The 55889-nt window shown below is 51.0% G+C and carries 64 protein-coding genes and 1 other annotated feature (2 of these 65 running past the window's edge); of the genes, 6 read left to right on the top strand and 58 right to left on the bottom strand.

Going from position 1 to position 55889, the window contains the following annotated elements:
- A protein-coding gene (locus PUP29_RS11580; RefSeq protein ID WP_079545615.1) for an MATE family efflux transporter crosses the window boundary here: on the bottom strand, window positions 1-130 show its beginning. Its footprint begins 1280 nt before the window's first position; only the first 130 of its 1410 coding nucleotides appear in the window; the start codon lies at window positions 128-130; its stop codon lies off the left edge, out of view.
- A 140-nt stretch (window positions 131-270) separates the two neighbouring features.
- Between PUP29_RS11580 and PUP29_RS11575 the strand changes: the two genes are divergently transcribed.
- Entirely contained in the window at window positions 271-891 is a 621-nt protein-coding gene (locus tag PUP29_RS11575) for an AAA family ATPase (protein ID WP_079545617.1), read from the top strand.
- A gap of 138 nt (window positions 892-1029) precedes the next feature.
- Here PUP29_RS11575 and PUP29_RS11570 read toward each other — a convergent pair whose 3' ends face one another.
- From PUP29_RS11570 to PUP29_RS11470, 21 genes are all read right to left on the bottom strand, one after another.
- Window positions 1030-1323, bottom strand: coding sequence for a hypothetical protein (locus PUP29_RS11570; protein WP_079545618.1), 294 nt, complete (start codon window positions 1321-1323; stop codon window positions 1030-1032).
- Between the two features lie 261 nt (window positions 1324-1584).
- A complete protein-coding gene (locus tag PUP29_RS11565) occupies window positions 1585-2640 on the bottom strand; it encodes an ABC transporter substrate-binding protein (protein ID WP_079545620.1) in 1056 nt (351 codons plus the stop codon).
- 18 nt (window positions 2641-2658) lie between these two features.
- On the bottom strand, window positions 2659-3408 hold the full coding sequence (locus tag PUP29_RS11560; RefSeq protein WP_353424079.1) for an ABC transporter permease: 750 nt from the start codon (window positions 3406-3408) through the stop codon (window positions 2659-2661).
- A 50-nt stretch (window positions 3409-3458) separates the two neighbouring features.
- Window positions 3459-4316 (bottom strand): ABC transporter permease, encoded by an 858-nt coding sequence (locus PUP29_RS11555; protein ID WP_353423398.1) that lies wholly within the window; start codon window positions 4314-4316, stop codon window positions 3459-3461.
- Entirely contained in the window at window positions 4313-5407 is a 1095-nt protein-coding gene (locus PUP29_RS11550) for an ABC transporter ATP-binding protein (RefSeq protein ID WP_434542792.1), read from the bottom strand. Before PUP29_RS11550 ends, PUP29_RS11555 begins: the two co-directional genes overlap by 4 nt.
- Before the next feature lie 68 nt (window positions 5408-5475).
- Complete coding sequence (locus tag PUP29_RS11545) at window positions 5476-6009, bottom strand: cupin domain-containing protein (protein WP_079545625.1); 534 nt, start codon at window positions 6007-6009, stop codon at window positions 5476-5478.
- A 392-nt stretch (window positions 6010-6401) separates the two neighbouring features.
- The gene (locus PUP29_RS11540; RefSeq protein ID WP_353423394.1) at window positions 6402-7139 is read right to left on the bottom strand and encodes an N-acetylmuramoyl-L-alanine amidase; all 738 of its coding nucleotides are present in this window, start codon (window positions 7137-7139) and stop codon (window positions 6402-6404) included.
- Between the two features lie 176 nt (window positions 7140-7315).
- A complete protein-coding gene (locus PUP29_RS11535; RefSeq protein ID WP_079545631.1) occupies window positions 7316-8164 on the bottom strand; it encodes a hypothetical protein in 849 nt (282 codons plus the stop codon).
- Window positions 8161-9573 (bottom strand): sensor histidine kinase, encoded by a 1413-nt coding sequence (locus tag PUP29_RS11530; protein WP_079545633.1) that lies wholly within the window; start codon window positions 9571-9573, stop codon window positions 8161-8163. The genes PUP29_RS11535 and PUP29_RS11530 overlap by 4 nt, the downstream gene beginning before the upstream one ends.
- Window position 9574: 1 nt before the next feature.
- Entirely contained in the window at window positions 9575-10228 is a 654-nt protein-coding gene (locus PUP29_RS11525) for a response regulator transcription factor (RefSeq protein WP_079545635.1), read from the bottom strand.
- Window positions 10229-10649: 421 nt separating this feature from the next.
- Window positions 10650-13937, bottom strand: a complete 3288-nt coding sequence (locus PUP29_RS11520) for a leucine-rich repeat protein (RefSeq protein WP_079545636.1) — start codon at window positions 13935-13937, stop codon at window positions 10650-10652.
- 104 nt (window positions 13938-14041) lie between these two features.
- Complete coding sequence (locus PUP29_RS11515; protein ID WP_353423390.1) at window positions 14042-14260, bottom strand: hypothetical protein; 219 nt, start codon at window positions 14258-14260, stop codon at window positions 14042-14044.
- 671 nt (window positions 14261-14931) lie between these two features.
- The gene (locus PUP29_RS11510; RefSeq protein WP_079545640.1) at window positions 14932-15213 is read right to left on the bottom strand and encodes a hypothetical protein; all 282 of its coding nucleotides are present in this window, start codon (window positions 15211-15213) and stop codon (window positions 14932-14934) included.
- Complete coding sequence (locus PUP29_RS11505) at window positions 15210-15644, bottom strand: zinc ribbon domain-containing protein (protein ID WP_079545642.1); 435 nt, start codon at window positions 15642-15644, stop codon at window positions 15210-15212. Before PUP29_RS11505 ends, PUP29_RS11510 begins: the two co-directional genes overlap by 4 nt.
- A gap of 1 nt (window position 15645) precedes the next feature.
- Entirely contained in the window at window positions 15646-15972 is a 327-nt protein-coding gene (locus PUP29_RS11500; RefSeq protein ID WP_079545644.1) for a hypothetical protein, read from the bottom strand.
- A 142-nt stretch (window positions 15973-16114) separates the two neighbouring features.
- Window positions 16115-16489 (bottom strand): 50S ribosomal protein L7/L12, encoded by a 375-nt coding sequence (gene rplL / locus PUP29_RS11495; protein ID WP_079545646.1) that lies wholly within the window; start codon window positions 16487-16489, stop codon window positions 16115-16117.
- Window positions 16490-16546: 57 nt separating this feature from the next.
- A complete protein-coding gene (gene rplJ, locus PUP29_RS11490; protein ID WP_353423388.1) occupies window positions 16547-17074 on the bottom strand; it encodes a 50S ribosomal protein L10 in 528 nt (175 codons plus the stop codon).
- Window positions 17075-17095: 21 nt separating this feature from the next.
- Window positions 17096-17230 (bottom strand) — a sequence feature (ribosomal protein L10 leader region).
- A 99-nt stretch (window positions 17231-17329) separates the two neighbouring features.
- Window positions 17330-18631, bottom strand: a complete 1302-nt coding sequence (locus PUP29_RS11485) for a uroporphyrinogen decarboxylase family protein (RefSeq protein WP_079545647.1) — start codon at window positions 18629-18631, stop codon at window positions 17330-17332.
- A gap of 231 nt (window positions 18632-18862) precedes the next feature.
- The gene (locus PUP29_RS11480; RefSeq protein WP_079545649.1) at window positions 18863-21037 is read right to left on the bottom strand and encodes an extracellular solute-binding protein; all 2175 of its coding nucleotides are present in this window, start codon (window positions 21035-21037) and stop codon (window positions 18863-18865) included.
- A gap of 7 nt (window positions 21038-21044) precedes the next feature.
- The gene (gene yfbR, locus PUP29_RS11475; RefSeq protein WP_079545651.1) at window positions 21045-21623 is read right to left on the bottom strand and encodes a 5'-deoxynucleotidase; all 579 of its coding nucleotides are present in this window, start codon (window positions 21621-21623) and stop codon (window positions 21045-21047) included.
- Between the two features lie 20 nt (window positions 21624-21643).
- Entirely contained in the window at window positions 21644-22453 is an 810-nt protein-coding gene (locus PUP29_RS11470) for a sugar phosphate isomerase/epimerase family protein (protein WP_079545652.1), read from the bottom strand.
- 111 nt (window positions 22454-22564) lie between these two features.
- Here PUP29_RS11470 and leuB point away from each other — a divergent pair, with 111 nt between their 5' ends.
- On the top strand, window positions 22565-23626 hold the full coding sequence (gene leuB, locus PUP29_RS11465; protein ID WP_079545654.1) for a 3-isopropylmalate dehydrogenase: 1062 nt from the start codon (window positions 22565-22567) through the stop codon (window positions 23624-23626).
- A gap of 106 nt (window positions 23627-23732) precedes the next feature.
- On the opposite strand, the gene PUP29_RS11460 is transcribed toward leuB, so the two are convergent.
- Both PUP29_RS11460 and PUP29_RS11455 read right to left on the bottom strand, forming a co-directional pair.
- On the bottom strand, window positions 23733-24362 hold the full coding sequence (locus tag PUP29_RS11460; protein WP_079545656.1) for a CatB-related O-acetyltransferase: 630 nt from the start codon (window positions 24360-24362) through the stop codon (window positions 23733-23735).
- 61 nt (window positions 24363-24423) lie between these two features.
- Window positions 24424-26124 carry a D-alanyl-D-alanine carboxypeptidase family protein gene (locus PUP29_RS11455; RefSeq protein WP_353423385.1) on the bottom strand — a complete coding sequence of 567 codons (1701 nt, stop codon included), beginning with the start codon at window positions 26122-26124 and terminating at the stop codon, window positions 24424-24426.
- A gap of 226 nt (window positions 26125-26350) precedes the next feature.
- Here PUP29_RS11455 and PUP29_RS11450 point away from each other — a divergent pair, with 226 nt between their 5' ends.
- Both PUP29_RS11450 and PUP29_RS11445 read left to right on the top strand, forming a co-directional pair.
- A complete protein-coding gene (locus tag PUP29_RS11450; protein ID WP_353423384.1) occupies window positions 26351-26488 on the top strand; it encodes a hypothetical protein in 138 nt (45 codons plus the stop codon).
- A 75-nt stretch (window positions 26489-26563) separates the two neighbouring features.
- A complete protein-coding gene (locus PUP29_RS11445) occupies window positions 26564-28087 on the top strand; it encodes an acyl CoA:acetate/3-ketoacid CoA transferase (RefSeq protein WP_353423382.1) in 1524 nt (507 codons plus the stop codon).
- Between the two features lie 117 nt (window positions 28088-28204).
- Here the strand turns inward: PUP29_RS11445 and PUP29_RS11440 are convergent, their stop codons facing one another.
- The 25 genes from PUP29_RS11440 to PUP29_RS11320 all read right to left on the bottom strand — a co-directional run bounded on the left by PUP29_RS11440 (window position 28205) and on the right by PUP29_RS11320 (window position 46615).
- Entirely contained in the window at window positions 28205-28681 is a 477-nt protein-coding gene (locus PUP29_RS11440) for a hypothetical protein (protein ID WP_079545662.1), read from the bottom strand.
- Between the two features lie 354 nt (window positions 28682-29035).
- On the bottom strand, window positions 29036-29401 hold the full coding sequence (gene rsfS / locus PUP29_RS11435) for a ribosome silencing factor (RefSeq protein ID WP_353423380.1): 366 nt from the start codon (window positions 29399-29401) through the stop codon (window positions 29036-29038).
- The gene (gene yqeK / locus PUP29_RS11430) at window positions 29401-29967 is read right to left on the bottom strand and encodes a bis(5'-nucleosyl)-tetraphosphatase (symmetrical) YqeK (RefSeq protein ID WP_079545665.1); all 567 of its coding nucleotides are present in this window, start codon (window positions 29965-29967) and stop codon (window positions 29401-29403) included. Before yqeK ends, rsfS begins: the two co-directional genes overlap by 1 nt.
- Entirely contained in the window at window positions 29945-30601 is a 657-nt protein-coding gene (gene nadD, locus PUP29_RS11425) for a nicotinate-nucleotide adenylyltransferase (RefSeq protein WP_079545666.1), read from the bottom strand. The genes yqeK and nadD overlap by 23 nt, the downstream gene beginning before the upstream one ends.
- A 2-nt stretch (window positions 30602-30603) precedes the next feature.
- The gene (yhbY, locus tag PUP29_RS11420; RefSeq protein ID WP_079545668.1) at window positions 30604-30888 is read right to left on the bottom strand and encodes a ribosome assembly RNA-binding protein YhbY; all 285 of its coding nucleotides are present in this window, start codon (window positions 30886-30888) and stop codon (window positions 30604-30606) included.
- A 48-nt stretch (window positions 30889-30936) separates the two neighbouring features.
- Window positions 30937-32205 carry a GTPase ObgE gene (gene obgE / locus PUP29_RS11415; protein WP_079545669.1) on the bottom strand — a complete coding sequence of 423 codons (1269 nt, stop codon included), beginning with the start codon at window positions 32203-32205 and terminating at the stop codon, window positions 30937-30939.
- Window positions 32202-32828, bottom strand: a complete 627-nt coding sequence (gene nth, locus PUP29_RS11410) for an endonuclease III (RefSeq protein WP_079545671.1) — start codon at window positions 32826-32828, stop codon at window positions 32202-32204. Before nth ends, obgE begins: the two co-directional genes overlap by 4 nt.
- Before the next feature lie 170 nt (window positions 32829-32998).
- Window positions 32999-33250 (bottom strand): TM1266 family iron-only hydrogenase system putative regulator, encoded by a 252-nt coding sequence (locus PUP29_RS11405; protein ID WP_079545672.1) that lies wholly within the window; start codon window positions 33248-33250, stop codon window positions 32999-33001.
- A 5-nt stretch (window positions 33251-33255) separates the two neighbouring features.
- Window positions 33256-34455, bottom strand: a complete 1200-nt coding sequence (locus PUP29_RS11400) for a S41 family peptidase (protein WP_353423376.1) — start codon at window positions 34453-34455, stop codon at window positions 33256-33258.
- Between the two features lie 185 nt (window positions 34456-34640).
- A complete protein-coding gene (locus PUP29_RS11395) occupies window positions 34641-35219 on the bottom strand; it encodes a uracil-DNA glycosylase (protein ID WP_079545676.1) in 579 nt (192 codons plus the stop codon).
- Window positions 35200-35766, bottom strand: coding sequence for a uracil-DNA glycosylase (locus PUP29_RS11390; protein ID WP_079545677.1), 567 nt, complete (start codon window positions 35764-35766; stop codon window positions 35200-35202). Before PUP29_RS11390 ends, PUP29_RS11395 begins: the two co-directional genes overlap by 20 nt.
- 17 nt (window positions 35767-35783) lie before the next feature.
- Window positions 35784-36374, bottom strand: coding sequence for a recombination mediator RecR (gene recR / locus PUP29_RS11385; RefSeq protein ID WP_079545679.1), 591 nt, complete (start codon window positions 36372-36374; stop codon window positions 35784-35786).
- The gene (locus PUP29_RS11380; protein ID WP_079545681.1) at window positions 36375-36710 is read right to left on the bottom strand and encodes a YbaB/EbfC family nucleoid-associated protein; all 336 of its coding nucleotides are present in this window, start codon (window positions 36708-36710) and stop codon (window positions 36375-36377) included.
- A gap of 25 nt (window positions 36711-36735) precedes the next feature.
- The gene (gene dnaX / locus PUP29_RS11375; protein WP_353423374.1) at window positions 36736-38301 is read right to left on the bottom strand and encodes a DNA polymerase III subunit gamma/tau; all 1566 of its coding nucleotides are present in this window, start codon (window positions 38299-38301) and stop codon (window positions 36736-36738) included.
- Between the two features lie 9 nt (window positions 38302-38310).
- A complete protein-coding gene (locus PUP29_RS11370; protein WP_353423373.1) occupies window positions 38311-39033 on the bottom strand; it encodes a phosphatase in 723 nt (240 codons plus the stop codon).
- 19 nt (window positions 39034-39052) lie between these two features.
- Window positions 39053-39922: a DNA-3-methyladenine glycosylase family protein gene (locus tag PUP29_RS11365; protein WP_079545686.1), complete on the bottom strand. Its 870-nt coding sequence runs from the start codon at window positions 39920-39922 to the stop codon at window positions 39053-39055.
- A 128-nt stretch (window positions 39923-40050) separates the two neighbouring features.
- Window positions 40051-40299 (bottom strand): 30S ribosomal protein S18, encoded by a 249-nt coding sequence (rpsR, locus tag PUP29_RS11360; protein WP_353423370.1) that lies wholly within the window; start codon window positions 40297-40299, stop codon window positions 40051-40053.
- Window positions 40300-40371: 72 nt separating this feature from the next.
- Window positions 40372-40818: a single-stranded DNA-binding protein gene (locus PUP29_RS11355; protein ID WP_079545689.1), complete on the bottom strand. Its 447-nt coding sequence runs from the start codon at window positions 40816-40818 to the stop codon at window positions 40372-40374.
- Between the two features lie 56 nt (window positions 40819-40874).
- A complete protein-coding gene (gene rpsF, locus PUP29_RS11350) occupies window positions 40875-41171 on the bottom strand; it encodes a 30S ribosomal protein S6 (protein ID WP_079545691.1) in 297 nt (98 codons plus the stop codon).
- A gap of 125 nt (window positions 41172-41296) precedes the next feature.
- Window positions 41297-41548, bottom strand: coding sequence for a heavy-metal-associated domain-containing protein (locus tag PUP29_RS11345; RefSeq protein ID WP_079545692.1), 252 nt, complete (start codon window positions 41546-41548; stop codon window positions 41297-41299).
- 156 nt (window positions 41549-41704) lie between these two features.
- Window positions 41705-43162, bottom strand: coding sequence for a glutamate--tRNA ligase (gltX, locus tag PUP29_RS11340; RefSeq protein ID WP_079545694.1), 1458 nt, complete (start codon window positions 43160-43162; stop codon window positions 41705-41707).
- A 66-nt stretch (window positions 43163-43228) separates the two neighbouring features.
- Window positions 43229-44875 carry a glutamine--tRNA ligase/YqeY domain fusion protein gene (locus PUP29_RS11335; protein WP_079545696.1) on the bottom strand — a complete coding sequence of 549 codons (1647 nt, stop codon included), beginning with the start codon at window positions 44873-44875 and terminating at the stop codon, window positions 43229-43231.
- A 113-nt stretch (window positions 44876-44988) separates the two neighbouring features.
- Window positions 44989-45270 (bottom strand): hypothetical protein, encoded by a 282-nt coding sequence (locus PUP29_RS11330; protein WP_079545698.1) that lies wholly within the window; start codon window positions 45268-45270, stop codon window positions 44989-44991.
- 70 nt (window positions 45271-45340) lie between these two features.
- A complete protein-coding gene (gene rlmH, locus PUP29_RS11325; RefSeq protein WP_079545700.1) occupies window positions 45341-45814 on the bottom strand; it encodes a 23S rRNA (pseudouridine(1915)-N(3))-methyltransferase RlmH in 474 nt (157 codons plus the stop codon).
- 6 nt (window positions 45815-45820) lie between these two features.
- Window positions 45821-46615, bottom strand: a complete 795-nt coding sequence (locus PUP29_RS11320) for an MBL fold metallo-hydrolase (protein ID WP_079545701.1) — start codon at window positions 46613-46615, stop codon at window positions 45821-45823.
- Between the two features lie 199 nt (window positions 46616-46814).
- Between PUP29_RS11320 and PUP29_RS11315 the strand changes: the two genes are divergently transcribed.
- Window positions 46815-47867 carry an inorganic phosphate transporter gene (locus PUP29_RS11315; protein ID WP_079545703.1) on the top strand — a complete coding sequence of 351 codons (1053 nt, stop codon included), beginning with the start codon at window positions 46815-46817 and terminating at the stop codon, window positions 47865-47867.
- Window positions 47868-47898: 31 nt separating this feature from the next.
- Window positions 47899-48522, top strand: a complete 624-nt coding sequence (locus tag PUP29_RS11310; protein WP_079545705.1) for a DUF47 domain-containing protein — start codon at window positions 47899-47901, stop codon at window positions 48520-48522.
- Between the two features lie 87 nt (window positions 48523-48609).
- On the opposite strand, the gene PUP29_RS11305 is transcribed toward PUP29_RS11310, so the two are convergent.
- The 9 genes from PUP29_RS11305 to fabF form a co-directional block, all read right to left on the bottom strand.
- On the bottom strand, window positions 48610-48759 hold the full coding sequence (locus PUP29_RS11305; RefSeq protein WP_353423368.1) for a hypothetical protein: 150 nt from the start codon (window positions 48757-48759) through the stop codon (window positions 48610-48612).
- On the bottom strand, window positions 48756-50627 hold the full coding sequence (locus tag PUP29_RS11300; protein ID WP_079545707.1) for a heavy metal translocating P-type ATPase: 1872 nt from the start codon (window positions 50625-50627) through the stop codon (window positions 48756-48758). The genes PUP29_RS11305 and PUP29_RS11300 overlap by 4 nt, the downstream gene beginning before the upstream one ends.
- Window positions 50628-50759: 132 nt before the next feature.
- Window positions 50760-51035 carry a metal-sensing transcriptional repressor gene (locus PUP29_RS11295; protein ID WP_079545709.1) on the bottom strand — a complete coding sequence of 92 codons (276 nt, stop codon included), beginning with the start codon at window positions 51033-51035 and terminating at the stop codon, window positions 50760-50762.
- Window positions 51036-51175: 140 nt separating this feature from the next.
- A complete protein-coding gene (gene accA / locus PUP29_RS11290; RefSeq protein ID WP_079545710.1) occupies window positions 51176-51994 on the bottom strand; it encodes an acetyl-CoA carboxylase carboxyl transferase subunit alpha in 819 nt (272 codons plus the stop codon).
- Entirely contained in the window at window positions 51991-52905 is a 915-nt protein-coding gene (accD, locus tag PUP29_RS11285) for an acetyl-CoA carboxylase, carboxyltransferase subunit beta (RefSeq protein ID WP_079545712.1), read from the bottom strand. Before accD ends, accA begins: the two co-directional genes overlap by 4 nt.
- A gap of 3 nt (window positions 52906-52908) precedes the next feature.
- Window positions 52909-54258, bottom strand: coding sequence for an acetyl-CoA carboxylase biotin carboxylase subunit (gene accC, locus PUP29_RS11280; protein ID WP_079545714.1), 1350 nt, complete (start codon window positions 54256-54258; stop codon window positions 52909-52911).
- 70 nt (window positions 54259-54328) lie between these two features.
- Entirely contained in the window at window positions 54329-54763 is a 435-nt protein-coding gene (fabZ, locus tag PUP29_RS11275; protein ID WP_079545716.1) for a 3-hydroxyacyl-ACP dehydratase FabZ, read from the bottom strand.
- Window positions 54764-54808: 45 nt separating this feature from the next.
- Window positions 54809-55297 (bottom strand): acetyl-CoA carboxylase biotin carboxyl carrier protein, encoded by a 489-nt coding sequence (locus PUP29_RS11270; RefSeq protein ID WP_079545717.1) that lies wholly within the window; start codon window positions 55295-55297, stop codon window positions 54809-54811.
- A gap of 12 nt (window positions 55298-55309) precedes the next feature.
- Window positions 55310-55889 carry the end of a beta-ketoacyl-ACP synthase II gene (gene fabF, locus PUP29_RS11265; RefSeq protein WP_079545719.1) on the bottom strand. Its footprint extends 665 nt past the window's final position, so the window shows 580 of its 1245 coding nt (coding positions 666-1245); the start codon falls outside the window, past its right edge — the gene reads right to left on this strand; it ends in the stop codon at window positions 55310-55312.

The following is a 55889-nucleotide window of genomic DNA, read 5'->3' as shown; positions in this document are numbered from 1 at the left end:
CCACAAAGATACTGTCTACTACGTTATAGAGCGCCTGTACCAACATGGATACCATAATAGGCAGGGACATTGTGACCAACAATTTCTTGATAGGCAGGACGCCCATCTTGTTTTCTTTTACCGCTTCCATACCGTTTTTCTCCAATCAAAACCTTATACACCTGCAAATTGACATTTTAGCATATCAGGCGCATAATGTAAACAAACCGAAGCGTGCTCCGATTCGGAGCAGACCTTTTCTTCACCCACTGAACAAAGGAGGAATATAGGATGAAGCACGACGTTATTATTACGATCTCCAGACAATTTGCAAGCGGCGGAAGGACCATTGCCAAAAAGCTGGCCGCACAGCTCGATATCCCCTATTATGACAATGACCTCATCACTCTTGCCGCCAAAGAAAGCGGATATGACGAGGAATTTTTCGCCAATGCGGAGGAAAAGGCCAATAACAAATTTTTATACTATCTGTCTTCCGGCCTTGGGAACGTATCTTCGTGGGGAACGGATATCGCGCTCGACGATAAGCTTTTTCTGATCCAAGCAGACGTCATTCGTTCGCTTGCCGCTAAGGGATCGTGCATCATCGTCGGCCGCTGTGCCGACTATGTTCTGGCAAACCATCCAAACTGCATTCATATATTTATCTATTCAGACCTTGAGCACCGGGTAGCGCGCGCCAAAAACGATTATCATCTCGACGCGCCGAACCTAAAGGACGCGATCATCAAATCAGACAAAAAACGCGCGACCTATTATAATTATTATTCGGATATGAAATGGGGGCAAAAAGAAAACTACCACTTGATGCTGAACAGCGACAGCATTGGCATTGAGAACTGTGTAAGGATGCTTACAGAATATGTGAATTTGTATGCTTCCGGAAAATAAGCCTCTATTCCCCGTCTGTAAACCGCTCCATTGCTGCGTAAAGAGTATTCGTTAAAGACAGAGAATGGATCAGTTATCTTTCTGCCCGCAGCATAGAAATTTTTATGCAGCGATATCCTCCGTCAGCTTCTATCAATATTACCACACGGCTTTCCCAACGATAGAATCTACTTCGTCCGTGATGCATCTGTCGAAACGCCTTTTATATTTCTGGTGTATCGCTTCTACGCATGCTATTCCGGACGTTTTTTCCCGGCAGGCAAAGGACAGGATATAATCGGCGTTATTTTGTTCTGTCTCCAATCGTCTGATACAAAATACCGTTTTAGCCTCGCGCCCAATGCGGCAGTATTCCTTGATTTCCCTTATCAGGAGTTCAAATTCTTCTTTTCTCCGCGGCCTGACATGATAGAAGCAGATAACATAAATCATACCACATTCCTCCAATTTTCAGCGAACTACGGTATTGCAGCTTATTGATCCGGCATATCTATTATAGGTATTCATTTTTCATTTTACAATGAATACGGTATAAAAAGCGTATTATTTGCGTAAATTATCAATTTTCTGATTTATTCTTACTTTTATTCTGTTTTATATGTATTTTGATCAATTTTTAAACAATGGCCTCCACTGGCCGGCGACACCATTCAGGATATAAGCAAAGGAGGGAATCTCCCTCCTTTGCTTCCGTTATGCAATCTTTACTTTCATCCAAGCATCTTCATACATACGCAGGATATTCTTTTCCAGATGCTCGTAATATTCACAGTTCTCCGTATCTTCCTTAGGCGGATTGAATGCCGTATTTTCAAGAAGCTCCGGATCGACAAGCTCTAACGCCGCGTCCTCCGGTGTAGAGTAGCAGTTGTATTCCGCGTTGAGCGCCGCGATATCCGGCCGCATCATGAAATCGATGAAACGCAGGGCGGCATCATAAACGTCCGTTGTGTTAAGGATACACATGCCGTCTACAAAAATGTTAGCTCCCTCCCTTGGTATGACGTACCGGAGGTCCGGATTATCCATCATGCAGTAAGCCGCGTCGCCCGCGTACAGCGGCGCAAGAGCCGCGCTTCCATTGATCATCGTCATTCTGAGATCATCCGTTCCGTAGGCAAGCACCAGAGGTTTTTGTTCGATGAGGAGCTCCGCCGCTTCGTCGAGCTCCTGCTGGTTTTTCGTATTGATGCTGTAGCCAAGTTCAATCAGCGCAAGACCTACGCTGTCCCGAATACTGTCATACATCAGGATCTGATTCTCATATTTGGGATCGAAAAGCGCGTCCCAGCTGTCGATCTCTTCCCCTGTCATTTCGATGTTATATAGGAGCCCGAACGTTCCCCATGTGTAGGGAACGGAATACTGCCCGGTTGGATCGTAGGTGCAGGTCTTGACGAAATCCTCGACATATTTGTAATTTTCCATTTTGGAATGGTCGAGCTCCGCGAGTCTGTCCTCCAGCATCAGCCGCTGGATCATATATTCGGACGGAACGATGATATCGATCTGCGTACCCTCCGTTGTCGCGATGACATACATTTCTTCGTTGGACGGCACCGTCGTTATATTGATTTTGATATCCGGATTCTCCTCCTCAAACAGCGGAATGACGGTGGGATCGATATAATCCCCCCAATTCAGAAAGTGCACGACTGTCCGGCCGTCCGCCGTTTCATTAGCGGCACACCCGCAGAGCGGAACGGTCAGTAGTAAACCGGCTAATAAGACACAAAAAAACTTTTTCATCCGTACTCAATTCCTTTTTTAGCGAAAGCTCCCCGCCCGCGGCATCTTTTTGGTTCTTTTCACAGAACGCAGGTTAATGACCAAAAGCAGCATGATCACGACGATAAACATAATGGCTGACAGCGCATTGATCATAGGATTGATCCCCACGCGCGCCATACTATAAATATAGGTAGACAGGTTCTGCGTCGCGCCCTGCGACGTAAAAAAGCTGATCATGAAGTCGTCGAACGACATGGTAAACGCGAGCAGGAAGCCTGTAACGATACCCGGTGCGATCTGCGGCAATATGACCTTACGCACCGCATAGGCAGGGCGTGCACCCATATCGAGCGCCGCTTCGTAGGTTCCGGGGTCCATTTGACGGAGCTTGGGAAGCACCGAAAAGATGACGAACGGGATATCAAACGTGATGTGCGCGAGAAGCATCGTCCAGTAGCCGCGTGGGATATTGAAGAAAATAAACAGGAGCAGCAGCGAAATACCCGTCACGATCTCTGCATTTACCATTGGGATATAGGTAAAATTTACCATAATATTTTTGCTTTTTTTACGGAAATTATCCATTCCTACCGCCGCGAGCGTTCCGATGAAAGTCGCCGCGAGGGACGCGATCATGGCAATGGAAACCGTTACCCACACCGCTTCCGCGATGGAGGGATCCTGAAGCAGCTGCTCATACCAGTGCAATGAGAAGCCCGTCCACTTCGCCATAGACTTCGATTCATTGAACGAAAAGACGATCAGCGCGCCGATGGGCAGATACATAAAAATCAGGATGACCGCCAGATAAAAGCGCTTCAGAAACAATTTTACTTTCACATCAGCGCACCTCCTTCTCCTTCTTTATCGTATTTACGCATGAGCCACATAAATACAATTGTCAGTATTAGCATGACCACCGCGAGTGCGCTTCCAAAATTCCATTCCGACATAAGCAGAAATTCCATCTCTATAAGATCGCCGTACATCATGAAGTGGCTTCCTCCGAGAAGCCGTGTGATGACGAACGTCGTCATGGCGGGCATGAACACCATTGTGATGCCGGAGACGATGCCTCCCTTGGAGAGCGGAAGAGTGACGCGCCAGAAGGTCTGCCATTTATTGGCGCCGAGATCCTGCGCCGCCTGAATGCACGAGATATCCATTTTTTGGAACACCGAGTAAATAGGCAGGATCATGAACGGCAGGAAATTATAGACAAGCCCGAAGATAATCGCGCCTTCCGTATATAAAAACTGTACAGGCTCAAATCCGAGCGCCATAAGCCCCTGATTGATAATGCCCGCATTATCGAGCAGGGTACGCCACGCATACGTCCGCAGAAGAAAGTTCATCCACATTGGCAGGACGAACAAAATAGAAATGACCGCCGCGCGGTTCGGTTTCATGCGTGACAGCATATAGGCGACCGGATAGCCGAGCAAAAGACAGATGACCGTTGCGATGAACGCCATCCGTACGCTGCGCCAGAATACCGTCATGTAGAGCGGTGAAAACGCACGGGCAAGATTTTCGGCCGTAAGCACCATAACACCGCCCGATCCTGTTTCCGTAAAGGCATACAGCAGGATCAGGATCAGCGGGGCGGCCGTGAAAATCGCGATCCATGCGATATACGGCAGTGCAAACACTTTGCGGGAGTTCATGACGTTTCGCAGTTCCCTGTTTTTCATTTCACTGCCTCCGGAACGCCGTCGACACGCATCTTATCATATTGGCTCACTTCCATAACGTGGATATCGTCCGGTTCGAGCGTAAAGCCGACTCTGTTCCCGGCCTCAAAAAACTCAGTCGAATGTACTAGCCATTCAAACCCGTTATCTCCATGTACCCGAATCTCGTAATGCACACCCATGAACAGCGTGGAGGATACCGTTCCTGTGATCATATCGTCCGCGATATTCTTCGTGATATTGATGTCCTCCGGACGGATGACAACCTTGACCGGTTCGTTCTCATTAAAACCGCGGTCGAGGCAGGTAAAATCATTATCCGCGAAATGCACGAGATAATCCCGCTTCATATTGCCGCTGATAATGTTGGATTCCCCGATGAAATCCGCGACAAAGGAATTTTTAGGTTCGTTATAAATCTGCTCCGGCGTGCCGATCTGCTGGATCACGCCGCCGTCGATCACGGCGATCGCATCGCTCATAGTAAGCGCCTCCTCCTGATCGTGTGTGACATAAACGAAAGTGATACCCAGCGTTTTCTGCATACGCTTCAGCTCAAGCTGCATTTCCTGTCTGAATTTAAGGTCGAGCGCGCCGAGCGGCTCGTCGAGCAACAGGACCTCCGGCTCGTTTACGAGGGCGCGGGCGATCGCCACGCGCTGCTGCTGCCCGCCGGAGAGCTTTGCGATATCCCGATCTCCATAACCGGAAAGCCCCACGAGTTTCAGCATGTCGCCTACTTTTTTTTCAATGACCGATTTTTTCATCTTTTTCAGTTTGAGCCCGAACGCAATATTATCGAATACGTTTAGGTGCGGAAACAAGGCGTATTTCTGGAACACCGTATTGACGCGCCTTTTATAGGGCGGTATCCCTTTTATGCTTTCTCCGAACAGGCACACGTCGCCGCGCGTCGGCTCTTCAAAGCCCGCTATGATCCGCAGGAGAGTGGTTTTTCCGCAACCGGACGGCCCCAGCAGCGTTAAAAACTCATTTTGCCGGATATAAAGATTGATATTGGAAAGGACTTCGACTCCGTCGTACTCCTTGTATACCCCTAAAAAATCGATGATGTGCTGTGACATTGGCATACCCTTTCAAACCGAATAATCATCAATCACGGCGGCGCTTCCAAATCGGCCCCTCCGCAGACGTTTCCTTAAAACATAGGCGGCGTGGATATCCAGATGACTTCCGCGTCTTTTTTTCCATTGTTCTCGAGCTTATGCGGCATACCCGCATGAAAATAGAAACTGCTGCCTTTCTTTACTCTGTGCCGTTTCATCCCGATCACAAGTGTGACCGTTCCTGCAAGCACATATCCAAATTCTTCTCCCTCGTGCGGCCTGTCTTCTTCCGTGGAACAGCCCGCTTTCAGATGCAGAAGTATCGGCTCCATTTGATTTTTCTGCGCATTTGGCACGAGCCATAAAATACTTTTTTCATCGTCTGCTTTTTCAAATCGGTTCTCCGGCGTGAAAACGACCTTTTCCTCTGCTCTTTCGCTGAAAAACTCCGGCAGGTCTGTTCCCAGACATTCGAGAATATCCATCAGTGTCGCGATTGACGGCGATGTAAGGTCTCGCTCAAGCTGAGAAATAAAGCCCTTGGAAAGCTCTGCGCGGTCTGCAAGCTCGCTTTGTGTAAGGCCGAGACTTTGTCGCCTCGCTTTGATCTTTTCGCCTATCTTCATGGAAATCCATCCCTTCCGCAGCAATGTTTTGATTATATATTAAACATTTTGTTTATTTTTATCAAACTTTTCGCGCAGGTATTATTTAATCATACGTTTTCCAGCATGTCAACAGATTTTTATCTTTATAACAGGCATATCGCAACCCTTTTATTCCCTTTTTTTCTCTATTTTTACAAAAAACAAGCAGAAAATTTATTCATACTATATAAAGACGCCGCTTTTTGTGTCTTATTTTTTGATGTCTTATCCCGCCATGCAGAATGCAAACGTCTCATATGGATGAGCTTTATATCCGCCTTAAATAAAAAAGGGAGCAAACTCCCTTTTTTACGACAGAAAAAATTTTGTTGCCCATTGTTATATGAGTTTCTGAGTGTTTATCCCCTCCCTTAACCGTTCTTTTCTGAAAGATATTGCCCGATCCCGCTTGCTACCGCCTGCGCGAGCTTTTGCTGATAATCGTCCTTTTGCAGCTTTTGTTCCTCCTCCGGATTGGAAAAGAACCCGCATTCCACGATGACGCTTGCCTGACTGCCCGGCCGAAGGAGCTGATAGTCTCCCGTATTCACGTCGCGTGGATTTTGAATGGACAGTTGTTCATTGAGCGCGGCCTGCACATATTTTGCAAGCTCATACCCGGCCGCCTCCCGGTCGCGGCAGAATACCTGCGGACCCGCTGCACCCGACCCTTTTTCAAAAAAATTCTGATGGATGCTGACAAACGCATCCGCATTTGCCGTTCGTATGATCTCCTCCCGTTTTTTCATATCTGCGGCTTTCCGCTTTTTTGCATCCGGTTCATTTGCCGCAGCGATCGGTTCGTCCGATTCCCGCGTCATGATAACAGTATATCCCTCCTGCTCAAGCACGGTCCTGAGCTTCAGCGCGATTTCAAGGTTTACCTCCTTTTCAAGCCTGCCCGTCGACACCCCCTTTGTTCCTACATCGGTATCTCCGTGCCCCGCGTCTATGATGATGCGGGGAGCGGCGTTTACCATGAGAAGCTCCTGTACGTTTTCCGTTTCATTTATGGCAGCCGTATCTGCAGCTCTGGACGTTTCAAGGGGAAACGCCTTGCAGAGAAAAAATATACATACTGCCGCCAGAAACACAGCTGCAAGCAACACAAAAAACCTTCCTGTAGCTCTCCGTCTTCTTTTGCTTCTGATTCCCGACGATATTGCACGCATACCAGCTTCCCCCTGTTTTAAGAAATTGAAAGAAAAACCCTGTACGTATACCGTACAGGGCCAAAGCAACATTTTTTCATCTGTTTTGCATCATTTTTGTAACATTTCGAGCCTTACAGAATATCCGATGGTTTTAAGATCATGCGGAAAGAGCTGCTTTCCAACATCAATTCCGCCAATATATCGAATTCCGACTCTGTCATCGCATACAGCCCGTCTACAAAGTAATCCATTTCCGTATATTCTCTGTTATAATCGAGCTTCAGTTCGTGATATTGTGCAAATGCAGCAACAGCATCGTGCATATCCGTCTCATCCCATCCTCCGAAAGCTCCGTGCGCATCTCCGGCAAGGAGCGGCTGAGAATCAATAGCCATAAAATAAACTTTTCCTATCTCGTCATCGATCACAAACCGATAGGTCACTTCCGTATTCGGATTGACGATATTTCCCTCCCAATAATAAAATTCCGTCGCCGATACAGTCGGGTCGTATGCCCGGAGAAAAGCAATGCCCTTTACCGCATCATAGGAACCGATCTCTCCGAGATCGAATTTCGGGATCGCCCCTGTTTGCTGAAGCTGCCGCGCTTCCCGTACGATAGCCAGCTCTGCCTGTGCCTTCGTCATCACACAATCTGCCGCAGGCTGCTCGGTGTAGATAACAGATATGTTGTTTTGTGTTCTTGTATCTTTTGTGCCTTCCTCTGTTTCCTCCGCCATTCCGAATATATCGGTATTGTTTCCCTCAAAGTTCAGGCGTATCGCTTCGTACAGCACCTTTGTCTTCTGATATTTTGTGGCTTTATATTCATAGGACTCCGCCGCCGTTTCATCTCTTTGCACGATATTTAAAAAGGACGCGTCTCCCTTTTGCGCAAGGTAGGGCGGGAGTCCTGCGCACAGCGCGACCACAAGGAAGGTGACAGCCGCCGCACAGACATATTTCAGAACACGTCTCATGCCCGCCTCCTTCCAGCCGCCCGGCGAACGCGGATGCATACGAGCGTTCCCGAGCCGACCACACTTTTGAATTCAAGGCGCGAGCCGTGGAGGCGTGCGATCTTATCGGAGAGCGCAAGGCCAAGACCCGCACCGTTCTGTGCCCGCGCCCGGCTTTTATCCACCATATAAAACGCCTCCGTGATTTTTTTGATCTCATCTTCCGGTATTCCGCGGCCATGGTCGCGGACACAAAATAGATAATCGCGGCCACGGACATGCCCATACACTTCGATCGTGCTGCCCGGTTCGGACGCTTTGCGCGCATTGTCGATCAGATTGACGAGCAGCGTCTTAAACAGATCCGGCTCGATCATAAGGACCGCATTCTGCGCTGATACTTCTAAAATAAGCCCTGCTTTTTCCATGATGGGAAGCATAAGGCCCTCGATCTCTTCCATAAGAACACGCGGATTCACCCGGCGCTTTTCAAATTCCTGCCTGTCGAGCACCATAAGCTCAAGCAGCTTCAGGGAAAGCGCTTCGAGCCGTTTTCCCTCGGTGAAGATATAGTTTGAGGCAAGAAACATTTCTTCCGGCGCCATCTGCTTGGAACGGAGCATATCCGCGTAGCCGATGATCGATGTGAGCGGCGTTTTGAGCTCGTGCGCAAAGCTCGCGACAAAATCTTCCCGCTGGCGCGCCGTGTTCTCAAGATCATACATCTTGTCCTGCACCGCATCGGTCATGGCATTGAAATCGCGTGTAAATTCTGCGATCTCGTCCTCGCCTTTTACCCGCATACGCACATCATAATCTCCCTCGGCTATCCGTCTCGTCGTAGCCGAAAGGCGCGCCAGCGGGCGCGTCAGAAACATGGAAACGGCAAGCATGACGATGGCGCTTAAAAGCAGGAGCACGATGCTCCACTCCGTATAGGTGTCGAACTGCATCTCCCGTTCCTGAAAAATGGAGGTGATATCCCGCGAGGTCTCAAGATAGACCGTACGTTCTCCCACCGTCGTCCTGCAGCACACGGTGATCTCATATCTTTCCCCTGTACGGCCGATCCGGTAGGTCCTGTCCGCTTCCGTTTCCGCCATAAGCTGCATATCCGCAGCTTCTCCCGTACTGGTAAACACCGTTTCGTAATTTTCGTCCGCTACGACGATGCCCCTCCGTCCGCTGCTTTCGAGGGAGGATACGCTGTTTATGACAGCCTCATCCGTTAATTTTTCCCCTTGATTCACATAGGTGGTGGCTGCGCTTTCATAGGCCAGCTTTGTCAGCTGATTTTCTTCAAGCGCCCGATCTGTTTCGCGGGAAAGTGCCGAATCAAAAAAAGACGTAATCAAAATAAAGCCACCTATCGCAAATACGACGGCAATGACGATCACGGTCGATAAAAACACCTTCCATGCAAATCTCATTCTAACATTCCAGCCTGTATCCTACCTTATATACGGCAACGATCATTTTTTCCCATCCCAGCTTTTTACGCAGGCGCTGCACATGCAGATCTACCGTCCGCGTATCTCCGAGATAATCGCTTTGCCATACCCGCTCGAATATCGTTTCGCGGAACAATGCGATATTTTTATTCCGGATAAAAAGAAGCAGCAATTCGTATTCCTTCATCGTAAGGTCGATTTGCTTTCCATTTTTCTTTACGCTCCGCGACTGCGTATCGACCTCTACGTCTCCTATGGACAGCTTGCTCTCCCCTTTATGATACCGGCGCAGTACAGCCTCTACACGCGCCAAAAGCTCGACGATCTCAAAAGGCTTTACGATGTAGTCGTCCGCGCCGAGATGCAGCCCTTTTACCCGATCGGCCACATCGTTTTTCGCCGTGATAAAAATAACGGGCGTTTCTGTCGGCGCGATGTATTCCATCAATTCATAGCCGTTGACTTTCGGCAGCATGACGTCGAGCAATATAAGGTCATAACGGTTCTGCTCGATCATATCCGCCGCCTGCATTCCGTCATTCGCCACATTGCAGCAATAGCCGCCTTCCGTTAGATTCACACGAATCAGATTGGAAATCGGAAGTTCGTCTTCCACGATCAAAATATTTACCATAACCCCTGCAAACTCCAACAATCTATACGGTACGGCAAAGGCCCGGTCACCGTTGAAATGCACAGCAAACAAGCTTCTGCCGTCTTATTTGTATCTATTATTACTCCATATTGTATCATATTTGTATCAACGCCGCCTGTTTTCTTTCAAAAACTGCTCTATGCCGCCGTTCGCCGCGTTTCGGGCTTATGAAAAAAAAGCTGCTAAAACAAACTTTCAAATTTAGCGCACTCCTTTTCGCCGTTATCGCTTCGCATTCCCATAAATCTGGCATCAGCGTTATTTCAGGCTTAAAAATCAATGTTTTCCGCAAATTCATTCATCGGAAGCGCAGAGAGATCAGGTGTGTGCAATGTTCTATAAACTGACAAACGCCGGTCTTCAAGGGACCGGCGTTTGTGATACATATTTTTGCTGACCGTTATTCTTCAGTGCGCCGCCGCTTGCCGCCAACAGCTAAAAGCAATACGCCTGCCCCCGCAAGCAGGGCAAACGGCATAAGAGGCCTGCCATCATCTGTTTTCGGCGTTTTGGTTTCATCTGCGGAGCTGTTTCCCCCAGTGGTATCTGCACCGCCGTTTTCATTTGCGGGGAACGGTACTTCTTTTGTTTCCCGACAGCCGCATACCGTGCAGGTCCTTTCCTGCCTTCCGGCCACGACCGCCCACTCTCCGAACGCATGCGGCGCCTCATCGAATATTTCTCCGCAGGCCGTACATTCGTGCCAATGCCGCTCCGCATCTGTGTTCCATTCCCTGTATGTATGCCCTACGGCTTCCAAAACGATTTCTTCCGCCCGTGTGCCGCAGTATATGCAGTCCGCATGACCGCTGCCCGGCGTGGTACAGCCGGGCGTTTTATCTATGACCGACTCCCCCGGTGTATGCTTTGCGTTTACCGTTACAGTAAGCTCCGTTTGATTGCCCGCTTCATCGGAGACCACGACCGTATGCCGCCCCGGTCCTAATAGATAGGCGTCCTCTTCCGGCAATGAAACCGGTTCTCCGTCGACAAAGACTCCGGCGATATGCTCATCTTCCGCAGCAAATGCCGCCTCCATGCAATAGACCGCTCCGTCTTCGAGCCCCTTGACCACCGGTGCTGTCGTATCGATCAGGAGAGTTGCCGTATTTTTTGCAACGGCGTCTTTGGTTTCATCCTCCCGCACGGATTCCAGATAATAGGTGAACGTCCCGCTGTCCTGTTCAGTCAGCAAAAGCGGCTGTCTGCTCCACGTTTTTCCGTCGAGACTGATCAGATGTCCTTCCGGCGGAGCAACTGTTACCTCAGACTGGTACCAACCGTTCTTTCCATCCGGTATTTCGGGAGAAAATACAGCCTTTGCCTCATAACGTACAACTTCGAATTCCGGCGCTTCCTCTGCGAGGACAAGCCTATAATTTTCATCGTTCGCTGCAAGTGTTCCGATCGTGTAGGCATAGCTCCCCGGCTGCTCGCCCTGCGTCCGTGAGAGCGCCCCTGAAATGGTTATCTCTTCGGACAGCCCTTGTACCGTATAACGATAGGCAGGATCTTCCTGCCCGGTATATTTCCACTGGCCCGCATCCGGTACGGCTATCGCTGCTGCCGGTTCTACCGTGAAAGTGACCGGTACCGCGGCCGACGCCGTATCTCCATTTTCCGTTTTGCAGGCGGTCACCTCCAGATAATAGTAGTATTCTCCGACAGAAAATCCGGATGGAAGCTTATATTCCTTTTCTACCGCGCCGGATATTGGTTCTCCTCCTGTTGTTTGGCCCTTTTTTTCCGCCTGATACCATTGGCAGGAATAGGTGTGCCCCGCCTCCTCCTGAACGTCTGCCGAAAAAGCCGCTTCGCTATATCCATACGGTACGCTGATATCCTGTACTGTAACCTCCGGTGTTTCCGCCGGAGCAGAGGTCTGTACATAAAAGATATAGGCGACGGCTTCCGTTGCATCAGGGTCTGCCGTTCCAATCGCCGTATGCCTTGATTTATAGAACAGCCTGTCGGCTTTACCCGGCTGGCTGTAATATCCGTAAATTTCAATCAGGTAATAGCCGTCTCCGTAATCTTCCCCGGAATATTCCCCCGCATGTGTGCGTTCATGTTCCGGTCCATTAATTGGGATCGTAGGAGTGCCGCAGGAGGGGAAGCCGGGAAACCCAAAGCCATCCTCTTCCATACGCGGCCCCTCGCTTCCGCCTTTCCATACGTCTGTCCACTCGTATTTGAAATAAACGGAACCGCCGTTTTCGTCTTTTTGCTCCAAAAGCGGATGCGTTACCTGTACGCCGACCTGATGCTCCTGATCGTTCGACACATTGACGTCAAAGCTCGTATCCGAAAAATCCTGTACCACTCCGTCTATGACCGGGACGACCTTTGGCTTTTCCAGCACAAAGCTCTGCGTTATGACCAGCAAATCGCCTGAGGGCCGCAGCACCGTATCTGCCGTCATGATTTCCCCGTCATATTCCCAGCCGCCCGTATAGCCCACAGGCGCGCCGGCAGACGGCGCTTCCGGAAGCGCATAATCGGAATCTGTTTCCCAGTCCCCCAATGTATTTTTCACAACATTGGCAGGCTGACCATATAATTTTTGTTCCGTGCGCACTGCGGGTTCTCCATATTGCAGCGTAAATTCATAGGTGCAGGCGTTTTCATAGGTACTGAATCCGCTGGGGACAAAAGTTCCGTGTGCGGCAGAATCGCGGAACACGATGATACGGCCGTCGAGCGCATAGGACGCACTGCTGTTCGCTTCTGAAACGAACGCTCTGCCATTGTAGGCAGATGCATCAGCCGCCTGCACATGGATCGTTGTTACCGCGTCTGTTTTAAAGGCCTCTTCTCCGACATATTCGACGCTTTCCGGCAATACAACCGACGTATTGACCGACGATGAGAAGCATGCCTTGAAGCTTTGCCTCCCGATTATTTTCAGGGAAGCCGGCAGTTCAAACACCGCGCCGGGATCGCCGCCCGTCACTTTGATATAGAGAAGTCCGCTGCAACCGTTGAATACGCTGCCTGAGTCTGTCGTTCCCAGCGTTTCCAATCCAGACGGGAGCGTTATTCCTGTGAGCCCCGTACAACCGTTAAACGCAGACTTCTCCAGCGTCTTTAGCGACTCGGGAAGAACAAGCTCACCGCTTAAATAGGTATTATACATAAACGCCTGTGACCGAATGGCTTTTAAGCTTGCCGCTTCTGAAAAATCGACCGAAACAATATGATAGGCGCTCGTTCCCCGCAATGCATTCGAAGCGATCTCCGTTACGCCCGACGGAATTTTTACGCGCAGGTTCGGCGTTTCTACGTTAGGATATTCGCTTTTAAGCCACGTCTCGTCGATCCCTTTCAGGCTCCCTCCGCTGATCGTGAGCCCTTCTATGGGCACGTCGATCACCTCTTCCGCAGACACGGCATCGGTTCTCTCTATCTCCAGCGAGGCCACAGCAAGCACGGCTGTTTCCTTCTCTGCGCCCGGCAGCCTATTTTTCTCCCCGGCTGTCTCTTCCATATTTTCCGCGACTGTCTCCTCTGTATTTCCCTCGTCCGTCTCTTCCGGCTGTGCAGGCGTTTTATTTTCCGCCGCCGTATCTCCGGCATCTGCTGCAGCATGGCTTCCGTTTATATCTTCCGCCAGTGCCACGCCTCCGAAAAGTGTCACCGCCATTGCGACACAAACAATGAACGCAACCATTCTTTTCTTTTTTCCCATCGTTTCTTCCTTTCCCACCTGTTTGGTTTGACAGGTCTTATTCTTTTCAGTTGATTCCCTGAAATATAAAAAGGCCCTGTTTATACCACCGGCATAAACAGGGCCTATAGGGCATGCCAAATACAGACAGGATCACCTCTGTCTGTCTGTCTGTCTGTCTGTCTGTCTGTCTGTCTGTCTGTCTGTCTGTCTGTCTGTCTGTCTGTCTGTCTGTCTGTCTGTCTGTCTGTCTGTCTGTCTGTCTGTCTGTCTGTCTGTCTGTCTGTCTGTCTGTCTGTCTGTCTGTCTGTAAGGATTATCGACCTACAAGCTTTATTTGTCAATCTGATATCGCTGCCTTTCTCTGGTTTTATCTGAGCTTTATCATAATTTTGCTGTGAGAACATACGTTCCTGTCCTCTCTATCTCTCAATATCTACAAACAGCAAAGAGGTTAGCCCCGCTGTATTATTTTATGCTCTTTGTACTGTATGGCCTATCGAGTAATATTTTGTTCTAATATAATAGCAAATAAAAACAGTATAATGATGCATTTTCGAAAAAATGACGATCAGCGGATAATTCTCCTGTTTCGCGGTTTCAATTATAAAAAACAAGCATAAAATAGTTCCGCTTTTGATTCAGTACATATTCCTCATTACGCTTTTCCTCCAACCATCATACTGTTTTTTCGGCGCTTTCTTTCTGCATTTGCCTATCCTGATTTTTTCTGAGCATGATCCTGCGGTTCTAAAGTATATAAATTTGACCATAAAAAAATACGCCTATAAAGGCGTATAACAGGTCATATAAGAGAGCGGTCACGAAACTATACCTTTTAACTCATCTTTATGTTTATTATATCTGCTGCTCTTATCTTCCGCAACTTCTTTTTTATTTTTTGACAATTTCCCGGTGTTCCATCCTGCCTTTTTGATGCGTCAGGCAAGTGCATCTTTGTTTTTTACGGTAAATAAAAAGCAGACACATTTTGTGCCTGCCCGCAGCAATCCGTTCAATCTGCGCCTGTTTCATGTTTCTCGTCTAAACAGGAAGCCATCATTTTCTCTATCTGCTCTTTTACTTCTTGAAGCCTGCCCATAAGCTCCGGCCGGGAAAGAGGGGATGGATTTTTAGTATCAATATCGTTGGTCATGCGAAGATGCAGCCAACCAAGCGCCTGCCATGCTTCTTTCACATCACTGCGCAGCATTTCGAATTTTTCCCGTGTGAGGTATTCGTCTTTGCTGTAGGAAATGACGTTCGTCCACTGCTTTTTCGCTTTCATAGCAATCACTGTTTTGCTCCGCAGTTCGGGCAATAGTTATCCCCTACGTAATGCTTTAGGCCGCAATTCTTACATTCCTTCGTCGATTGTGCGGCATTGATGGCAACTTCGATCTGCTGCAGTTCCGTATAGAGCTCTTTGATCCGTTTCGCCATTTCACCCATTTCGCCCCGCAGGCGTCCTTTCGCATACGCCATTTCGCCGAGCTCTTTATAAGACTCCTCAAGCTCGCGCTGCTTCTGAGATTTTTGTGCATTGAGCTTTGCCGTCTCCATCAGCTCTCTTGACTTGTTTGCTACCGTATTTCCAAACGCCATGATCCCTTCCTTGGCCTTTGCTGCTGCTGTTTTAGCCGCTTCTCCAACTGCCTGCCCGGCATCCATTGCCTTTTTCTGCGCGGCTTTTGCCGTTTTTTCTACCTGTTCCTTATTGACTGTCATATCATTTCTCCCGTTGTTTCTGTTCCTTTAGTTCGACCGATACCGCAAGCGACGCTGCCTCTGCAGCCTCTTCTGCAGCTTCTGCTACCTTTGCCGTAAGATGCGCCGCTTCCTTTGCGGCCGCGTCTACCTGCTCTCTGCTGACCGTACCGTTTTCCGCATAGAGCCGCAGCTGCTCCGTGGCTTTCCGCGCTATTACGATCGCCTCCCGGCAGCCCTCATATGCCTGTTCTACTGCACTTTGAGCTGCTTTTAAATAAAATTCCTTGCTTTTGATGCGGGCTTGCTCCAAAAAATCGCCGAGCCTCTGCTCTACGGAATCATCCATGTCACAAAATCCCCCTGCTTCAGTCTAATTTATTATACACCAAACGTGTATCTTTCAAACCGGAACCTTCTGCTCCCGTTATTCCCCGCACAAAAAAAGCACAGCCACAGCTGCGCTTTTTTGTGCGTTATTTGCAGAAAGCTTATTTCATTTCTACATCTGCGCCAACTTCCTTGAGGGAAGCGACCAATTTTTCCGCATCTTCTTTTCCAAGAGCTTCCTTGATCGTGGAAGGAGCGGAATCTACCATCTCTTTTGCTTCCTTGAGGCCGAGGCCCGTAGCTTCGCGTACGACCTTGATGACTTTGATTTTCTCTGCGCCCGCAGCTTTCAGAACCACGTCGAATTCGGTCTTTTCTTCCGCAGCAGCGCCGGCATCGCCAGCAGCCGGAGCAGCAGCGACCGCTACCGGAGCAGCAGCGCTTACGCCAAACGTCTCTTCAATTTCCTTTACCAGTTCTGCCAGATCCAGAACATTCATTTCTTTGATCGCATCAAGAATCTGCTTGTTATCCATAATTAATTATCCTCCAAAATTCAATAGATTTCATTTTTGTGCCAACGGCACAATACATTATTGTTTCTGCTCCGCAACTGCCTTAAGCGCACAAGCGAGACCTCTCGGGATCGCCTGAAGTGCCAGAGCAAAGTTGGTGATCGGAGCGTTGAGGCTGCCCATCATCTTCGCGATGAGTTCTTCCTTCGACGGGAGCTTGGAAAGGCTTTCGATCTTTCCAGCATCCATCGCTTTTCCATCCAGTATTCCGCCTTTGATCTCTGTTTTGTTTACGTCCTTTACGAACTTGCACAGGATTTTTGCCGGAGCGACCGGATCTTCGAACCCGAATGCAACAGCCGTCGGGCCTTTGAAGTAATCTTCCACGCCCTCGATGTTCAACTCTTCCGCAGCGCGTTTGAGCATATTGTTTTTGATGACCTTATACTCTACGCCCGCTTCGCGGAATTTGCTCCGCAAATCGGACACTTCCGCCACCGTAAGGCCGCGATAGTCAAGCACGATCACGCTCTGCGCGCGCTTCATCTTATCTACCACGTCTGCAACTGCCGCCTGTTTTGCCTGTAATTTTGCTTCTTTCAACATTTTCACCTCGCTCACTGCGCAGGATTCAATAAAAATGCCCTTTCAAAGCCATGCAGACTTTAAAAGAGCAACCTTGTTCTTATAAAATCGGCCTCGTCAGGATTTCAGAGATTAAGCGTTACGCTCCTGAGTCTATGGCTTTTCGTGCATATTCATTTTACGCAAGCATTATCATACCATTCCGGCGCGCTATTGTCAAGCTTTACTCACTGAAAGCAGAAAAAACCGCCTAAGCGGTTTTTTCTTATCCCTCGTCTATTGGGCCGTTTGAGAAGAATTCCGGGAACAGCTCTTTGTTTCATATCCTCCATATTGCCGGAAGGTTTCCATCATGGCCAGAAAGTTTTCGACCGGAACGCCCACCTGCGCGTTGTGGATCGTGTTGAATACAAACCCGCCGCCCGGTTTGAATATTTCGAGCCTCTCTTTTACTTCCGCCCTCACCTCGTCCGGCGTTCCGAACGGTAAGGTCTGCTGCGTATCTACACCCGCACCCCAGAATACGATCTTCTCCCCATATTTCTCTTTCAGGAGCTTCGGGTCCATTCCGTTTGCCGAACACTGCACCGGATTCAGTATATCGAAGCCTGCTTCGATAAATGATCCGATCAGCGGTTCTACCGCTCCGCAGGAATGCTTGAATACTTTCCACGGCGTATTATCATGAATCCACGCTGTCATCTTTTTGTAATACGGCATATAAACTTCCGCGAACAGCTCCGGCGAACAGAAAGGCGCATGCTGCGTACCAAAATCGTTTCCGCAAAGATACAGCGCGACGATCTTATCTCCTACCGCTTCTTTATAGAGTTTCAGATTTTCGACCGCTATATCGGACTGCCTGTCGAACAGTTCCGTAATGTAATCCTTCCGCATGATGACGGAAACATACCACTCTTCCACATCGCGTATCCCTTTAGGATCTTTCAGGTTCACGCCCGGAACCATTGCGATATCCCCAAGGGCGCAGCCGCCCGGCGTTCCGAGGATCGCTCTGTCTGTTTTCTGATAAGCTTCGTCCACCGTTGTTTCGATCCACCTTAAATATTCATCTGAAAAGGGCGTAAATTCTTCCAAATTGTCTTCTACATTCAAGCGGTCTTCATCGATCGGATGCTGGCGTATGACCGCATCGAAATAGAATCCGCCTTTAGGCATTTTAGCACTCGGCGGAACGGAGGTGTCCCCCTGCGGATATTCCATGATATTTCCTTCCGCATCCGGAACCGTATTAAATTTTCCGGGAACAAGGACCGGCGTTCCGTCAAAAAGCGTCCATTCCTTCCAGTCCTCGTTGGTAAAACCAAACATATTATAATAATCAAGCGGCTTTACCGTATCGATCCCGAGGCAGGCTGCAAGATCGTCCTCTATTTCCCCAAGTATTTGATAAGGGCATGTCAGCCTGACCGGATGTTCCGGCAGTCCGTACGCACGGCGCAGCTGGTAAACAAGGCTCGCCGCGATCCCGGAGGTCGGTCCGCCTCCAAGGTCGATCGGCGTCCTGTCCGGTTCCTTATGATCCAATGCACAAATCACTCTTTCTCTCGCGTTCATTCTGATCCTCCCTCCGCAAAATAGCCGCCGCTTTATGCTTCTGTCAATATTTTGTGAAATATGACAGATTTATATATCGTTTCATGAATCGTTTCATATCTGCATGATATCATATTTGGAAATGAAGTGCAACTTGTTTTTACAGAATTCTACTTTTTTATTTTATATTTTTTGTTCGTGTTCAAAAAAGCGCAAAAAAACGGTTCATTCGCGCGGAACCGTTTTTTCATGCTAAAGCTGCTTTAGGCTGGCTTCCATATTTACAAGCGCTTCTTCCATTCCCTGTTTCTCTTCCAGCAAGCGCTCCAGTTCTCCTCCGATGATATGATTGCATGCGGACCAAACACCCCTTTTTATTCTATTTCCCGGGCAGGTCCTCATGCGGCTGATCTCGTAGGTTTCCGAAAGAAATTTTTTCCATGGATAGACTGCCGCCATATCTTCGCGCTGGATGCAGTCTGTCCGCAGAGACAGTCCCCCGAGAAGCGAAAACGGAACGGCGGCTCCCTCTCCGCAGAGCCATTGCAGGAATGTAAGCGCCTCTTTGGTTCTTTCGCTATATGGATTGATCCCCATGTACCATCCGCCCAAGACGGGCTTCCTGCCCGGGATCAGCGCGCAGCCGATGTTCCCTGCGACTTTTGACTTGGAAGAATCGCTGACATTGACCATGTGCGAATCGTAGCTTACGATCATCGCGCTCTCCCCGTTCATAAATTCGCGTTCCGCCTCGTTGTAATTATAAATTATTTTGTCTTTCCTGACGTACCGATAGCTTTCCGCAAAATTTTTCAGCGCACGGCGCGCGCTTTCACTGTTGATACATATCCGGCCTCCCCGGAACACATCCCCCCCGCAGGCCCAGAGCCTCGTCAGGAAGCCGATCGTCGTATAAATATTGTTTCCCCTGATCGCAGTGATACCGTATGGTATGGGTGAGCGTTCATTATATTCCCGCGTGAAAAATTCTGCAACACGATTGTAGGCCTCCCATGTTGCGGGCGGGAGCAGTTCACGGCCATATCGGCGGCGATAAAGCCGTTTTAAACCGACGTCTTCAAACAGATCCTTCTGATAGAACAGCATCATCGCACCGGACATAACGGGAAGCCCATAAAGCTTTCCGTCAAAAGTTCCATATTTTGTGACAAGCGCATCCAAAAAGCCGTCTGCATATCCTTTGGGAAGACCCGAAAGAGAAAGAAGCCGGTTTTCCCGGGCCATATCTTCCATCCATACGATATCCGCCATCAGGATATCTTCCGCCGCACTTTTTTCCCGTCCGATTTGTTCCAGCCGTTCGTTCAGCGCATCGTACGGCAGAGCTTTGACCTCAAGCTGTGTTCCCGTCCGTCTGCTATAGATATCCGCCATGAGTTTTACCGCGTCTGTTACAGGGCAATCAAACAGGCACAGCGCAAGCTTTCCGCCTTCTTTTTTCGCCGGAATGCCCGTATTCAGCTCTGCTGTCGTTTTATAATCTGCATCGATGTATTCCCGGCAGGGGTCGGCAGTTTCTTCCGCCGCTTTTACGATTTTCTCCGCAGCCAACCGTCCTGCCCGGCGGTGGTCCGCATAGATCACTGCACAATATGCTTCCTCATCTTCTATCCAGCTGCGTTCTTTCGCGGCAATAACCGGAATATTTTTCCCGCAAAGGCGCGCGGCCCGCAGCGTTCCCCGTGCGATCGGCGCGTTTCCGGCAATGATCGCTCCAACATCTTCCCTTTGTTCCAGAAGCGTATAAGCGGCGTGGAATCCTTTTTCTCCGCTGCAGTCGATCTGCCGTATGACCGCTTCACCTTGAAAATCATGCCGGTACAGTTCTTCCAGCACGTCCTTTTTTATCATACCGCGTTCCAAAATGAACGCGGGGCGCTCATTCCGGCGCCGGCATTCCTCCAGCGCCTTCGCAAAGGCTTTTTCGTATTTGATACTGATGTAAGAGCCGCCGTAAGCTTCCGCGTCCGGTCCGACAAACAGGAGCGGCGTTTTCTCTTTACGCAGGGTTTCTTTCAGATAGCTTTCATTTTCCCCGCATGGATACAGAACGATCCCGTCCGCGCGTTCCATCAGGAGCTGCTCGATACATTTTCGCTCCAATATGCGGTTATTCCGGCTGATTTTGACGGTAAGGTGGTATCCCAATCCCTCCATACGTTCTTCCGCCGCGGAAAGCAGCGCTGTCAGTTCTGCCTGTTCTATGTTGGGTACAATGAATCCAATCATACGCGACCGGGTATTCTTCAGACTGCGCGCCTTTGCGTCCGGACGGTAGCCAAGGGCTTCCATCGCTTCTTCCACCCGTTCGATAAGCCCGGCGTTATTGGTCTTCCCGTTCAGCACATTGGATACCGTTCCCACAGAAACGCCGGCTGCGGACGCTACATCTTTGATCGTCGCCATTTTTTCCTCAATTCAATTCATCCAAGGTAAGCGAATACCCCGGGAGAAAATGCTCCATAAAATACTCCACTTCGGGAAGCTTCATGCCCTCTACCGCCTCCCGCGTGCGGGCACATGCCTTTTCAAATTCACGGTTTCCCGTGCGCAGCTCTTCCATGCATTTAATATATGCGCTGAGGCGGTCCGCCGCTTTGACGAGCAGCCGCACTTCCTCATCCGCCTCTTGCCGCACATACGGCGCGATCTGCGGACGCATCTCGTCCGGCAGCATAGAAACGAGCGTATCCTCTGCATGCCGCTCTATTTTTTTATAGGATCTCGTGATATTTTCGTCAAAGTATTTGATGGGTGTGGGCAGATCGCCCGTGATGACCTCGCCCGCCTCATGATACAGCGCCGCGGCGAGCACATCCTTTTCGCTTACCGAGCCGCCAAAATAGGTATTCCGAATGATGCACAGGGCATGCGCAATGAGCGCGACGGAGAAAGTATGTTCCGCTACGTTTTCCTCCATATTATTGCGCATGAGCCCCCATCTTCTGATGTGCCGCATACGCGAAAGATAGGCATAAAAACTTTTTTTCATCGAAATCCTCCTGCCGGTATTTATTTGAAAAACTCTGTGACCCGGTCATAATTCTGCATCAGATCGTCATAAGAGCCGTAATCACCCGGATAGACTTCAAGCATCAGTATCCCCCGATAATCCATTTCGTCAAGCTTTTTCCTCATTCCGCTCCAATCCATCTCACCCTCAAACGGCAGGCAGGGAACGGTTCCCTTTTCCGGGTCTTTCCGGTAATCACATACATGGATATGCGCAAGGCGGCCGCCCATGTCATCCAGATAGTCCATAACCTCATAGCCGGACTGCGCAGCCTGTTTGACGTCGAGCGTAAAATACAGGTTGTCGCTGTCTGTATGGCGGATGAGCTCCCGCGCGAATCCGGGCTGCGCATACCAGCACCAATGAACAGTCTCCCACGCGAGCTTAAGTCCTTTTTTCTTTGCGCGCTCCGCAAGAACTGCGGCGCGCTCCCCCGTAAACTCATAATTGACGTGAAATGCTCTGGTCCGTTTGACGTTCATCGGGCCGTGGAATACATAGATCTCCGCGCCGACCTCTGCGCCCGCATCCGTAACCCTTTCAAACACATCGAGAGCTTCTTCATACTGCCGCTGGTGCGCGGAAAAGAGCTGGGGTTCAAACTGAGTGCACAGGGCATGGACCGAGCGGATATGTATGTCTTCTCCCTGCGTGATGTGCCTAATCTCATCTGTGAACGGTTTTTCGTATTCCGACAGGGCGGAAAAGAATATTTCTATATCCCGCACCCCGAGTTCCGCCATTTTTTTGACTGCTTCTTCATTATAAAGCCGACAGAAAAAGCAGGCTGTTGACATTCCTGTTTTCATTGTACGTCCTTTCCTGCTATTATTTTATTTCATAGCGCCTCTTTTGTCTAATTTATTTTTGTACTATAATAGATGTGTATCTAAAGCTTACATGACTGGAGGACAAAATGAATGGAATATAAAATTGCCAGAATCCCCGGAGACGGAATCGGGCCTGAGATTTCCGAGGAAGCCGTGCGCGTGCTCGAGCGCATTGGGAAATTATATGGCCATACCTTTGTATTCACTGAAGTAGACGCCGGTGGTATCGCAATCGACAAATATGGCGATCCGCTCCCGGAGGAACAGCTCGATATCTGCCGCAGGAGCGACGCGGTGCTTCTTGCGGCGGTGGGCGGCGAAAAATGGGACGACCTCCCGGTAGACAAGCGGCCGGAAAAGGGACTCCTGCGTTTGCGCGGCGGTCTCGGCCTGTTCGCAAACCTGCGCCCGGCGATCATTTATAACGAGCTGAAGGCTGCATGCCCTCTGAAAGACGAGATCGTGGGCGATGACCTCGATATCCTGATTCTGCGCGAGCTGACGGGCGACGTGTATTTCGGGGAGCGCGGCGGCGACGACCTTACTTACTCTTCCGATTTGATGAATTACCACGATTACGAGGTGGAGCGCATTGCGCGGCTTGCGTTTGAATCCGCGCGCAAACGGAACAAACGGGTGACAAGCGTAGACAAGGCGAACGTCCTCGCAACTTCCCGCCTGTGGCGGAACACAGTGAACCGTGTGGCCAAGGATTATCCGGATGTTGAACTCAGCCACATGTATGTGGACAACGCGGCCATGCAGCTGGTACGTAACCCGCGCCAGTTCGACGTAGTGGTAACGGGCAATCTGTTCGGCGATATCCTGACGGATGAGGCAAGCATGATTACCGGCTCTATCGGCATGCTGCCTTCCGCGAGCCTCGGTTCTACGAAGCTTGGGATGTATGAGCCGATCCACGGCTCCGCGCCCGATATTGCCGGAACAGGTAGGGCCAACCCGATCGCCATGATCCTTTCATGCGCCATGATGCTGCGGTATTCCTTTGATCTCGAAAAGGAAGCGCAGGCCATCGAGGCGGCGGTCAGAGCGGTCCTCAAAAGCGGTGCGCGTACAGCAGATATCGCCGCGGGAGGAAATGCGGTCTCAACGCGGGAAATGTCGGATCTGATTCTTGCGGAGCTGAAATAAGAAATAAGCAGTCTAAAACGGTATGGGCAAATCCCATACCGTTTTTCTTTTACAGGAACAAATTTTCAGCAAACAGATATACATGGGAATACCATACTGCCGGCTCTCAATCTTCCAAACACTCTATGCGTCCTGACTGGAGTGCCGGAATATTCCTTTTGAGCTTCTCCTCCGGCCAGTTCCACCACTTCAGCTTGGACAGTCTGGCAATTACCGCATCGTCAAAACGCTTTTTTATCATTTTGGCAGGTACGCCGGCGACGACCGTATAAGGCGGAACATCTTTCGTAACGACTGCGCGCGCTCCGACAATAGCTCCATCTCCTATCGTAACGCCTGCGAGAACAACTGCTTCATAACCGATCCAAACATCATTGCCGATTTGAATATCCCCTTTATTATCCCACGCTTTTGACACCTCCTCTTTTTTAAGCCCCCATTCCTCAAAAAACAGAGGAAACGGATAGGTCGACAGAGAAGCCATGGTGTGATTCGCGCTGTTGAAGAGAAATTTTGCGCCGCAGGCGATCGAGCAAAATTTTCCGATAATAAGTTTATCGTGGTTGACCGGATACTGATACAACACATTATTTCGTTCAAAATCCTTGGGGTCATTGTACAAATCATGGTACATCGTGTAATCGCCGACCTCTATATTAGGCCGTGTTATCACATTTTTCAGATATACAGTCTGCACATCTCCTGTTCTTGGATATATGATTTTTGGCCGAGCCATTTTTATTTCCTCCGTCTACCAAAAAAGCGGCCCTTTTTCGGACCGCTTTGAACTGCCGTCTTTAAAGCTTAGGTCTGCGGCCGCCGGATGAACGTCCGCTTCTGCCTCCTGTTTGACGCCGCGAGGCCGGAGCCGTTCCTTTTCGTCCTGAATAACGCATGCCTGCAGCCCGCGCAGCGTGTCGTCTCGCCCGGCGCCGTGAAAGGTTCACAGTACGGATGATGAGCAGAATGAGTATCGCCGCAGCCGGAATGATGACCCATAAATACCACAACTCGAATGTGAATACCGGAACGCCGTATTCCTCGCTCGTCTCAGCTTCCTCTCCTTTCGGATAGACGTCCCGCCCCGCTATGAGCGGCGCTGTATAAAGCTCCTGTCCATTCAAAAGATACGATACTGATCCAACCTGCTGCCCCTCTGTGATCGGCGCCTTGAGCGGTTCTTCAATATTCTTTTTTTCCTCAAGCCTGATGCTTCCATCCGCAAGACCCGCCGCAGTCTCAGCATCGACCAGCTGTGTATTGGACGAGACCGCAGAAAGATCTGCCGTTACCTCGAGCGTTCCGTCTTCCGGGTCATTGGCAGCAAAATCCTCTGTCTGCTCGGTGAGCGACACCGGAGCCGCGTATTGCGCAAGGTCTACCTTTGCGTAGCTGCTGAACCCATAATCAAACAGGTACCGTGCGATATCCCACCGCGCCCATGCGTTCGGCGTTCCCGCCTCCTTATCTCCTACCGATAGGTCTCCAAAAATGACCGCAATCAGGTTCAGGCCGTTCCGGGACGCGGATGCGACCAGACAGCCATAGGATTTGATATATTCCGTTGCCCCGGGCGGCAGTATATTTTCCAGAGTGCCCGTCTTCATGCCGTTTGCACCCTCATACAGCCATGAGGCGTATTCCGGCTTGGACACAGGCGTATGCACCAGATAGTTGGAGTTTTCGATCGTATCTGCGGGCAGCCCTTCGATCTGGCAGAATCCGCTGATGGATTCATACGTATAAGTCTGCACGCTCTCCGCTTCCGTGATCACCGGATATTTTTTTGCAGCAACGGCAAGCTTTGCCATATCCGCTGCAGTCGAATAGTGATCCTGTCCGACGTTATGGATATAAAGACCGTGCGGGTTGATGAAATGAGTGCCCGTCATGCCGAGCTCCTGCGCTTTTTGGTTCATCATCCCGACAAACGCTTCCTCCGTTCCGGCGATATGCATACCGAGAACGATCGCCGCGTCATTGCCGGAGCACAGCATCAGACCATAAAACAAATCTTTCACGGATATCTGTGTATCGACATCGAGATTCTTCAGGCCCATCATACTCCCTGCCGATTTATTGACCTCTGTTTTCATATCGACGGTATATGTGACCATTTCATCGAGCTGGCAATTCTCCGCAACCAGAAGCGCTGTCATCAGCTTAGTCGTACTGGCCGGAAAAATCGTCCAATCTGCATTTTTGGCAAACAGGACCTCTCCCGTATCCGCATCGACGAGCATAGCCGACGTCGACGTGATCTGTGAAAGATCGACCTCCGGCCCGCCGTCCCGCGTTTCCATCGTCTCCGCCGGTGTTGCCGTCGGCGTAGGGGTGGGTTCGGGGGTTGGCGTTGCCTGCGGATCGGCCGGCTCCGGCTGGGCCTCTTCCGAGGCGGCGGGCTCCTGCGAGGCTTGTGCATCCGGCTCCGCAAATGCAGCTGCCGGAAGCACAAGAATCATAAGAGCTGCTATGATCCATGCAATTTTCTTCCTCAAATATAGTACCTCTCAGACTCGATATAACGACCATATTATACCTTAAACTCCCTGCTTTGTATAGGTCGTTCCGGCGCTTTGTCACACTTTTTTCATATTTAAACGGCTATGCACAGCGAAATACAGTAAAAATGTGAAATTTTTTTCTTATTTACCTCAGATGTAACGCACATGATCTACAATCGAAATATCGGTTCCGATCAAAACGAAAAAGGAGGACAAATATATGCTTAATATCATCTTTTCCAAAGAAGTTTTAGCCGTTTTCTCTGTTGTCATCGCAGCTATCGCAGTCATGAGTGCAGCTGCCGTTCTTACTGAGCGAAAGGGGCGCAAAAAGCGCAGAACGATACGCCAAAAATAAGGATACACTTGAAAACGCCGCCGCATTATTGGATAATAGACGAGTGATGATTTTAACAGAAATGGACGGTGGCTTATGAAACCAGAAATAATGACCGCTGTTGAAGCGGCGGACCTGATTTATGACGGCGCGGTGATCGCCGCAAACGGCTTTGTGATGGCAGCAGTGGCCGACGAACTGTGCGCAGCGCTTGAGCAGCGTTTTTTAGAGACGCAGGCTCCCCGCGGCCTTTCGCTTATCAGCGTTACTTCTGTGGGTGACGGCGGGGAACGCGGCCTGAACCGCCTTGCGCACAAAGGGCTCGTAAAAAAGCTCATAGCAGGGCATTTAAATCTGATGCCAAAGCTTCAGCAGATGATTTTTTCGGAGGATATCGAGGGGTATAATCTTCCGCAGGGCGTCATTGCACAGCTTATGCGGGATATCGGAGCGCGGCGGCCCGGCCTTGTGACGCAGATCGGGCTTGATACGTTCGTTGACCCGCGTTTTTCCGGCGGACGGCTCAATAGTATTTCAAAGGATGAGCTAAGCGAGATCGTGACAATGGACGGCAGGGAATATATTCGTTATAAGCCGTTTCCCAAAATCGACTTTGCTTTTCTGCGGGGCTCGTGCGCGGATAGAAACGGCAACATCAGCATGGAAAAGGAAGCGGCTGTCGCAGATGCGCTTTCCGTTGCGCAGGCCTGCCATACGCTGGGCGGCAAGGTGATCGTACAAGTGGAAGAGATCGTGGACGATATTCCGCCGCACGCGGTGCGCGTTCCCGGCGTACTCGCAGACTGCATCGTAAAAACAAGCGATATGAAATTTCATCCGCAGACTGCTCTTACCGCGTATGAGCCGGCTTATTCCGGACAGGAGCGTGCGCCGAAGGGTGCTATGCCTATACTCCCGGCCGGGCCCCGCCGCATCATCGCCCTGCGCGCCTTAAAGGAGCTGCGGCAGGGCGGGGTCGTGAATCTCGGCATCGGCATGCCGGAGGGGATCGCCGCGGTCGCAGAGGAAAAAGGCATCTCGGATTTCACGCTGACAGTGGAAGCAGGCGGCATAGGCGGTTCGCCCCTTTCGGGCGTAGAGTTCGGTGCGACGCTGAATCCCGAGGCAATCATTTTTCAGCACCAGTTATTTGACTTCTATCATGGCGGCGGGCTCGATCAGGCATTTCTCGGACTTGCGGAGGCTGACCCGGAGGGTAATATCAACGTAAGCAAATTCGGACCCCGCATTGCGGGCTGCGGCGGGTTTATCTGTATCACGCAGTCTACACCCGAGCTTTACTTTATCGGCACGTTTACTGCAAAGGGGCTTGAGGTCGAGGTAAAGGACGGAAAGCTGCATATCATTCACGAAGGAAGCATCAAAAAGTTCAAGCATGAGATCGAGCAGCTCACCTTTTCCGCAAAGCGCGCAAAGGAGCTTGGTCAAAAGGTCATGTTTATTACGGAACGCTGCGTATTCCGTCTGGAGGAAGAGGGCCTCATGCTCACCGAGATCGCGCCGGGCGTCGATCTTAAGCGCGATATCCTCGCGCACATGGAATTTGAGCCCCTGATTTCGGAAGACCTGAAAGCGATGGATGCAGACGTGTTTCTATAAAATCATATATGGAAGGGGCTAACGCCTGTATTTGGCGGAAAGCCCCTTTTTGATGCAAAATGCCGGCGTGTTCCTTTCTTTCCAAATCCGTCTGTTCCTTTCTATCTAAATCCCGTTTCATGTTCTGTGCGGATATTTTCCCTGCATATCTTTCTTTTCGCGGAATAATTTATGGAAGATACGCCTGCATACTGGTCCTGCCACCAAAAGCTGCAGCGGATAGGCCATGATGAAATTCAGCCAGACGATAGGCAAATCGCAGGTAAGGCCATGCGCCTCGATCGTTCCCACAAGGCTCATCAGAGGAACCATTGTGCATACCGTAAAGATCTGGATGCTCAGTATGACAAATATCTTTCTGTCCGCCGGAGTCACGACATGAAATGCGAAATGCTTCGCCGTTTTATTCGCTACAAAAAAGGCAAGCAAAAATCCAATCAGCCATTCAAGCGGAAACGTACGCGCCGCCTGTACAAAAGAAGCATATTCAAGTCCATTGTTATTTATGGCGACATTATAGACTCCCATAATGAAAATCATCAGACCAGACGTCATGGCGGTAAAGATAAACTCCTCTCTTTTTGTTTTTGGCATGATAAAATTCCTCCCAAGCATTTGATCGTTTGTCCGAAAACAAAAAAATGCCGCTCTACCGTCGGACAGTGGTAAAGCGACATTTTATGTCGTTTCTTATTTTACCAGAAAAACAGTGATTTTCCAATAGTATTTTTTACAAACCAGCGCCTCTTGCACCGTTTGGTTCCGCTGCGCGGCACTCATCGTCTTTCCGTCCGGGGAAGCCGCAACCCTATATATACGGAAAGCTCCGGAGCAGTAATGCTTCTGTGATCCGGCCGCTTGCATCCATCCGGCGCAAAAACTGCCTGCCAAAGCATTTCCGACAGGACTGTTTCCGCTCCTTTTTGGTTCAGGGGCCTTATCGGAAGATCACAGTTTTTTCTGCCCGGCGGAATAGTCATAAAAATTGCCTTCTACCTTCCACAGACGCTCGAGCTGGTAAAATTCACGTTCCTCTTTATGGAAGATATGAACAAGCACATCGCCATAATCGATCACGACCCACCGGCCCTCCCGTTCTCCCTCCGTGCGTATCGGATCCGCGTCCTCCTCTTCACGCAGCTTGAACTGGACCTCTTCCGCCAACGTCTGCACATGCGATACATTCGGCGCGCTCGCCACCACAAAATAATCTGAAATGATCGTCATATCCGCTACTTTCAGAATGACGATATCCTGTGCTTTTTTGTTATCCAGTATTTCCGCGATTCGTTTTGCCCGTTCTGATATCTCCATCAAATATCCTCCTTTGGAAGCAACTTCCGGTAATAATTATAGGCTCCTACGCTGTCTGTATCGATCAGGCTTTTATTTTCTAAAATATGCCCGATCGACATCTGCAGGCCGAAAAGCACCGCTTTATCTATATCTTCAAAAGAAAGCCTGCGCAGCTTTTCCACACCGTCAAAATCACGGTTGGGTTCGATATAGTCCGCCAGATATATGATCTTTTCGAGCAGGGTCATATTCTCCCTCCCCGTCGTATGCCAGCGAATCGCAGAAAGCACATCTTCATCCGTTATATATCCCTTTTCTTTCAGTACTGCCGCCGCGGTATGCCCGTGCAGAGTCTTTTCGACAAGATAAGGGATCCTATATTTTTTTGCCAGCAGGACATTGTCTTTCTGCTTGGTGTAATCGTGCAGCAGGCCTGCAAGCCCCGCTTTCTTTTCGTTTTCCCCATAGCGGCGGGCGAGCTGCACCGCCGTCTCCTCCACACCAAGGGAATGTATAAATTTTTCACCTTTTACCTGCCTCGCAAGCTCTTTTACGATGCTGTCACGGTTTGCGATATAATCCATTTGCAAGAATGTACTCCTCCACGCTTTGGGGCACCAGCCCTTCAATGCTGCGGCTTTCCGCCACCCGCCGCCTGATATAGGACGAGCTTACGAAAAGACCTGTATATTCCGATAGAAAAATATGAGCGCCATAGTCCTGCTTCAGCCGCGCGATCTCGGCTGCAAGCGCAAGCAGATCGTAATTCTGCCGCCTGACGCAGATAAAATTTGTCAATTTGAACAATCGTTCAAAATCGTGCCACGTGCACAGTTCAAACACCGTATCCGCCCCGACGATAAAATAATAGTCGGTCTCCGGCTCTTTTTCCCGCAATTCCGCAAGCGTTTCGGACGTATAGGAAAAACCGGAGCGCTTCACCTCAAGATCAAGGACCTTCACATCTGTTCCCGCAGCGCACATGCGCGTCATCTGCAAACGCATTTCCTTGGGCGCAAGCCCGTGGTCTTTATGAGGCGGATTCCCGCATGGCATCAGGCTGACCTCATCAAGCGAAAACTCGCCCTTTACCCTGCGCGCCATATCGATATGTCCGTTATGCGGGGGATTGAAAGTCCCGCCTAATATCCCGACACGCTTTTGCCGCGGAAACAGCCGGACATCCTGCTCTATCGCAATACTTTGGGACTGCTCCATGCCTATATCTCTATCTTTTCTTCCTTTGATCTGCGGTACAGCACAAATTTTCGCCCTAATACCGAAACGCCCTCCGCGCCCAGCGTTTCCGCCAACTCGTCGCACGCTTCCCGTGCCGTAAGGCTGCTGTTTTGCTGCACCGTTCCTTTGATAAGCTCGCGCGCCGTAAGAGCATCATCCGCCTGACGCACCAGATTTTCCGTGATGCCGTCTTTGCCGATATGTACGATCGGCTCTATCGTCTGTGCCATGCCGCGCAGCTTGGCACGCTGTTTGCTCGTGATCATAAAAGCACCTCTTCCGCAGTTCCGCCGGCTCTTCACACTATGCCCGCGCTATTCCACGTAATCAAATTCCTCACCATTCAGCCGCACCGTATCGCCGTCCTTTGCGCCTGCCTTTTCCAGTGCCCTGATAATGCCCATATCTTTCAGAAGCTTATGGAAGTGCCGCATTGAGTCTATCTCATCCGGGTTGATACGCGCAAATATCTGCTCGATAAGGGAACCGTTTGCCTCAAGTATTCCGTCCTCTCCCCGTTCCACCGTAAACGTGAGCTCCTCATCCTCCATTTGCCATTCCTCGATGACTCCGTCTTCCCGGATCGTTTCCTCCTCGGGCAAAGTCTTCAGGAGCTTCATCATTGAAACACGCAGCTCATCAAGACCCGTATGAGCCGCTGCCGAGACGAGAAACACCTCTTTTTCCGGATAGGCAGCGCGAAAACGCGCAAGGTTCTCCTCCGCGCCGGGCAGGTCTGCTTTGTTGGCGACTACGATCTCGGGCCGCTCTGCAAGCTGTGGAGAATAATTTTTCAGTTCTGCACGGATCGCCGCATAATCTGCAAGTGGGTCGCGCCCCTCGCTGCCCGCGATATCAAGGACGTGTGCGAGCATGCGCGTACGTTCAATATGACGCAGGAAATCGTGCCCGAGTCCAGCGCCCTCCGACGCTCCCTCAATGAGTCCGGGGATATCCGCAAGGATAAAATCGTAATCATAGGATTTAACGACGCCAAGATTGGGGGCCAAGGTCGTAAAATGATAATTTTCTATCTTTGGTTTTGCGGAGGTAAGGCTTGAAAGCAGCGTGGACTTACCAACGTTCGGAAACCCAACAAGGCCTACATCCGCAATGGATTTCAGCTCCAATATGACCTCACGCGGCTGCACCTTTTTTCCCGGTGTGGAAAAACGCGGCGTCTGCCGCACCGCCGTAGAGAAACGTGCGTTGCCCTTGCCGCCCCGTCCACCGCGCAGCACCGTGATCTCCTCCGTTCCGCGCACGTCTGCGACGACACGCCCGCTTTCCTTATCGATAATCACTGTGCCGGCCGGCACCCTGATGACTACATCCGCGCCCGTCTTTCCGCGCATATTTTTTTTCCGGCCGTTTTCTCCGTTTTCCGCGCGAAACTTTTTATGGTATCTGAAATCCATCAGCGTGCGCATACCGGGGTCTGCAGCAAAAACGACGTTGCCGCCGTTGCCGCCGTCGCCGCCGTCAGGGCCGCCCGCATTGACATATTTTTCCCGTCTGAACGAGACCGCTCCATTGCCGCCATCGCCCGCTTTGATGATGATCCTGACTTTATCTACTATCATAAATTTTTATCCGTATAGGGGCACAGGTCCAAAATACAACACTTCCCGCACAGAGGCTTCTGCGCCTTGCAGACCCGCCTGCCGTGCCAGATCAGCCAGTGGTGCGCCTTTGACCAATCTTCCTTTTTGATGATCTTTTTGTCTTCCTCTTCCACCTTATTCGGATCGTTCGAATGCGCGAAGCCGATGCGGTTGGAAACGCGCTTCACGTGTGTATCCACCGGAAATGCCGGAAGACCGAATGCAAATGCGAGTACCACGTTGGCGGTTTTACGGCCTACGCCCGCAAGCGTTGTAAGCTCTTCCTCCGTATGCGGAACAATGCCGCCGTAGGCTTCCATAATACGCTGCGCGCATGCAATCAGGTTCTTTGCCTTGTTTTTATACAGGCCGCACGTCTTGATCGCGTTCTCCACTTCGGAAAGCTCCGCCTGCGCGAGCTCCTTTGGCGACGGATACCGCTTGAAAAGGTCTTTCGTAACGATATTGACGCGCACGTCTGTACACTGTGCGGCAAGAATCGTCGCGACCAAAAGCTCATACGGGTTCTCATACTCGAGCGCGGAATCGACGTCCGCATATTCTTTTCTTAACCGTTCAATGATTTCCTGATTTTTATCCATAGCCCTATTCTAACACAAATAAACTATTTTAATCAATAAATCTCTCTTTTTACAGAGATATCCTCTTTTGTACTGTTTTCGGCGGCGCGCAGCCCGCCTTTTCCGCGTTGGCGAAAAAGATACAAAAAGGCGGCATGGACGCCGCGCATGCCGCCTTTTTGTATTCCGTATTAATAGGTTTTATTCGTCATCATGCTTTTCACGGTAACATCCGGAATATTTCCGAGCCGCCCCGTAAGCGCGCCCACCTGTTCGTTCGTCGCTTCCACGACAAGAGAGATCACATTCAGATTTTTTTCGTGGTTCGGTACGCCCATACGCGCATGCACAATCTCCGAATAATCCGACAGGACCGTATTGACCCGTGCCACACTTTCTTTATTTCCCTCGATAATGATTGCTATGATCCCGATCCTGCTCATATAACTCACCCCTGTGCGATCATTTCTCCAAGCGCCGTAATGCCCTGCTGCAGCTGCGCATCCGTTTCAAAGGTCAGCCGCCCCTCTGGATTCGATACGACAACATCCGGTGTGATCCCGTCGTTGACGGCTTTTTCAGCCGGCGTATAATAAAGCGCATTCGTCAGCTTGACTCCGCCGCCCGAATAGGGCATATCAATGACTGACTGCACGACTCCTTTGCCATAGGTCTGCGTTCCTACGATCTGTCCGCGTTCCCTGTCCTGCACCGCTCCGGCAAAAACCTCCGCCGCTGATGCGCTGTTGCCGTCCACCAGTACCACAAGCGGAATATCGAAATAATCCGCGTCTACCGTCAGCTCTTCCCGCGCGCCTCCTTTTCCGACCGTATAGGCGGCAAGGCCCCCGGGCAATATCTCATCGAGCATAGATACCGCTTCCTGCACGCTTCCGTCCATGTTGCCGCGCACATCGAGCAAAACGCCTTCCGCTCCCTGATCTTTCAGGAATTGGACCGCATTTTTAAATTCCTCAACACAATTTCCGTTAAATTCGGAAATAACGATCTGCGCGATCTGGTCTGTCAGCATCGTATAGGTAACACGCTGCGCGTCTACATTTGCCCGAGCCACTTCAAGCTCGCGCGGCGCTTCTGTTCCTGTCTGTACCGTCAGCTTAACCGAGCTTCCGCTTGGCCCGCGCAGCATATTGAGAGAGCTTTCATAATCCAGACCGCCCACATCTGCACCATCGACCGCAAGGATCACGTCGTTTTCCGCAAGACCTGCCGTTTCCGCCGGACTCCCGGAATAGACCTTTTCGATCTTCAGATGCCCTGTTTTCTGATAAGGCCCCGCTGTGATGCCGATGCCTACAAGGTCTGCATCCGTCTGCTGGTTGAATTCTTTATATTCTTCTTCAGTATAATAGACAGAATAGGGATCTCCGAGCGATTCCACCATCCCTTTGAGCGTTCCTGTCACCAGCGTATCCTGCTCTATCTCCTGATAATAATTCTCGTTTATGATCGTCTCAAGGTCGCTGATCTCCATATATTTCTGGATATCCTGATAGCTCCCTTTTCCAAGCAGGATATCGTTTCCTTTGATTTGGGATACCTGATAGAAATATACGAATAAGCCTGTTACGAAGCTTGCCGTGACCGCGATCACCACGCACATGATAAATAGCTTTTTTTTCTCCAAACGCCCTATACCTCCGACCGTATCTTCATTCCTTCCCGAATTCCGTTCAAGAATGAAACAACGCACTTCCGTGCGCTTTTCGTATCTTTCGTAAGTGCCGTTCTTCATTTGTTACGAACATATTACATTTCTATTATATCATTTTATTAGAAAAATGCAAGTTCTATGATGTTTCGGTGCAAAATTCACAGATTTTTATTGACCCATACCGTTAAATTTGAAATATCGCACATATAGGTTTCTTTTAATGCCGGATTATAGATGATACTGGCCGGATGATATAACGGGAACAGCCAATAACCGTTTTTTTCGAGCATGATCTTCTCCGCAGCTCCGTGGCATCCGCCGATATTGACTGAAAAATCCCAGACAGCGTGAAGCGGCGTATTGCCGAGCGTAACGAGCAGCCTCGGCGAAACGAGCCTGATCTCTTCGTGCAGAAACGGCCGGGCTGCAAGGATCTCTTCTTTGGTAGGCGGCCGGTTCGACACCGTGTTCTTCGCGCTTATTTTCGTGGGTCTGAATTTGCAAACGTTCGTAACGTAGAGGTCTTCCCGTTTCAGCCCCGACGCTTCGAGAAACTCGGCAAGATTCTTTCCAGCACGCCCGACAAACGGTTTTTTTTGCGCGACCTCGTCTTTTCCCGGCGCTTCGCCGATCAGCATGATCTCCGCACCCGGTTTTCCATCGCCAAAAACCAGTTCCTGTTTTGGGCAGGCCCGTTTTATCTTTTGGTACAGCTGCTCAAGAGATACCGGTCTCATGCAATAATTCTCCAAGCACACGAAAATCCTGCCGCGCATATTCCGCATAATCCGGATTATGCAGCAAGGCAGCAGGATGAAATGTAGGCATAATGTAGAAGCCTTTTACTTTAACGCACGAACCGTGCTCTTTCATCATTCTGACGTCCCGGCCTAAGATCGCTCCGGCTGCAATACGCCCTAAGCATACGATGATCTTTGGTTTTATGAACGCTACCTGCCCGCGCAGATATCCGATACAGGCCGCGCGTTCGTCGTCCTGCGGGTCACGGTTGCCCGGCGGACGGCATTTGACTACGTTTGCGATATAGACGCTGCTGCGCGCAAGACCGATCTCCCCCAGCATACGTTCTAAAAGCTGCCCGGCTGGTCCGACAAACGGCCTGCCCTGCTCGTCCTCCCGCGCGCCCGGACCTTCCCCTATAAACATTACGTCCGCATGCAGGTCTCCCTCGCCGAACACGACATTCTGCCGCGTCTGCCAAAGCTTGCACGCTTTACAGCTCATGACTGCTTCATACAGGCTTTTTATCGTTGGATATATCATGTTTCGTTTCCCCGTCTTTACAGACTGGTTCGTCCTTCCAGCGCCTTTGCGAGCGTAATCTCGTCCGCGTATTCAAGCTCCGCGCCAATCGGTATCCCGTGCGCGATACGCGACACCTTAACGTCGTAGCCGCCGAGCAGACGGCTGATATAGGCCGCCGTCGCTTCCCCCTGTACATCCGGATTGGTGGCGAGTATCACTTCTTTTACTTCGCCGTCCATACGTTCAAGAAGGCTGTCGATTGCGATATCGTCGGGGCCGACGCCCTCAAGCGGCGAGATCGTTCCGCCGAGCACATGATAGAGTCCACGGTATTCGTGTGTCTTTTCGATTGCAAAAACGTCCCGCGAATCCTTGACAACGCAAATGACGGAACGATCCCTCTTTGGGTCCCCGCATACGCTGCACACTTCTTCCTCGCATAGATTGCCGCATATTTTACAATATCTGACCTTTCGGCGCGCATCATACATCGTGGCCGCAAATTGCTTTACTTCAGCTTCCGGCATTTTCAAGATGTGGTATGCAAGCCGCTGGGCCGTCTTTGTTCCAATTCCCGGAAGCTTACAGAATTGCGCGACCAGCCTTTGATAGGATTGCAGATTCAATTAGAAAAGTCCCCCGAGGTTCATTCCTCCCGTGATCTTTCCCATTTCTGTCTGCATCATTTCATCCGCCTTGGAAAGCGCTTCGTTGACCGCTGCGATCACGAGATCCTGCAGCATCTCCACATCGTCCGGGTCTACTGCGGCTTCCTGTATCTCGATACTTTTGATCATCTTCTTTCCCGTTGCGACCACGCGCACGACGCCGCCGCCTGCGGTCGCCTCTACCTCGCGTTCCTCAAGCTCCGCCTGCATCTGCTGCATTTTTGCCTGCATCTGCTGCGCCTGCCGCATCATATTCTGCATATTCATCCCGCCCGGGAATCCTCCTCTTGCCATTTCAAGCTCCTCCAAATCTTTTTTACTATTTTATCACAACTTTATCTTTTCCAAAAAGGTCAAATAGCTGCTGTTCCATGCTTTTTTCTTCCTTTTTTCCGTATCTCGGCTCTATCGTCATCGCCCTCCCGAATATCTCCTGCGTGATGCTTTCCATCTGGGAAAGATATTCTTCCTTGCACAGCATATCGACAAGGATACGGTCTTCCTCATCCGCAAGGACGCCGAGCAGGCTGCCCTTGATGTCGAGCGTTTTTACCGCAGCAGCGGCCGGGGTAAGTACGGGTATCTTTTCTTCGATCTTTGCACGGAATTGCCTGAGTGCTTTCTGTGCGTCGGGCACAGAGGCCTGTTCTTTTTTCTCCGCCTGTTTTTCCGTTTTTTCAGCACCGGACGGAAGCTCCCGCGTTCCGGGTATCTCTTCCTGCATGGGAACTGTCTGCGGAGCTTCCTTTTCTTGCTGCACGGCGGGTGCGGCGGCAGGAACAGCTGTGACCTGTGCGGCGAGCTTTTCTACCCGTGCTTCCAGTTTTTTCAATCTAAGCTCTATATCCTCCGTATCCACATCCGTCGTATTCATAGCCGCACGTACCACTGCTGCAATCAATACCGCATCCGGCGTTGCCGCGTAGCGCAGGATATTCTGATTATAGATAAACACCTCGAGCACACGCAGCAGATTCGCGCAGCGGTAGGCATCCGACGCTTCCTTTGCGAGCTGTCCGGACAGTTCTACAATGATATCCCGCAGAATATTATGCGGCTCGATCCCATCATGCAGCATCTCGCTGAGCAAGGTAAGCGCTTCGGACGGCGTCTCGGAAAGAACTGCATCGCAAAGCGCCCGCGTACGCTTTGTATCGGCGATCCCCATTGCTTCATTCACATGGGCGAGGGTAAGCGTGTCCTGCCCGGCGATACATTGATCCATAACGGAAAGCGCGTCGCGCATGGCACCTTCTGCGGACTGCGCGATCATTGTGAGCGCGTCTTCCTCATATTGGAGCCCTGTCTTTTCCGCCACCTCGCGAAGGCGGGCGACGATATCTTCCTCTGTGATCCTCTTGAAATCGTAACGCTGGCAGCGCGACAGGATCGTTGCAGGCAGCTTCCGTATCTCCGTCGTTGCAAGGATAAACACCGCATGTGCGGGCGGTTCCTCGAGCGTCTTCAGGAGCGCGTTGAACGCCCCGGACGAAAGCATGTGGACTTCGTCTATGATATATACCTTATATTTCCCCAGTGCCGGCAGAAGCGACACCTTTTCGCGGATATCGCGGACATTATCCACGCTGTTATTGGATGCTGCGTCGATCTCGACGATATCGACGAATGCCTCGTTTGCCACACCCGCGCACACCTCGCATTTGCCGCAGGGATTTCCATCCTGCGGAGCAAGACAGTTGATCGCATTCGCGAATATTTTTGCAGTACTCGTTTTTCCCGTTCCGCGCGGGCCATAGAACAGATAGGCATGAGCGACCTGACCGGTCATGACCTGTTTTTTTAAGATGTCCGTAATGTGCTGCTGTCCATAAACCTCGTCAAAGGTCTTAGGCCGGAACACGCGGTATAGTGTTTTATATGCCATAGAGCCTCCTTACTGGCAGATCCTTCGTTTACGTTCTTCCAAATATTCCCTGAAAGCCTGCAAATCCCGGCTCACGATGAGTTCCTCCGGAAAGCTTTCCGCTTCAAGCGCCCGCACGGCGTCTTCAAAATCCCCGACGTTATAACAGATATGCGCGTCGGAGGAAACGGTGATGCGCACATCTTTTTGTTTACACAGCCGGATAAACTGCGGACATATCCGGTCGCTTCCTTTGCGATGGCTGAAAGAATGGCTGTTGATCTCGATCAGTTTATCACAACGCTTCGCGGCATCCACCACTTCTTCAATATGAACAGGATAATGCGGGTTGCCCGGATGCCCGACCGCATCGACATACGGGTTTTGCAGCACACCGACGAGGGCCGCCGTGTTTTGTTCCTCCGTTCCCGGCGCGATCACAACCTCGTGCATGGAAGCGATCAGAAACTCCGTTTTTTCAATGTATTTGTGAGAAAGATCAACGCCGCCGTCATAGGTCTTGATATTGAGCTCACACCCGCGGATCATACGCACGCCTTCAAGGGTATCCGGCACGCCTTGCAGGACGCTCAGGATGTAATCCGGCGCGCTGCCCGCAAGTCCGGGGCCGTGATCTGTGCAGCAGAATGCCTCCAGGCCCTTTTGCGCGGCAAGCAGCGCATTTTCACGCAGAGTAGAATATGCATGCCCGCTCGCCACCGTATGCGTATGTGTATCTACAAGAAGCTTCATACTAAATCTCCCTATCTTTTCACGATCCGGCGGCCGTTTCTCCATTGTTTTCCCGCCGCCAGAAAAATAAATATTGCTGCGCGATGCCTGCGCATTTCCCGAACCGCTTTTGTGCAAAGCCGTAGATCTGTCTGTCGTTTCCGGTAAAGCCATAATGTTCACGAAGCACGCGCCTTATCCAAACGTCCGCCGGAAAAGCATCTGCAAATCCGAGTGAAAAAAGCAGGATACAGTCCGCCACTTTCGGCCCTACGCCCGGGATCGCCATCAGTTCCTTTTTTGCGTCCGCATAACAGAGGCTGCGAAGGCTGTCAAGCGGAAAGCCCTGCGCCGCCATTTGCGCCGCCTCCCTGATATATGGCGCCCGATAGCCGCTGCCGCATTCGGCGAGTTCTTCTACAGAAAGCCGCGCAAGCTCTTCCGAACGCGGAAACCGGTACCACGTCCTGTTCTCAAAGACAAACGGCTCTCCACACCGGGCACAAATACGCTCGATGATCCCCCGGATCCGCTTCACATGATTGTTGGCGGATATGATAAATGAGATCAGCGTTTCGAACGGCTCCTGATTTAGGACCCGCAGGCCACAGCCGTATTCAATCCCTTGCTTCAGGGTTCTGTCGCGGCAGCCGGAAAAGAGCGACGCATAGTTCCGCTCCAAATCAAAATAGCGTTTCCACACATTTTCAAAATCCTGCTGTACGCAGGGAAAGAGGCGCGCACCTTCCGGTATTTTTTCCACACGCAGAAAGCGCCCGTATGCCACGCCTTCATAAGCGTTTTCCCCACAGGCCAAAAAGCGAAACGCCTGCCCGTTTTCAAAAATGTGCCGTGGTTCAAAGCACTCCGTTTGCAGGAGCGCCGCTCCATTTTCATAGCGAATATCCATCTTTTATAGTATATCATAAACGGAAGCGTATGAGTAGCGTACAAAGGGAAACGAATGAAAAAGAGACATATCTTTTTTGATATGTCTCTCTTTTATTTTGCTTTTACTAACACAGCGTGCAGACGGCGTCAGTCTGAAACATAGGGCAGAAGCGCCATGACTCTTGCCCGCTTGATCGCGGTCGCAAGCTCGCGCTGGTGCTTCGCGCAGGTGCCGGAAGCACGGCGCGGCGTGATTTTTCCACGCTCCGTCAAATATTTTCTTAACTTCGCAACGTCTTTATAATCGATAAATTCCGATTTGTCCGCGCAGAAGGCGCATACTTTTCTTCTCGGGCGCCGTGCGCGCATCGGTCTTCTCGCTCTTTCTTCGCTCATTTGAGACATCTCCTTTGCTTAAGATCCGCTCCGCAGCTTTTCAGCGTACGGGCGGCCCGACCGTTTTTCCGGTCAGAACGGAAGTTCCGCGTCGTCAAGCGGCTGGAAATCCGACAACTCCTCCGCGAACAGATCGTCCGCGCTCGGCTGCTGGGCGGCCGGCTGCTGCTGTGCGTCTCCGCGTGTAGCGCCCGGATTCTGAGCCTTGCTCGTCACAAACTCGGCCTCGTCTACAACAACCTCCGTTACATAACGCCGCACGCCGTTTTGATCGTCGTACGTACGCGTCTGTATCGTTCCTACTATACCGATCCGGGAACCTTTTGTAAAATATTTTGCAATAAACTCCGCCGTTGAACGCCATGCTACACAGTTGATAAAATCAGCCTGCTGCGTTCCGTCCTGCGATTTGTACCGGCGGGTGACCGCGACGGTAAAACTCGTTACAGAAACGCCCGAGGGCGTTGTACGCTGTTCCGGATCTCTCGTTAAATTTCCAACCAGAATCGCTTTATTCATCTTGGAACCATCCTTCGTTTGGTCTTTTAGGCGCAAAAAATCCGCGCAATTTCTACTTATGCTTTCTGCTCTTCGAGATTGATTACGATATAGCGGAGCACATCGTCGGCAATCTTGTAATTTCTTTCAAGCTCGGCCGGAAGAGTCGGTTCCGCTTCGAACGTCATCAGCACATAGTAGCCGTCGTTGATATACTGGATAGGGTAGGCAAGACGCTTTTTGCCCCATTCGTCGATCTTTTCCACTTTACCGCCGCTTTTTTCGACGATATCGGAAAAGCGCTTTACGAGAGCATCTTTCTTCTCCTCTTCCATATCCGGCTTCAAAATGTACATGGATTCGTACTTTATCATCCGTGATTCACCTCCTTCTGGACTAATGGCCCTGCTTTTGTCCGCAGAGCAAGGACGCTACATCAAGTTATTATAGCCTACCTTTTGTACAGAAGTCAAGCCTTCCGGCAGATAGGCCAAAGAAACTATTTCCGGGAAAAAAGCCCTTTTTTAACATACGGGCCGCTTTCAACAGACAAAACTGTATAGCCCGTCCGGTCGATCGCCTCTCTTAATGCCTGCTCGTCGATCGCCTCTTCCGTAATGACGACCGTCTGCTTTTTTGTATGCGACGAATGAACCTTTTTTACGGGGACCGCCTTTCTCACCGTGTCGTTGATATGCGCTTCGCACATTCCGCACTGCATTCCGTCGACCTTTAATGTATATTGCATCATTGTTCAATACCTCCGCATTTATTGATATACGCGCAAAGTTAGCTTATGCTAATTAAATGGTAGCACTTATTTTTTCTGAAGTCAAACGGATTGCCAACCGTGCGGAAAATAAAAAGGATCCTTTCGGGTCCTTTTCCGGTGTCTGCTCGTTACCGCTTATACAAGCGCCTCTTTCAGCTTGGCGATGCCCGTCTCGATGCGGGACAGTGTCTCGTGCTTTCCGAGCAGGTAAGCGATCTCGATCGCGCCGCCCGGCGTGACCGGGGTTCCCGACACCGCGACGCGCAGCGGATAGAGAAGCTGTCCATTTTTTACCCCCAGCTTTTCCACAAGCTCCATCATGGAATCGTGTATCATTGTTTCTGTGAAATCCGGAAGATCGCGCAGGACGGGATAAGCGGCTTCGAGATATACGAGTGCGCTTTCCGGCGTGACCTTCATTTTTTTATGATGATAGAGGCTGATGTCGTAATCCGGCAGCTGAGAAAGAAAACGGAGCTTATCCGGTATTTCTGTCAGCACCTCAAGGCGCGGCTGGATGAGCCGCGTGATGAGCGGCAGGTCGAATTTGTCCGGATCGATAGCCTGCTCGAAATACGGCATCGCCATTTCAATAAACTGCTCCTCCGAAAGGGCACGGATATATTCCGCGTTCATCCATTTCAGCTTTTCCACATCAAAAATCGCCGGGCTTTTGCTGACGCCCGATACGTCGAACGCATGCACGAGCTCTGGGAGGGTGAATATCTCCTGATTATCCGACGGACTCCACCCGAGCAGCGCGATATAATTGAGGATAGCGCCCGAAAGAAAGCCCTTTTCCACAAAGTCCTCGTAGGACGCGTCGCCGTGACGTTTTGAGAGCTTGGCGTGCTTATCGCGCATGACCGGCGGCAGGTGGATATATTCCGGCACGTCCCAATCCATCGCTTCATAGAGCAGGTTATATTTCGGCGTAGAGGAAAGATATTCGATTCCCCGGATGACGTGCGTGATTTTCATCAGGTGGTCGTCCACCACGTTCGCGAGGTTATATGTCGGGTAGCCGTCCGATTTCAGCAGAATGTTGTCTTCCATATCGCTGTTCGGCACCGTGACTGTTCCGTATACCATATCGCTGTACGTCGTTTCTCCCTCTGTCGGGATATTCTGGCGGATGACATACGGCTCGCCTGCGTCGAGCTTCGCCTTGATCTCCTCCGGTGTGAGAGAAAGGCAATGCTTATCGTATTTGAACTGCTCTCCTTTGGCCTCACACTCTGCGCGCAGTCCGGAAAGGCGTTCTTTCGTACAGAAGCAATAATAAGCCGCGCCGCGCCTCACAAGCTCTTCCGCATATTTTTGATAGATATCCTTGCGCTCGGACTGGATATACGGCCCGTATTCCCCGCCTACATCCGGACCCTCATCGTAAACGAGCCCCGTATCTTTCAGCGTGCGGTAGATGATCTCGCTTGCTTCGTCTACAAGGCGTTCCCGGTCCGTATCCTCGATGCGCAGTATAAACTTCCCGCCGTTCTTTTTCGCGAACAGATAGGCATAAAGCGCCGTCCGCAGGCCGCCGATATGCAGATAACCCGTTGGGCTGGGCGCGAATCTTGTTCTGATTTCCATAATACCGTTCCTTTCAAAATTTTGCTCCGTACGCTTTCCGTAAGAAAAGCTCTTCGCCGTTCTCTTTTATTTTGCCATCGTTTTTGCAAAGCTGTCCTTAAGGCTCACGATCTGGTTGAACACCAGTTTATCTTCCGTGGTGTCTTCCGTATCGATACAAAAATACCCCTGCCGCATGAACTGGAAACGCCCGCCCTTTTCCGCATTTCTGATATGCGGCTCGATCACCGCATTTTTCAGCACGGTGAGCGAATTGGGATTGGCGGCATAGGCGCCGTCCTCCTGTTCCGTGAACAGATAGTCGTACAGACGTACCTGAGCCGGGACCGCAGTATCGCGCTCCACCCAGTGGAGCGTTCCCTTTACCTTGCGTCCGCTGTTCTCCCCGCCTGACTTGGTCGTTTCATCGTAGGTGCACACAACTTCCTCGATATTCCCGTCCGCATCCTTTACAACGCGCTCGCATTTGATGATATAAGCATTTTTCAGGCGAACCTCACCGCCCACATACAGCCGGAAATATTTGTTGTTCGGCCTGACCTCCATAAAATCGTCCTGCTCGATAAAAAGATGCTTCGAAAATGGCACTTCGTGCGTGCTTTCCCCGCCCGGCAGGTCCTCCGCCGTAAGCAGTTCCGTTTTTCCGTCCGGGTAGTTCTCTATCGTAAGCTTGAGCGGACGGAGCACGCCCATCACACGCGGCGCATGCGCGTTAAGGTCTTCACGCACGCAATGCTCGAGCAGGCGCACGTCGACCACCGATACCGCCTTTGCCACACCAATGCGCTCGCAGAAATCGCGGATCGCAGCGGGCGTATAGCCCCTGCGCCGCACGCCGGAAAGCGTGGGCATACGCGGATCATCCCAACCGGAAACGACGCCGTCGTCCACCAGCTTTTTCAAATAGCGCTTGCTCATGACCGTATTGGTCAGATTGAGGCGTGCAAACTCATACTGATGCGGCACATGCTCGCATTCGCATTTCTCTATTACCCAATCATACAATGGGCGGTGGTCTTCAAATTCCATTGTGCACACCGAATGCGTAACGCCCTCGTAAGCATCCTCAAGAGGATGCGCAAAATCGTACATCGGATAGATCACCCACCGATCTCCGGTACGGTGGTGCGGCGTTTTCACGATGCGGTAAATGGCAGGATCGCGCATATTGAGGTTTGGAGAGGCCATATCGATCTTTGCACGCAGCACTTTTGCGCCGTCGGGAAATTCTCCGGCACGCATGCGCCGGAACAGATCCATATTTTCTTCAGGCGTACGGCTGCGGTAAGGGCTTTCCGTTCCGGGCTGTGTGAGCGTTCCCCTGTATTCCCGCATTTCCTCGGGCGTAAGGTCATCCACATAGGCAAGTCCTTTTTCAATCAGCTTTTCCGCGCACTCATACATGAAATCAAAATAATCCGAGCCGTAAACTTCGTCCGCCCAATGGAAGCCCAGCCACTCGATGTCGCGCTTGATTGCTTCAATATATTCGATATCTTCCTTGACGGGATTGGTATCGTCAAAACGCAGGTTGCATTTCCCTCCGAATTTTTCTGCCAGCCCGAAATTCAGACAGATGGATTTTGCATGCCCGATGTGCAGATAGCCGTTCGGTTCGGGCGGAAAGCGCGTGACGACTGTCTTTTCCTTTCCCCCGGCAAGGTCTTTCTCGATGATCTCTTCGATAAAATTCTTTGATTCGTTTTCTGCCATGACAAACCTCTTTCCCAATTCTCTTACGAACTTTTATTATAACAAGAAACAAAGCCGCGTGCAATATTGCACGCGGCTCTCCTCGCTATGTTTGGAAAAGTGTTTCTTTTTTGTCAGGTATCTATTTTTTCCCATGATACTCGTCCGCATTTATCGCAGCGCAGTTGAAGCTCATTCGGCTCCCTCGCGCCGATGATCGTCCAGCTTTTGCTGCCGCAGCCGCCGCAAACCAGATAATCCGGACCATACCAATGATCTTTCACAAAAATCTTTATTCCGCCGCCTACCTGATCCAGTTCGGCATCGTCGAGTTTTTGAACCTGTTTGAGCGTACTGAAGTCCACTTCCCTGCCGTCCACCAGAAATTTGCCTTCTTCTTTCCTGATTTCTGCCATTTTGATTTTCTCCTTTTGTGGTCAGTTATCTTATACTACGTCCTGTTTTCAAAAAAATCTCAAAATATAATTACTTATGGTAGGTCTCCCCGCGCATGATCTTAAAAGCGCGGAAGATCTGCTCCAGCAGCACGATACGGAACAAACGGTGCGGGAGCGTCATGCGCGACATGGAGAGGCGCAGGTCCGCCCGCCGGAGCACCTCTCCCGAAAGTCCGAGAGAGCCGCCGACCACAAAGGTGATAGTTCCCGCTCCACCGGACATAAGGCCGTCCAGTTTCTGAGCAAATTCCTCCGACGCCAGTTCCTTTCCGCGCACGTCGCAGGCGACTACATATCCCTCGCATTTTTTCAGGATACGCGTTCCCTCCGCGTTTCGCACGGCTTCCTCCGCTTTTTCCCCTTTTACGTTCGTCAACGGTTCGTCCGGCAGTTCTTCAACGGTAAGCGTACAAAAGCGGCTGAGCATTTTCGCATACTCTGCCTGCGCCTGTTCATAAAACGTTTCTTTTAATTTTCCTACGCAAATGATTTTGATTTTCATAAACGATCATACCGCGGCGTATATTCCCGTTACACCCTCGCGCTTGGCCATCGCCACCGCGACGTGTCTGCCTACTATCACACCGTTCTGCCGCAGAAAGCCGCACACCGTTTCGTATGCAAGCTCATAAAAATTATTCTTTTCCGAAAGATGCCCCAAAAGGACGCCCCTTACATTTGCTTCCACAAGACGCATTGCCGTCTGTGCCGCATCATCGTTGGAAAGATGGCCATGTGCCGAAAGGATGCGCCGTTTGAGATAATAGGGATAAGGGCCGCATTTCAGCATCTCGACATCGTGATTGGATTCCAGAAGTACGATAGACGATCCGGCGACCTGCGCAAGCATTTTTTCCGTGACCCTGCCAAGGTCCGTCATGATACTGACTTTTTTTCCTCCTGCCGTAAGGCTGTAACCGAACGGCCGAACCGCGTCGTGCGATATTTCGTAGGGCTGCACACACAACTCTCCGACATAAAAATCCTGTTCGTCGATCACGCGGATATTTTTGCTCTGCACATCGCCGAGACGTTTTTCCATTTCTGCCCATGTCTGGGCGTTCGCATAAACCGGGATATCAAATTTACGGGAGATCGCGCCGATCCCCGCGATATGGTCGCTGTGTTCATGCGTGACCAGAATGCCGTCGATATCCTCCATTCGGATATCGACCTTTTTTAATTCCGACACGATCTTCGTGCAGGAATATCCTGCGTCCACAAGTACTTTAGACCTTTCCGTACCTGCATAGATGCAGTTACCTTTCGACCCGCTGAACAGCGGAGCGAGTTTCAGCTCCATATATTGTGCCTTTCTTTGCTACCTGATACCGTTTATTGTATACTTCTTTTCATTCTTTTTCAATCCTATTTTGAGATGCCTCCCTGAGCCGTGACGTCTACGGAAATATAGAAAAAAATTTTGTTCAGTTTAGAATTTCTTTATTATTTATGATATACTTTTAAATGGCATAAATTTTCCATAACAGGGGAAAAGTGATATGACGATCTCATTTTCAGAATTTATTTCTCAGCTTGGGTCTAACCCCGCTCTTTTGATTACGGTCATCCTGACGCTGGGCGTTATTCTCGTAAACGGCTGGACCGATGCGCCTAACGCGATCGCGACGTGCGTCTCTACCCGTGCCCTGAAGCCGAAGCCGGCTATCCTTATGGCTGCCGTCTTTAATTTTCTCGGTGTGCTCGTTATGACGATGATCAACGCTACCGTTGCTTATACGATATACAGCATGGTGGATTTCGGCGGCGATTCCCACGAAGCTCTCGTCGCGCTCTGCGCGGCGATGGTGGCGATCGTGACGTGGGCGACCGTCGCATGGCGCTTTGGCATCCCGACCAGCGAAAGTCACGCGCTGATTGCCGGGCTTTCAGGCGCGGCCATCGCTATGCATGGCGGTTTTGGCGGGATCAACGGCGCAGAATGGGTCAAGGTTCTATATGGCCTTGCTCTTTCCACAGGGCTTGGTTTTGGCCTTGGCTGGCTTTCCGCAAAGCTTACCGCAGCCGTCTGTAAATATAAAGACAGACGCAGAACCAGCCGCTTCTTTCATTATGGACAGATCGGCGGCGCCGCCGCGATGTCGTTCATGCACGGCGCGCAGGACGGGCAGAAATTTATGGGTGTTTTCCTGCTCGGCATTTTTCTTGCAAAAGGACAGGCAGATGTCACGACTTTTGAAATTCCGATCTGGCTGATGATTCTTTGCTCCGCCGTTATGGCGCTCGGCACCTCTATCGGAGGATATCGTATCATCAAGGCCGTCGGAATGGATATGGTACATTTGAAAGGATATCAGGGTTTTGATGCAGATATGTCCGCAACAGTATGTCTGCTTGCCTCGTCGCTTACGGGACTTCCCGTCAGTACGACGCATACAAAGACCACCGCGATCATGGGCGTAGGCGCGGCACGCCGCGTTTCTTCCGTCAACTGGGGCGTTGTAAAGGAAATGTTCATGGCGTGGATCCTTACTTTCCCCGGCTGCGGGGTCATCGGCTTTTTAATGGCTCTTTTGTTCATGGCAGTATTTTGATCGGTTCAAACACCGCTGGAGGATTTTAAAAATGGCAAAAAAACACAGTTTTGATTATTTTGACGCATTTGTCAATATGGTGGATTATTCCTGCTCCGCCGCTTCCCTGCTGGGCGATACTCTGCGCAGCTTTGAGCCTGATAAAGTGGAGGAAGCAATGAACACGATACACAAGATCGAGCACACCGCCGATCAGGCAAAGCACGAGATGATGAAAGCCTTGATCCGCGAGTTTCTTCCGCCGATCGAACGGGAAGACGTGACCGAGATCGCGCAGAGGATCGACGATGTGACCGATGCACTTGAGGACGTCATCGTAAAAATCTATACGTTCAATATTCAGAGCATCCGTCCTGAAGCGCTGGAATTCATGGATATTATTGCCGCCTGCTGTTCTTCATTGAAAAAAGCGATACAGGAATTCCGCAATTTCAAGAAATCCAGTTCTCTGAGCGATTATATCATTGAGATCAATGACCTCGAGGGAGAGGGCGACCAGCTTTATACCCGCGCGATGCGTGACCTGCACGTCAATTCCACCGATCCGGTCGAGATCATGGTATGGTCCAAGACCTTTAACTATTTTGAGGGCTGCTGTGACGCATGCGAGGATGTGGCCAATACGCTTGAGACCGTTGTGATGAAAAACAGCTGAACGAAAGCTGTAAAAATACCGCGTATCAAAATACGCGGTATTTTTATGCGTTGCGTTAAGCTCCGGCAAGCTCTATCAGCAGCTTTATTACGAAGATAGCGATGACGGCAGCGCCGATCCCGCTGATTGCGCCATATATTTTCCGGGAATCCCTGTCGTTTTCCCGCGAACAAGATAATAAAGGCCCGCAGTCAGGATAAGCGCTCCGATCACAAGCGCAACGATATTGACGGTCATTTCTTTTTCCTCCATTTCAATAGAATCGCAGAATTGATGATAACGAGCACAGAGCCTGCATTATGTACAAGCGCGCCGGATACCGGGTCGAGTATTCCCGTCATAGCCAAGACGATCGCGAGAAAATTCAGGCTGAGGGAAAAGGTAAGGTTGCATTGGATCGTGGCCATCATTCTTTTGGAGAGGGCCAGCAAATGCGGCAGCTCTTTCACCTCGTCGTCTACCAACGCAATATCCGCGGCATCTACGGCGATATCGCTTCCCACTCCCCCCATTGCGATGCCGACAGCCGCTTTTTTCAAGGCCGGAGCGTCGTTTACGCCATCCCCGATCATACAGACCGGTTGTCCCGCCGCCTGATAGGCTCCGATCTGTTCCAGTTTGTTTTCCGGAAGACAATTTGCATGTATCTCGCTGATATGGAGCTGCTGCCCGATCGTTTGCGCGGCATTTTCATGGTCTCCCGTCAAAAGCACCGGCTGAACGCCGAGTCCTTCAAGGGAGCCGATCATGCCGGCGCTTTCCGGACGCAGCGTATCGGCCAGCGCGAGATAGCCCGCCTCTTTCCCGCCTATGGCTATATAAATGACCGTACACCCCTTTTCGAGGGACTGCTCCGCAGCGCGGCATAATTCTTCCGAAATCTGTATCTTCGAGCAGGCAAGCAGCGCTTTGTTTCCTGCAAGGATCTCCTGCCCGTCAATGACCGCAGCCACGCCGCGCCCCGGAACCATTCGGAACTGCTCGGGTTCCAGAGCCGCTTCCCCGCTTTCCTGCTGATAGCAGCGCACGACCGCCTTTCCAAGAGGATGCTCGGAACGTTTTTCCGCGCAGGCCGCAAGCGCATAGAGCGCCTGCTCCGAATGGCCGGGAAGAACACTTTTTATTTCCATTACCTGAGGCGTTCCATAGGTCAAGGTGCCCGTTTTATCAAAGGCGATCTTTTTCACGGACGCAAGGCGCTCAAGCGCGTCGCCCTCACGCACGAGAAAGCCATGCTTTGTCGCGTTCCCGATCGCCGCCATGATCGCTGTGGGCGTCGCCAATACAAGCGCGCACGGACAAAATACGACCAAGATAGTCACCGCGCGAATGATCTCGCCCGACAGAAGCCATGTGAGTCCGGCAGCAGAAAGCGCGATAACGACGATCCATGTTGCCCAGCGGTCTGCAAGTCCGACTATTTTTGCCTTTCCCGCATCGGCAGACTGCACAAGACGAATCATCCTCTGGATGGAGCTGTCTTCCCCTACCTTTGCTGCCTTCATATCAAAAGAACCGAATTGATTTACGGTCCCGCTGGATACCTCGTCTCCGGCTGCTTTGTCCACCGGGAGCGATTCTCCTGTCATGACCGCCTGATTGACGGAGGTCTGCCCCGATAGAATCACGCCGTCAACAGGCACGGTCTCTCCGGGAAGGACGCGGAGAATGTCTCCTACCCGTACTTCCTCCGCGGGAACGATGTTCTCTCCGTCCTCCGATAATACCCGGGCAGTCTGCGGCGTCAAATGGACCAGCTTTTCAATCCCGGCGCGCGCCTTTGCGACCGTAAGCTCTTCCAGCAGCCCGCCAAGCTGCATAATGAATGCCACTTCCCCTGCGGCAAAGTCCTCTCCGATCACCACTGAGGCTATCAAAGCGATAGAAACGAGAACATCTGCTTTGATATCGAATGCAGTAATGAGCCCAATGACCGCCTCTAAAATAATAGGGATACCGCACAGCACGATCGCGATCCACGAAACGCCGAACGGAAACGGCTCCCAGCCTACGAGGCTCATAAGGAGGGCAAGCCCTGATATTGCAAGAAATATAATATCTTTCTTTATTCCGCCCCATTCCAGTAATTTTTCCAGTTTTTTCATCAAAGTCTCCTTTATACCTATAGGGGTATATGTATATAATATCTGCGGCAGCCCTCTTTGTCAAGTTTGTTTTTGGGAAAGCACATAAAAAAGGCAGTCCATACAAGGGCTGCCTGTAAAAATCTGTTTTTTCTATTTCATATTTGCGAACCGCTCTACTGCTTTTGTAAAGCTTTCTATCGTTTTATCTGCATCTCCATGCTCTATCCCATCGCGGACACAATGCTTGATATGCCCCTCCAAAACGACCTGCCCTACCCGGTGCAGGGCGGACTTTGCGGCATTGATCTGCGCGAGCACATCCTCGCACGGAACATCTTCCTCGACCATCCGGTCTATCGCCTGCACTTGTCCGATGATTTTTTTTAACCTGCGGTGCAGATTATCCGCATCCATACATTGCTTCATAGAGAGCCTCCATATACCAATAGGGGTATGTGCATATTGTAGTCACGGCGGCATCCGTTGTCAAGTATAGCCGCCTGTCATCCGCACGTCCTTCAAAAGCGGGATATAAAAGACAGGAAAGCTTCCTTTCCTGTCTTCTTTTATTTCGTTACGACCGCATTCTGTCCGAAAGAACGCAGCTTTGCATAACGCTTTTCGAGCAGGCTGCCTATCGGTTCAACCATGAGCTCATTTACATTTCTGATCAGATATTTTTTGATCTCTGCTGCAAATTTTCCGCCGTCCTCCGCCTGCGCGCCGCCCTCGGGCTCTGGGATCACATCGTCTATGAGACCCATCTCCTGAATCTCCGATGCGGTCATGCGCATCAGCTCCGCCGCTTCCGCAGCGCGTGAGGAATCTTTCCACAGAATACTGGAAAATCCCTCCGGTGAAAGAATAGAATAAAGCGCGTTCTCGAGCATTGCTCTCTTATCCGCGACCGCAAGCGCGATCGCGCCGCCGCTGCCGCCTTCGCCGATAAACAGGCTCAGGACAGGCGTTTTGAGCCTGGAAAGCTCCATGAGGTTCCGGGCTATGGACTCGGCCACGCCGCGTTCCTCAGCTCCGATGCCGCAGAACGCCCCTTGCGTATCTACGATGCAAATGACGGGGCGGTGGAATTTCTCCGCTTGACGCATAAGGCGCAGGGATTTGCGGTAGCCCTCCGGATTGGAGCAGCCAAAATTACGCTTCACCTTATCGCGCAGGTCTACGCCTTTTTCCTGACCTACGACTGTGACCGGGATATCTCCTAAAAATCCGACGCCGCCGATGACCGCTGCATCGTCCGCAAACAGCTTATCGCCGTGCATTTCCATAAAATCCGTGAACACATGCCGAATGATATATTGAGAGGTGATACGCTTCGGGTCACGCGCTGTTTGCACAATATCCCATGCCGACCGTTTCTCACTCATTTCGCGGCTCCTCCTTTATGCAGTTTTAAAAGCTTTGCGAGCGTTTCTTTCAGCGCTCCGCGGGGAACGATCATATCGACAAAGCCTTTCTCGAGCTGGAATTCCGCCGTCTGGAACGTAGGCGGGAGCGTCTGCTTTACCGTTTGCTCGATGACGCGCCTCCCGGCAAAGCCGATCGTCGCATTCGGCTCGGCGATCGTGACGTCTCCGAGCATGGCAAAGCTCGCCGTAACACCGCCTGTCGTCGGGTCTGTCAGCACGGCGAAATAAGGCAGGCCCGCTTCGTCAAGCTTCGTAAGAGCCGCGCTTGTTTTGCTCATCTGCATCAGGGATATGAGTCCTTCCTGCATGCGCGCGCCGCCCGAGACCGTAAAAGCGATAAACGGGAGCTTTTCGCGCACGGCCTGCTCGATCGCAAGCGTGATCTTCTCGCCGACCGCCGCTCCCATGGAGCCCATCATGAAAAAGCCGTCCATGACCGCGAGCACAGCGGGCTCTCCGCCGATCTGACAGGCTCCGGTGACGACTGCTTCTTTCTCGTTGGTATAGCCGCGTATCTTTCTTATCTTGCTGTCATATCCCGGAAAATCAAGCGGATTCGTGCCGATCATATCTGCATTTGTTTCTACGAAGGTTCCTTCATCCGCTGTATACATAATACGCTGGCGGGCAGATAAGCGGAAATGATAGCTGCAGTTTGTGCACACGTTAAGATTTGCGATCAGGTCATCCGTATAGATCACGCTGCCGCATTCCGGGCATTTTTCCCACATGCCCTCAACTTGTTCCTCGTCATGCGCAACAAGCGGTTCCGGAATCTGCTCCGGCTCTTCCGCGGGCATCTGCGCCTGCTGGTTGGTACGGTATACGCGCAGGGTGATATCCTTGCGCTTCTTTGAAAATAACCCCATCTGTTACCTTTCCTCCATGATGCGCCCGACCAGTCCTGTATCGAGCTTGCCCTCCATTACATCTTCGTTGTTGAGAAGATCGAGCTGGAAATCTGCGTTTGTCTCCACTCCGTCCACAACGAGCTCCGTTAGGGCCGCACGCATTTTCGCCATAGCCCGCGCACGCGTCGGAGCATGAACGATAAGCTTCCCTATCATACTGTCGTAAGTCGGCGGTATTTTATATCCCGTATACATTGCCGTATCGAACCGCACGCCCGGTCCTCCGGGAAGGTGCAGCGCTTCGATCGTACCGATAGAAGGCATGAAATTTTTCATTGGGTCTTCCGCATTGATACGGCATTCGATTGCGTGGCCCATAAGCGGTACATCTTCCTGCCGATACGAAAGCTTGCCGCCGTTCGCGATCAGTATCTGTTCGCGTACGATATCGATCCCCGTAATCATCTCTGTGACCGGATGCTCTACCTGCACGCGCGCGTTGAGCTCCATAAAATAATAATTTCCTGACGCCTCGTCATATAAAAATTCAATCGTGCCTGCATTTTTATAACCGGAGGCCTTTGCGGCCCGTACCGCCGCCTCGCCGATCTCCGTACGTTTTTCAGGGCCGAACGCCACGCTGGGCGCTTCTTCCATCACTTTCTGGTTCCTGCGCTGAAGGGAGCATTCCCTCTCGTACAGGTAGATCGCTTCGCCGTAATGATCGCATAAAATCTGCACTTCGATATGCCGTGCATCCATGATGCACTTTTCCATATACAGCGTTCCGTCGCCAAAGGCGCCGAGCGCTTCCTTGTAGGCAGCGCTAAAAGCTTCCTCTATATCTTCCTCCCGGTCCACCTTGCGGATGCCCCGTCCGCCGCCGCCGTTTGCCGCCTTGATCATAACGGGATATCCGACCTTTTTTGCGATTTTCTTTGCATCCTCCGCGTCTTCAAGCGCATCAAGAGAACCCGGAATGACCGGTACTTTCGCCTCCGTCATGATCCTGCGCGCCATGAGCTTATCTCCCATTTTTTCCATTGCTTCCGCATCCGGACCGATGAAGACGATGTTGCTTTTTCCGCACATACGGACGAACTTGGAGTTTTCCGACAGGAACCCATAGCCCGGATGGATCGCATCCGCCCCGGAAATGCGCGCCGCAGATAAAATATTATAAGCGCTCAGGTAGCTGTCTTTGGGCGCGGGCGGGCCAATGCACACCGCTTCATCCGCAAGCTGCGTATGGAGCGCATTTTCATCCGCCGTAGAATATACCGCAACGGTTTCTATCCCCATCTCGCGGCACGCGCGTATGATGCGCACGGCGATCTCGCCGCGATTAGCAATCAAAACCTTGTTTATCATCGATTATCTCCTTCGGATGCGGTCCGGACAATTCCGCACTGCCGAGCGCCGCCATCCGTTTCGTACGTGTTTAATCCTGCTTCGTAAGAACGAACAGGATCTCCCCCTCGCACACGGTCTTTCCATCCACCGTGGCTTTTACCTTTCCTTTTCCGCCCATTGCGGACAGGCGCAAAATCTCTGTTTCGAGCACAAGGTCGTCTCCCGGCTTGACCATGCCCCGGAAGCGTACCCTATCGATCCCGCCGAATACCGCAAGACGGCCCTTATATTTTTCGTCCTGCAGAATGGCGACCGCGCCTGCCTGCGCAAGCGCCTCCGTGATGAGCACTCCCGGCAGGATCGGATTTCCGGGAAAGTGCCCTTTGAAGCAGAAGAGGTCTTCCCGGATGCGCCACACCGCTTTGGTGCGTTTCGCCACTTCGCACTCAAGCACCTCGTCCAAAAACAGGAACGGGGCCCGATGTGGAATGATTTGTTTGATTTCTTCCTGATTTAAAACCATATATGCTCCTTTTTTCAGCCAAAACCAACTGTACTATACGCACTATTACACATAATTGAACAGCAACTGTCCGTATTCTACGCTATCTCCATCTTCGCAGGCGACCCATGTGATCTCTCCGTCTTCGGGCATCGTGATCTCATTCATCAGCTTCATCGCTTCTACCATACATACGATATCGCCTTTTTTGAGCTTATCGCCTATTTTGACAGCCTTCCCTTCGGAAAGGCTGTGGAATATTCCGACGAGCGGGGAGGAAATATCCTTTCCCTTGCTTTCGGCCGCAGCAGGAGCGGCATTGGAGGCCTGTGCCGCCTCTTCCGCCGGAGCCGGCGAAGCGGCAGGCGAGGGAACGGCAGGCGCCGTACCGATCTGAGCCGATATCTGCGGCGGAGCCGTTACATAAACGGTCTTCGTCGTTTCACCCGTACCGCGCTCCATACGGACCGAAAAATCTCCGTCCTGTAATTCAAACTTATTCATTCCCGTCTTTTCAACGGCTTTCAATAAATCCAATACTGATTTTAAGTCCACTTTTGTTCTCCTTTACTCCGCTTTTTTGAATAAAAGCACCGCATTATGCCCGCCAAAGCCGAGATTATCAGACATGACCACATCAACATCGGCTTTCTTTCCTATATTTGGCGTGCAATCAAGGTCGCATTCGGGATCCGGAACCTGATAGTTGATCGTCGGCGGGATAAAATCATCCTGCATCGCCATGATGGAATAGACCGCTTCGATCCCTCCTGCAGCGCCAAGCGAATGTCCGGTCATAGATTTTGTAGAGGAAAGCGGTATTTTATATGCTTCTTCTCCAAACGCTTTTTTGATCGCAAGCGTCTCTGTCTTTTCATTGAGCTCAGTCGACGTTCCATGCACATTGATATAAGATACCTCGGAGGGCAGGACATGCGCTTCCTCCATCGCTACTTCCATTGCTTTTGCAAGCGCTGCTCCTTCCGGCTGAGGCGCCGTCATGTGATAGGCATCGCACGTCGCGCCGTAACCTGCAATCTCCGCATAAATATGTGCGCCCCGCTTCTTCGCCATTTCATATTCCTCCAGAACGATCACCCCCGCGCCTTCCGCGATGACGAAGCCGCTGCGCTCCGCGTCGAACGGA

This window comes from Christensenella massiliensis (assembly GCF_040409835.1).
Taxonomy (GTDB): Bacteria; Bacillota; Clostridia; order Christensenellales; family Christensenellaceae; genus Christensenella; species Christensenella massiliensis.
This window is presented reverse-complemented; position numbering and strand designations above follow the sequence as displayed.

Excerpts from the sequence above, each read along its gene's own strand:
- PUP29_RS11505 (WP_079545642.1), bottom strand. The coding sequence starts at position 15,644 with ATGACAGTCAATAAGGAACAGGTAGAAAAAACGGCAAAAGCCGCGCAG.
- PUP29_RS11390 (WP_079545677.1), bottom strand. The coding sequence starts at position 35,766 with ATGATATATCCAACGATAAAAAGCCTGTATGAAGCAGTCATGAGCTGT.
- PUP29_RS11330 (WP_079545698.1), bottom strand. The coding sequence starts at position 45,270 with ATGGCAGAAATCAGGAAAGAAGAAGGCAAATTTCTGGTGGACGGCAGG.
- rsfS (WP_353423380.1), bottom strand. The coding sequence starts at position 29,401 with ATGGAGATATCAGAACGGGCAAAACGAATCGCGGAAATACTGGATAAC.
- rpsF (WP_079545691.1), bottom strand. The coding sequence starts at position 41,171 with ATGATAAAGTACGAATCCATGTACATTTTGAAGCCGGATATGGAAGAG.
- accD (WP_079545712.1), bottom strand. The coding sequence starts at position 52,905 with ATGGGGTTATTTTCAAAGAAGCGCAAGGATATCACCCTGCGCGTATAC.
- accA (WP_079545710.1), bottom strand. The coding sequence starts at position 51,994 with ATGAGTGAGAAACGGTCGGCATGGGATATTGTGCAAACAGCGCGTGAC.
- PUP29_RS11470 (WP_079545652.1), bottom strand. The coding sequence starts at position 22,453 with ATGAAAACAGGAATGTCAACAGCCTGCTTTTTCTGTCGGCTTTATAAT.
- PUP29_RS11460 (WP_079545656.1), bottom strand. The coding sequence starts at position 24,362 with ATGGCTCGGCCAAAAATCATATATCCAAGAACAGGAGATGTGCAGACT.
- rplL (WP_079545646.1), bottom strand. The coding sequence starts at position 16,489 with ATGGATAACAAGCAGATTCTTGATGCGATCAAAGAAATGAATGTTCTG.
- yqeK (WP_079545665.1), bottom strand. The coding sequence starts at position 29,967 with ATGGATTATATCGCAAACCGTGACAGCATCGTAAAAGAGCTTGCGAGG.
- rplJ (WP_353423388.1), bottom strand. The coding sequence starts at position 17,074 with ATGTTGAAAGAAGCAAAATTACAGGCAAAACAGGCGGCAGTTGCAGAC.
- PUP29_RS11395 (WP_079545676.1), bottom strand. The coding sequence starts at position 35,219 with ATGAGACCGGTATCTCTTGAGCAGCTGTACCAAAAGATAAAACGGGCC.
- PUP29_RS11450 (WP_353423384.1), top strand. The coding sequence starts at position 26,351 with ATGCTTAATATCATCTTTTCCAAAGAAGTTTTAGCCGTTTTCTCTGTT.
- PUP29_RS11355 (WP_079545689.1), bottom strand. The coding sequence starts at position 40,818 with ATGAATAAAGCGATTCTGGTTGGAAATTTAACGAGAGATCCGGAACAG.
- PUP29_RS11315 (WP_079545703.1), top strand. The coding sequence starts at position 46,815 with ATGACGATCTCATTTTCAGAATTTATTTCTCAGCTTGGGTCTAACCCC.
- gltX (WP_079545694.1), bottom strand. The coding sequence starts at position 43,162 with ATGGAAATCAGAACAAGATTCGCGCCCAGCCCAACGGGTTATCTGCAT.
- PUP29_RS11480 (WP_079545649.1), bottom strand. The coding sequence starts at position 21,037 with ATGGCGACGATCAAAGATGTAGCGTCCGCAGCCGGCGTTTCTGTGGGA.
- PUP29_RS11520 (WP_079545636.1), bottom strand. The coding sequence starts at position 13,937 with ATGGGAAAAAAGAAAAGAATGGTTGCGTTCATTGTTTGTGTCGCAATG.
- PUP29_RS11370 (WP_353423373.1), bottom strand. The coding sequence starts at position 39,033 with ATGAAGCTTCTTGTAGATACACATACGCATACGGTGGCGAGCGGGCAT.
- fabZ (WP_079545716.1), bottom strand. The coding sequence starts at position 54,763 with ATGGTTTTAAATCAGGAAGAAATCAAACAAATCATTCCACATCGGGCC.
- PUP29_RS11445 (WP_353423382.1), top strand. The coding sequence starts at position 26,564 with ATGAAACCAGAAATAATGACCGCTGTTGAAGCGGCGGACCTGATTTAT.
- nth (WP_079545671.1), bottom strand. The coding sequence starts at position 32,828 with ATGGATAAAAATCAGGAAATCATTGAACGGTTAAGAAAAGAATATGCG.
- PUP29_RS11570 (WP_079545618.1), bottom strand. The coding sequence starts at position 1,323 with ATGATTTATGTTATCTGCTTCTATCATGTCAGGCCGCGGAGAAAAGAA.
- PUP29_RS11405 (WP_079545672.1), bottom strand. The coding sequence starts at position 33,250 with ATGAGCAGGATCGGGATCATAGCAATCATTATCGAGGGAAATAAAGAA.
- PUP29_RS11565 (WP_079545620.1), bottom strand. The coding sequence starts at position 2,640 with ATGAAAAAGTTTTTTTGTGTCTTATTAGCCGGTTTACTACTGACCGTT.
- PUP29_RS11535 (WP_079545631.1), bottom strand. The coding sequence starts at position 8,164 with ATGAGACGTGTTCTGAAATATGTCTGTGCGGCGGCTGTCACCTTCCTT.
- PUP29_RS11560 (WP_353424079.1), bottom strand. The coding sequence starts at position 3,408 with ATGTATCTGCCCATCGGCGCGCTGATCGTCTTTTCGTTCAATGAATCG.
- PUP29_RS11545 (WP_079545625.1), bottom strand. The coding sequence starts at position 6,009 with ATGAAGATAGGCGAAAAGATCAAAGCGAGGCGACAAAGTCTCGGCCTT.
- yhbY (WP_079545668.1), bottom strand. The coding sequence starts at position 30,888 with ATGATCACGAGCAAACAGCGTGCCAAGCTGCGCGGCATGGCACAGACG.
- PUP29_RS11525 (WP_079545635.1), bottom strand. The coding sequence starts at position 10,228 with ATGGTAAATATTTTGATCGTGGAAGACGAACTTCCGATTTCCAATCTG.
- PUP29_RS11300 (WP_079545707.1), bottom strand. The coding sequence starts at position 50,627 with ATGAAAAAACTGGAAAAATTACTGGAATGGGGCGGAATAAAGAAAGAT.
- PUP29_RS11295 (WP_079545709.1), bottom strand. The coding sequence starts at position 51,035 with ATGAAGCAATGTATGGATGCGGATAATCTGCACCGCAGGTTAAAAAAA.
- PUP29_RS11380 (WP_079545681.1), bottom strand. The coding sequence starts at position 36,710 with ATGGCAAGAGGAGGATTCCCGGGCGGGATGAATATGCAGAATATGATG.
- rlmH (WP_079545700.1), bottom strand. The coding sequence starts at position 45,814 with ATGAAAATCAAAATCATTTGCGTAGGAAAATTAAAAGAAACGTTTTAT.
- obgE (WP_079545669.1), bottom strand. The coding sequence starts at position 32,205 with ATGATAGTAGATAAAGTCAGGATCATCATCAAAGCGGGCGATGGCGGC.
- PUP29_RS11335 (WP_079545696.1), bottom strand. The coding sequence starts at position 44,875 with ATGGCAGAAAACGAATCAAAGAATTTTATCGAAGAGATCATCGAGAAA.
- PUP29_RS11310 (WP_079545705.1), top strand. The coding sequence starts at position 47,899 with ATGGCAAAAAAACACAGTTTTGATTATTTTGACGCATTTGTCAATATG.
- PUP29_RS11555 (WP_353423398.1), bottom strand. The coding sequence starts at position 4,316 with ATGAAAAACAGGGAACTGCGAAACGTCATGAACTCCCGCAAAGTGTTT.
- PUP29_RS11485 (WP_079545647.1), bottom strand. The coding sequence starts at position 18,631 with ATGAACGCGAGAGAAAGAGTGATTTGTGCATTGGATCATAAGGAACCG.
- PUP29_RS11365 (WP_079545686.1), bottom strand. The coding sequence starts at position 39,922 with ATGGATATTCGCTATGAAAATGGAGCGGCGCTCCTGCAAACGGAGTGC.
- PUP29_RS11440 (WP_079545662.1), bottom strand. The coding sequence starts at position 28,681 with ATGCCAAAAACAAAAAGAGAGGAGTTTATCTTTACCGCCATGACGTCT.
- rpsR (WP_353423370.1), bottom strand. The coding sequence starts at position 40,299 with ATGAGCGAAGAAAGAGCGAGAAGACCGATGCGCGCACGGCGCCCGAGA.
- PUP29_RS11575 (WP_079545617.1), top strand. The coding sequence starts at position 271 with ATGAAGCACGACGTTATTATTACGATCTCCAGACAATTTGCAAGCGGC.
- dnaX (WP_353423374.1), bottom strand. The coding sequence starts at position 38,301 with ATGGCATATAAAACACTATACCGCGTGTTCCGGCCTAAGACCTTTGAC.
- yfbR (WP_079545651.1), bottom strand. The coding sequence starts at position 21,623 with ATGAAAAAAAGTTTTTATGCCTATCTTTCGCGTATGCGGCACATCAGA.
- leuB (WP_079545654.1), top strand. The coding sequence starts at position 22,565 with ATGGAATATAAAATTGCCAGAATCCCCGGAGACGGAATCGGGCCTGAG.
- PUP29_RS11345 (WP_079545692.1), bottom strand. The coding sequence starts at position 41,548 with ATGATGCAATATACATTAAAGGTCGACGGAATGCAGTGCGGAATGTGC.
- PUP29_RS11550 (WP_434542792.1), bottom strand. The coding sequence starts at position 5,407 with ATGCCAATGTCACAGCACATCATCGATTTTTTAGGGGTATACAAGGAG.
- nadD (WP_079545666.1), bottom strand. The coding sequence starts at position 30,601 with ATGGAGCAGTCCCAAAGTATTGCGATAGAGCAGGATGTCCGGCTGTTT.
- PUP29_RS11530 (WP_079545633.1), bottom strand. The coding sequence starts at position 9,573 with ATGAGATTTGCATGGAAGGTGTTTTTATCGACCGTGATCGTCATTGCC.
- PUP29_RS11500 (WP_079545644.1), bottom strand. The coding sequence starts at position 15,972 with ATGGATGATTCCGTAGAGCAGAGGCTCGGCGATTTTTTGGAGCAAGCC.
- accC (WP_079545714.1), bottom strand. The coding sequence starts at position 54,258 with ATGATAAACAAGGTTTTGATTGCTAATCGCGGCGAGATCGCCGTGCGC.
- PUP29_RS11320 (WP_079545701.1), bottom strand. The coding sequence starts at position 46,615 with ATGGAGCTGAAACTCGCTCCGCTGTTCAGCGGGTCGAAAGGTAACTGC.
- PUP29_RS11305 (WP_353423368.1), bottom strand. The coding sequence starts at position 48,759 with ATGACCGTCAATATCGTTGCGCTTGTGATCGGAGCGCTTATCCTGACT.